Below are 56,338 nucleotides of genomic sequence, written 5' to 3' on the forward strand. Positions count from 1 at the left end.
TGGAAGAGTGGCAACATTCGAAGCGGACCAGTACTAATAAGTCGAGGGCTTAATTACAAGTCCTAATGTCAGGGTTGTTTCTGTGAAGTTTTGTGTGTACATCTGATGTATAACACAACTGTATATCTGGTGATGTTGGCTATGTGGTCCCACCTGTTCCCATTCCGAACACAGTAGTTAAGCACATAAACGCCGAAAGTACTTGGCTGGAGACGGCCTGGGAGGATAGGAAATCGCCAGTTACATTCCTCGATAGCTCAGTCGGTAGAGCACCTGACTGTTAATCAGGCTGTCGCAGGTTCGAATCCTGCTCGAGGAGCCATTTTTACCCCTGGGGTAATTGGGGTATAGCCAAGTTGGTTAAGGCACGGGACTTTGACTCCCGCATCGTTGGTTCGAGTCCAGCTACCCCAGCCAGACGGTTCACTAGCTCAGTTGGCAGAGCACCTGACTTTTAATCAGGGTGTCCCGGGTTCAAATCCCGGGTGAGCCACCATGAGTACCGTCTAGGAGGTATTGACCACTTGATATGGCGCGTTGGTCAAGCGGTTAAGACACCGCCCTTTCACGGCGGCTTCACGGGTTCGAATCCCGTACGCGTCACCATATTATGTCTCACTAGCTCAACTGGTAGAGCATCTGACTCTTAATCAGCAGGTTCGGAGTTCGAGTCTCCGGTGGGACACCATTTTTCGGGCGCTTAGCTCAGCTGGGAGAGCGTCTGCCTTACAAGCAGAATGTCAGCGGTTCGATCCCGTTAGCGCCCACCATATCATGGCCCGGTAGTTTAGTTGGTTAGAATGCCGCCCTGTCACGGCGGAGGTCAGGGGTTCAAGTCCCCTTCGGGTCGCCATTATGCCTCGGTAGCTCAGTTGGTAGAGCAGGGGACTGAAAATCCCCGTGTCAGTGGTTCGATTCCGCTCTGAGGCACCATTGATACGCTGGTGTAGCTCAATTGGTAGAGCAGCTGACTTGTAATCAGCAGGTTGGGGGTTCAATTCCTCTCGCCAGCTCCATTGATGACCTGCGGGTGTAGCTCAATGGTAGAGCCCCAGCCTTCCAAGCTGGTCACGTGGGTTCGATTCCCATCACCCGCTCCATTAGTTGCTGCCGGGGTGGCGGAACTGGCAGACGCACGGGACTTAAAATCCCGCGGTTGGAAACAACCGTACCGGTTCGATTCCGGTCCTCGGCACCAAAAAAATAAAAAAACGCTTGACAACATCACTGAAAAGATGTTAAAATAAATAAGTAACATGCGGTCGTGGCGAAATTGGCAGACGCGCTAGCTTCAGGCGCTAGTGATAGCAATATCATGGAGGTTCAAGTCCTCTCGACCGCACCATTTTTATTTTCAAAATTAATACTTCAATTGAATATGCGGTTGTGGCGGAATTGGCAGACGCGCTACTTTGAGGGGGTAGTGTTCACAAGACGTATGGGTTCAAGTCCCATCAACCGCACCAGAAATTATCCGGACATTATGTCCGGTTTTTTGTTGCCTTAAATTTGTTTTGGCTTTTTAGATAACAGCATATTGCCACAGAAGCTGTATTTAGATTATTTTCATAAATTTGTGTCATACTACTAAATAGAAAATATATGTGATTGTCAAGCGAGGTAGTGGTATGGGCTTTATGGTTATAGTGGCAGCGGTGATTTCTTTACTGCATATTGTGGGACATATATTGCAAAGGCAGATGTGGGGAGAAAGGTATAGAAAACTGCAGCGGTGGATGCTGGTGGTGAATATGGCCTCTATCTTTGGGTTGGGGGTATGCTGGGGACGGAATTATACTGGCCCAGTGGCTGAGCTGGTATTGCAGGCCATTGCCATCTGGCTGATGCTGCAGATATTTTCCATAGGATTGCTGGCTATAGCCTTGCTGATAAGATATATTTATGGTCGATGTCGGCAGGTGCCTGTGGATGAATCTCGTAGGAAATTTGCCAAGGGTGCCTTGGTGCTGCCCTGTATAGCAGCAGGAGCCAGTTTTTATGGTTCCCTGGTGGAGCGAAATGAAACGGTGCTTCGTTCCTATAATGTGCCTATAGAGAAATTGGGGGAAAAGCTGGAGGGCTTTTCTATTGCCCAGCTTAGTGATATTCATTTGGGGCCTTTTTTTGATTTGGATATGCTGCAGGAGCTGTTGGAGCGTACAGCAAAGCAGCAAGTAGATGCTCTGGTTATAACCGGAGATTTGTTTGACAATGCTGGGACAACCATTAAAGCGGCTAAATTGGTGGATAGCTATGTGGAGAGATTTCCCTACGGTATCTATTATTGTCGGGGAAATCATGAGCATTTTCGGGGAATTGCCCTTTTGGAAACAGCCTTGGCAGAAACAAGAATACATAATCTGGTGAATAATCATGCCTTGGTTTTGCAGAGTGAGCGACCACTGTATATTGCGGGGGTGGATTATCCTATGCAAAGGGAGCAGTTCCAGCTGCTGCAGGAAGCCTATACAGCCATGGCTATGGAAGATATTCCATCCGATGCTGTAAAAATACTGTTGGCTCATCATCCGGATTTTGTTCAGACAGCTGCTAAATATAATGCGGATCTGGTGCTAAGTGGTCACACTCATGGGGGGCAGTTGGGGTGCCTGGGGATTCCTTTGGCACCGCCAGTATTCAAATATATGCGTGGCTGGTATCATGAGGAAAATACAGCGCTCTATGTTCATTGTGGTAACGGAAGCTGGTTTCCCTTTCGGTTGGGCTGCCCGCCAGAAATCGCTATTTTCCACCTTAAAAATAAGTAAACAAAAAACTCCAGTTTTTGCTGGAGTTTTTTGTTGCAAAGACCTTAATAAACAGAAATAGCCGCCCCAGTCCGGTAAACTAAGCGGCCATTTCTCGCTACAAATCGGGCTAACCGTCTATCGGTAGTGCCTTCTACTTTACGATAATGTTATAGGAATTTCTTATACATATTGTACTATATTCTTTTCAGAAATTCAACTAAAATGTGTACTAGATTATGGTGGACTATGAGAAATAGAAACTAGAAATTTTGCTTGTAAAAAAACGCATTTTATGGTAGTATAAACACATAGCGAAAGCTAGACGTGTTAATTGGGTCTAATATTAAGGCACAGGAAAACCCCTGATGGTGGTGCATCAGGGGTTTTCTATTCCCATTTTTTAGGGAGTTGGGCTTAGGACTCCAGGCTTTGTACCTCGCGTCAAAATCTATCCAGCCATTTGCAGATATAGTAAGAAACTATTTCTGCCAGGACAGTGACCACAAACGTGTCAAGCAGATCCAATAAGGCTACCTCCTTTCTTAGGGGGAGCTGGCACACAGCAGGCACACGAGAATTATAACACAATATTGTGTATATGCCAAAGTATTTAGGGAGTTGGGCTGTGGAGGATGAAAAAATTCTTAGTTGGGCTTGATTTTATGTGCAGATTGTGCTAAACTTAGTTTGTGTTGAAAGTGAATAGAGAAGTACATTGCAGAGGAAACAAGGCAACTCTTGGACTAAGGCTTCTTGGCATTCACCTTCAACAGATGAGGTTTATTTGTTTTATTGAAGGAGGATGTTTCTTTATGAAGAAGACTCTCGTATCCGCATTGACTACCGCTCTGGTAGTAGGCGCTGCTTCCACTACTTTTGCAGCTGCTAATCCTTTCGCTGATGTTCCTGCTGATCATTGGGCATATGATGCTGTTGCTCAGCTGGTACAGGATGGTATTATTAACGGTTATGGCGATGGCACCTATGTTGGTGACCAGAACATGAGCCGTTATGAAATGGCTCAGATTGTTGCAAAGGCTATGGCTAAGTCCGATGCTGCTGACAACAACAACAAGGCTCTGATTGACAAATTGGCTGCTGAGTTCTCCGATGAGCTGGCTAACCTGGGCGTTCGCGTAGCTGATCTGGAGGCTAAGACTGACAATGTTAAGTGGGAAGGCATGCTCCGTTATGACTGGACTACTACTAATTTCGCAGCTGAGGGTAAGCACAGAGAGCCTGAGACTAATGTATTGAAGCTTCGTCTTGAGCCTACCATGACCATCAATGAGAACTGGACTGCTCATGCTCGTATTGATGCAGATTTCGACAAGGATCAGGATGGCAATATCAGCAAAGATATTTCCAAGGCATGGGCTGAGGGCCAGTATGGCAAGTTCAATGTAAAGCTGGGCCGTTTTGGTACTTTCTCTGATGCTTCCCATGGTTTGGTAATGGATGATAATGTAACTGGTGCTGAGTTCACCTATGCTCCTACTGAGGCTTGGAAGGTAAAGGCTACTGCTGGCCGTACCAGTGTATTGACCAAGAAGGATGATACTGGTAAGGTAATTAATAATGCATTGGTATATGGTACTAAGGATGAAGATGCTGCTACCTATTGGGCTGTAGAGGCTAACTATGCTAACGGTAAGTGGGATGCTGGCCTTGGCTATCACAATGTTCTGGCTACTCATACATATCAGAAGGATAGTGAGCAGAACAGTTCCTATCATATCGTCGACTTGGGTGTTGGCTATGCATTCGACAAGAATGTAAAGCTGACTGGTGACTATGCTTGGGGTCCTTCTGTAGAAAACGCAAAAGTTGGTCAAGATGTAAAGAACAATGCTTACAGCATTGAGTTGGACTACAAGGGCGCTGATGCAGCTGATGCTGGTTCCTGGGGTGCTTATGTAGCATACCGTCAGCTGGCTCCATTTGCTACTCTCGTTCCAACCTATGACTTCATAAATGGTGCTGATGGTTTCGCAACTCTGAAGGGCTGGGAGATCGGTGCTGACTACACCTTTGCTAAGAACATTGTTGCTACTGCTAAGTACTTCAACGGTAAGGATACTGGTGCAGCTCGTGGTACTGACGACAAGGCTACCGGCGTATTCACCCGTGTTGACTTCATGTTCTAATCTCCGGATTAGCAGGAATTTCGCCAAGGCGAAACAATTAAACAATTTAGAGCAGCTCTCCGGAGCTGCTCTTTTTGTGTATATGGAAAATATATGCTGGCTGAATTTGATTTGGGAGAGCCAGTAGGACATGAATACCAGGTAGATGGAGAGAAAGATTGTGTTCTTACTTAGGGAGGTCTCACGAACACGGCCAATGCCATGAAAAATTATTTCATTTACAATTTCTTACAGATTTTATATAATTAAATCGGAGGAAGGAAAATGATAAGAAAGTTTTATCATGGAACAAATAATAAATCTGCTAATTCTATACTAAATAATGGTATTGATATAAATAAAGGAAGAAATGATGCTGATTTTGGGCTTGGATTTTATATGACAGAAGATTTCCGTCAAGCACAGTCATGGGCAAAGAAATTATTTGGTGATGATGCAGCTGTTGTGTCCTTTTATGCTGATACATCCAAATTAAAAGAAAAAATCTTTACAAGTAGTACTGATGAATGGAGAAATCATGTGTATAGCAACAGGATGAGAAAACAGGATTTGCTAGCTGATTACGATTGTATCAGTGGTCCTATGTTGGACGGAAAGTCTGTTGGTAGGATTATATACATGGCTAAGATACGCGGGATGTCTATAGATGATTTTTATGATGCAGTAGGCAAAAATGGCTTTGGACAGCAAACTGTATTCAAATCTTCTAGGGCTATTGCCTCGTTAAAGTTTGGCAGCAAGGAGGTTGATTAATGTGGTATTAGATAGATATGTAAACAAAATGAGTAATGAAAGATTTTATTATTGCTTTACAAAATTAGCATTAGTAAAAAAAGGATACCCTGGCCGAACTGCTGGAGAGATGATGAATAAAACGCAAATAATGAAGCGCGCAGGTGAAAATCCGGAAATATTCTACCATTATCCACCTGAGAAGTGGGCTGATATTGTTGAAAGCAATTATATCAGTGACTTCGCTAACAAGCAAATGGCAATGTAGGTAAATATGAATACAAAGTATAAAAAATCGCCGTTCTGTTTTAGACAGGGCGGCGATTTTTATTACATAATGTTTACTGGCTTTCTGTGGTAGCGGAAATATTTTCCTTAATACGAATCTCGTTGGTTAGGAGATAAAGCTCCTTTTCGGGAGCTTTGCCATTCACCAGATAATCAAAAACTATCTGCATGGCAATCTGTCCCTGTCGGCGGGGATGCTGGTAGATGGTGGCCTGTACGATGCCCTGCTCCATCAGCTCTACAGTGGTAGGAAGATTATCAAAGACCACCACGGTCATATCATGGGAAGGCTGGCAGGCCATAATAGCCCGACAAGCCCCATAGATACCACCAGAGGTGGCGGCAAAGATAGCATTTATCTCTGGATGTTCTCTCAGCAAGGCCAGGTTCTTTTCATAAGAAAGAATCTCGTCATCCTGATCTTCTACGATACCTAGGATTTTGGCTTGGGTATTGCTCTGGAGTAGATGACGGAAGCCCTCTAGTCTTTGCTGATGTCCCAAAATCTGGAGAGAACCCAGAGTAATACCTACATTAAGCTGTCCCCTGTGAAGGAGCTGCAACAAGGCTCCAGCGGTACAGCCCCCGTTAAAATAATCTGTCCCTACATAGCAATTGCGGGTGGAGTTCTCAATATCTGTGTTAATGGTGACCACAAATACTCCATTATCTGTTAGAGCCTTGATAGCCTGACAGATGCATTCGTCATTAATTGGCATAAGAATTACAGCGTTAACCTTGTCTTTTAGCTTCATAAGCTGATTGTATTGCACCTGGGCATTATAGCCCTTGGAGAGATACCACTGTACCTGCATGCCATACATAGCGTAGGAGGCAGCTGATTTCTGCATGGCCTCCAAAACCACATCAAAAAAGCTGATGCCAATGGAGGGCATAACTACAGCCACAGTGGGCTTTAGCTTCCGGGCTGCCAGAGCCTTGCCGGCTGGATTGGGAGTATATTTCATTTCCTTGGCAACCTTTAGGATAAGAGCTTTTTTCTCGGATTTTACATTGCCACGATTGTTGAGAACCCTGTCTACCGTACCTCTGGATACACCGCATAAATCTGCAATTTCTTTGATAGTTACCACTAAATCACCGCCTAAGTTAAAGTATTTTTCCACCTTATTCTCATCAAAATTTCTCTTATTATTATTATACAATAAAACTGTGCTCGTGTACAGTTGATAAAAAACAAAAAAAATTAAAAATTTAGTAATTTCCCCTTGTCATACTTTAATGAAATAAAGTATAATAGTAGCAGTTAATATGAAGACACTAGAGGGAGTGTGCGAAGAATGAAGAAGATTTTTGCCCTGTGTATGATGCTGGTTTTGGCGGTAACAGCCCTGGCAGGCTGCGGCAGTAATTCTGCCCAGAAGGAAGAGTCCAAGAAGATTGTGGTAGGCTTGGATGACAGCTTCCCACCAATGGGTTTCAAGGATGAGAAGAATGAGATTGTAGGCTTTGATATTGATCTGGCTAAGGAAGTGGCTAAGCGTTTGGGCCGTGAGGTGGAGTTCAAGGCTATTGACTGGAATTCCAAGGAAGCTGAGCTGAAAAGCGGTCGGGTAGATATTCTGTGGAATGGTCTGGATATTACTGACAAGCGTAAGGAAAATATGCTGTTCAGTGAGCCATATATGGATAACCGCCAGATTGTGTTTGTAGCCAAGAATGGCAAGGTGGCTGTAGCTGGTGAGGCTGATTTGGCTGGCAAGACCATTGGTACTCAGAGCGGTGGTACCACTGAGGAGTATTTTGAGAACAAGCCAGAGCTGAAGGCTTCCATGAAGGAAGTAAAATACTATCCTGATTATATCAATGCTTTCATGGATTTGGAGAATGGCCGTCTGGATGCTGTAGTAGGTGACGAGATTATCGGCCGTTACTATATCAGCAAGCATCCTGATGAGATTCAGGCTATTGATACTGTTATTGGTACTGTAAGCCAGTTTGGCATTGCTTTCCGCAAGGATGATCAGAAGCTGCGGGATGAGGTGCAGAAGGTATTTGATGAAATGAAGGCTGATGGTACTGTAGCCAAGATTTCTGAAAAGTGGTTTGCCAAGGATATTACCAAATAATTAATGAAAATTTGGGTAAAAGGCTCCTTAATTTTATTGAGGGGTCTTTTATTTTTGTGCTGTATGAAGTACAATAGAATCGACTGTGCTTTTGTTTTGAAAGGGTGTTTTTTTATCTATGGATAATCTGTTACATACAATTACCCTGATGCTGGAGGGAACCCAGGTTACACTGGAGATTTTTTGTATTACCTTGGTGCTTTCTCTGCCCATTGGCCTGTTGGCGGCATTGGGACGAATTTCCTCTTTGAAGCCTTTGCGGCTGTTAATGGAGTTTTATGTGTGGATTATGCGGGGTACGCCGCTGATGCTGCAGCTTTTGTTTGTTTATTTTGCCCTGCCTATGGTGGGAATTATGCTGCCGGATATTGCAGCGGCTCTGTTGGCCTTTGTACTGAACTATGCGGCTTATTTTGCAGAGATTTTCCGGGCTGGCATTCAGGCCATTGGCCGGGGCCAGTATGAGGCAGCCAAGACCTTGGGCATGACCTATCCTCAGACCATGCGCCGGATTATCATTCCTCAGATGATTCGCCACGTACTGCCGCCTATTAGCAACGAAACCATTAATCTGGTAAAGGATACCTCTCTGATTTATATTTTGGCCATGAATGATTTGCTGCGGGTGGCTCGTACCATTGTGCAGAGGGAGTTTGATATGACTCCTTTTGTAATTGCCGGTGTATTTTATCTGGTAATGACCTTTGTTCTTACCTGGGCGTTTAAGAAGCTGGAGGCACATTATGCAAAATATGACCAATAATATTATGTTAAAAATGACGGATATACATAAAAGCTTTGGGGAGCTGGAGGTGCTGAAGGGCATAGATTTTTCTGTGGCCAAGGGTGATGTATTGGCTATTATTGGTCCTTCTGGTTCTGGCAAAAGCACCATGCTGCGGTGTATCAATCGTCTGGAGGAGATTGACTCTGGCAAAATCGAGATTATGGGTCGTGCCTTGGCGGAAAACGGAGCTGATGGCAGGGCAGAATATGTGGATGAGGCCAAGTCCAGGGAGATTTTGGCTTGTACAGGCATGGTATTTCAGCAGTTTAATCTTTTTCCTCATATGACGGTTATGGAGAATCTGCTGGAGGCTCCTGTGCAGGTAAAAAAGCGTTCTGTGGAGGAGGTTCGTCCAGAGGCAGAGGAGCTTTTGCGAAAGGTTGGGCTTTTTGACAAGCGGGATGCTTATCCCGGCAGATTGTCTGGCGGTCAGCAGCAGCGAGTGGCTATTGCCAGAGCCTTGGCTATGAAGCCAGAGATTATGCTGTTTGATGAGCCTACCTCTGCCTTGGATCCGGAGCTGACTGGGGAGGTTTTGAAAACCATGCGGGAGCTGGCCCAGGAGCATATGACTATGGTGGTGGTAACTCACGAAATGGCCTTTGCCAGAGAGGCGGCCAGCCATGTTATGTTTATGGCTGATGGGGTGATTGTGGAGCAAGGTCAGCCAGAGGAGTTTTTTGCTCACCCTAAGCAGGAAAGAACTGTGGCATTTTTGCAGAATATGCTCTAAGCATATATGGAGGACAGAACCGTGGAATATGGCAAGGAAATAGATGGTAATAAAATATGGTCTGCTCTGGTGATGCTTCTGACAATGTGCCTGATGCTGTGGGGACAGCAAGGAGCTGAGGCAGCGGGATTTGCCCAGCGGGCTGGCAGTATGTCGGAGATTACCGGCATTCGGGTAAGCACCGATGCAGACAAAACTCGTATTGTGGTGGATGGCACCAAGGAGACGGAGTACAAGGTTAGCGTTATTTCCAATCCCCAGAGGATTATCATTGATATTCAGAATGCCTGGGTTAGTCCCAATGTAAAGAAGGCTACCAATATTGATAGCCGTTTTGCCAAGGCGGTGCGGATTGCCCAGCATGACAGCTCTACAGTGCGGGTGGTGGTAGAAAGCTCTATGGGGAAAAATAATTACAAGGTATTTGCCCTAAAGGGCGGCACCACGGCCTATAGAGTGGTTATGGACTTTGGCAAGGTAGGAGGAGGCAGTAAGAACTCCGGTATAGATTTTAATCCACAGCCAAAGCCTGATACATCGGGGTCTAATAATAACAATAAGGGTGAAACGGTGGAGACTACACCAAGCGTAACTACCCCAAGTGGCACTACAACGGAGCCTGTCTTTACCCCGGGGCTGAAGGGCAAGATCATTGCTCTGGATGCAGGTCATGGTGGCAGTGATAGCGGCGCCATTGGGCCTACAGGAGTGACGGAAAAGGGCGTTACACTGCGGGTGGCCAAGGCCTTGCAGAAGCTGCTGCAGGCAGAGGGGGCTACGGTGCTGATGACACGAACCACAGATACAGAGGTATCTCCTAAGAAGGCCAATGCTTCTGATGTGGAGGAGCTGCAGGCTCGCTGTGATGTAGGTAATGATGGCAATGCAGACATCTTTATTTCCATGCATATGGATTCCTTTACCAACAGCACGCCTAGCGGCACCACAGGGTATTATTATACCAAGGGCTCCAAGGCTAGCCAGAGGCTGGCTCAGTATGTATCTGAGGGTGTGGTAACGGCTTTAGGTACTGGGAATAGGGGAACTAAGAGCTGTAATTTCTATGTGGTAAAGCATACGGATATGCCAGCTACCTTGGTGGAAATGGCCTTTATCTCCAATGACAAGGAAGAAAAGCTGATGAACTCTGAGGCTGGTATTAACCGGGCGGCAGAAGGCATTCTGAACGGCCTGCGTAGATTTTTTAGCTGATACTTTGGCTTAAACAGGATACAAAAATAGGAGCTGTGGACAAATAGCCTTGGGCTTTGTCACAGCTCCTTTTTGGTGGTTAAATTTAATTTTTAAACAATACGCTTAATGGTTTTGTGACCGGTGACGATTTCCTTACGGTGGCAATGTGGACATTCATTTTCAATAATGCCGGTATAGCCACAGACTGGATCTCTATCTACGGGATGGTTAATGGAGAAATAGCCCATATTGGCATCATGCATAGCTCGTACCAATGTTTCAAAGGCCTTTACATTCTTGGATGGATCTCCGTCCATTTCCACATAGGCAATATGACCAGCGTTTTCCAGCTCATGATATGGGGCCTCGATGCGGATTTTATCCAAAGCCCGAATTGGATAGTAAACCGGCACATGGGAGCTGTTGGTGAGATAATCTCTATCCGTAACACCAGGAATAATGCCGAACTTCTTGCGGTTGGCCCGCTGGAACTGGCCGGCAGTGGACTCGGCAGGGGTGCCAAAGGTGCTCCAGTTAATGGATTCTGCATCGGTATATTCATCAGTTCTTTGACGGATATGTCCCACAATCTTCAAGCCCAGCTCCTGAGCAGCTTCGCTTTCGCCGTGATGCTTGCCAATGAGAGCCACCAGACACTCGGCCAAGCCACAGAAGCCAATGGAGAAGGAAGCGTGCTTTTTCAGCACTTCCTCTATGGTATCGGTAGCCTTTAGCTTGTCGCTGTCCATCCAGACACCCTGTCCCATAAGGAATGGGTAGTTATAAACATGCTTTTCCTTGATGGTCTGGAAGCGGAACAGGAGATAGTCATGGCTAATCTGGATGTATTTATCCAGCAGCTGCCAGAACTTGTCCAGATTGCCCTTGGCCTCCAAAGCCAGCTTGGGCAGATTAATGGTGGTAAAGGAGAAATTACCACGGCTGCCAGCCTCGCTAGGGCCGTTGACATTGCCAATAACCCGGGTACGACAGCCCATAGTAGCCACATAGGAGTTGTAGTTATCTGGCTGATAATACTGCAAATTATATGGAGCATCTATGTTGACAAAATTAGGGAACAATCTCTTGGAGCTTACCCGGCAGGCCTGCTGGAAAAGATCGTAGTTAGGATCATCTGGGTTGTAATTGACTCCGGCTTTGAGCTGGAATACAGAAATAGGGAAAATAGCGGTTTCCCCGTTGCCCAGACCGGCCTGAATAGCATTCAGTACCTCTCTAACAGCCAATCGGCCCTCAGCACTGGTGTCCATACCATAGTTAATGGAGCTGAAAGGAACCTGAGCACCAGCCCGGCTGTGGAGGGTGTTGAAGTTGTGAATCAGGGCCTCCATAGCCTGATGGGTTTCCTCAGTGGTATCGGCACAGGCTAAATGATAGATGTTTACAGCATCCTGAGTCAAATCCCCTACAGAGGCCTCAGTCAGCTCCTCTGGCTTGGTGGCTTCCAGAGCCTGAAGAATCATTTCTACAGCTTCCAGAGGTGGCTGAGCATCTCCATCGGTAAAACGACAGCGGCTATAGTCCATATGGCTGCGGAACTTATCCCGGAAAGCCTTGGCATCTCCAGCTATCTCAGTGCCCAAGCGATAAACCATAGATTTGTAGGCTTCATCAGCTACTGCCTTGCAGAAGGTTTTGTGTACACCCTCAGCCATAGCAAAATCAAAGGCGTTAATGCTCTGACCGCCAAACATATCATTCTGATTGCTCTGAATGGCAATGCAGGCCAGAGAAGCATAGGCACGAATGGAATTTGGCTCCCGCAGGAAGCCATGACCTGTGGAGAAGCCACCGTGGAACAGCTTCAGCAAATCTATCTGACAGCAGTTCAAGGTAATCAAGGAGAAATCCTTATCATGGATATGAATGAAATTATTTTTGTCTGCCTGGGCAAATTCCTCTGGCAGCACATAGTTGTCAACAAAATGCTTGGCACCCTCGGCGCCCAGCTTCAGCATAATGCCCATAGAGGCATCAGTGTTGATATTGGCGTTGTCCCGCTTCATATCGGAATCAATAGCATCGGCAAAGAAAATATCCTTGTAGCTTTTCATCAGGTTTTTCTGAGCTTCACGGCGCTCTGCATGGCGCTGGCGGTACATAATGTAGTGCTTGGCCACATCGAAGAAGCCCTGCTTCATCAGCACCTGCTCCACTACATCCTGTATTTCTTCTACGGTAATACTGCTAAGGTTGGCAATGGTATTCTCAACCTGGTTGGTAATACTTTCCTTTTCCTCATCAGTCATGCTGTCAGGTATTTCCTTGGCAGCTCCGGCAATGGCATTATAGATTTTGGAACGGTCATAGTCTACAGTAAGGCCAGACCTTTTAATAACGTTTTTTAGATTCAAGAATAAACCCCTCCTCCGTATAATGTAACTCTTTTATTATATAACAAAATAGACATTAAGAGAAATATTAATTTAAATTGTTTATTTTGATTATCTATGGATAATAATTATAAATTCATTTTTGCTTGCAATAATCCACTACGCGAGAATAAAAAGCATAAATGTACATTGAATACACACAAGAAAGTGTTGACAGGTGTAAACTTGTAAACTATAATATTGCCATTAGCATAAAGTGGATATAAAAAATGTATGGGTACTCCACTAACAGATGACTAATAAGTAGGAGGAATGGTTATGTTTTTTAGTAAAAAACTACGTCTGGCAAGTGCAGTTTTAGGTGTAGCTATGCTGAGCACAGTATTTGCAGGCTGTGGCGGGGATAGTGGTTCCAGTGATGAATTTAAGGTTGGTGCCAATATTGAGATGACTGGCAATCAGGCCAACTATGGTAATGCAGGTCTGGAAGGCCTTCGCTTGGCTATTAAGGAGGCCAATGAGGCTGGCGGTATTAACGGCAAGCAGATTAAGCTGGTGGAGGCAGATAACAAATCTGAGTCTGCTGAGGCTGTAAATGCTGCTACCAAGCTGATTTCTGATGATGGTGTCAAGGTTATTGTAGGCCCTGCTGTAACAGCTAACGTTATTGCTGAATCCCAGGTGGCTACTGATAACAAGGTGCCTGTAATAGCTTTTGCAGCTACCAATCCTGATGTAACTGTTGAGAATGGTGCTGTAAAGCCTTATATTTTCCGCAGCTGCTTCATTGATCCACAGCAGGGTACTGTTATGGCTCAGTTTGCCAGCAAGGAGCTAAAGGCTAAGACTGCTGTTATGTACATTGATTCCAGCTCTGACTATTCCAAGAGCCTGGGCAAGGTATTCCAGGAGACTTTTGAGGCTGCTGGCGGCAAGGTGGTAATGCAGGAGTCTTTCCTGGCCAAGGATCAGGATTTCAAGGCTGCTCTGACCAAGATTAAGGCTGCTAATGCTGATGTAATCTTCATACCAGCTTATTATGAGGAAGTAGGCAAGATTGTAAAGCAGGCTCGTGAAATCGGTATTACTGCTACTATGCTGGGTACTGATGGCTGGGATGATCCAAAGGTTGCTGATATTGCCGGTGCTTCCGCTTTGAACAATACTTACTTCTCTACTCATTATTTCGCAGAGGATCCAGGTGCTAAGAGCTTTATTGATTCCTTTACCAAGGAATATGGCCATGCACCAAATGTATTTGCCGCTCTGGGCTATGATGCAGGCAAGCTGCTGGTAGATGCTTTGAAGCGTGCAGGCAGTGATGATCCTGAGGCTATCCGCAAGGCTATTGAGGAAACCAAGGATTTGCAGGTTGCTACTGCCAAGGTTACTATGGATCCTGCAACTCATAATCCTATTAAGGATGCTATTATCATTGAGAATGTTGATGGCAAGTATGTATTTAAGAGCAGAATCGCTCCAAGCAAATAATATGTATGATATGTCCTGCCTGTGCAGGTAATATGTGCATAGAGGGCCAGAGAACGCTGGGTTAGTGTTCTGTCCGGAATAGAGGTCACAGCTGATGGTATCAATACAGATGTCACAGGCTGGACCTCTTTTCTAGGTTTTTAGGCATTTTTGTATTTATATTTTTTATTTTATAAATTAATTAAAAAGTTCGGAGGAATATTTATGGACTTTTTGCATCAGTTTGTCCAACAGCTGATAAATGGTGTCTCTCTGGGCAGCATTTATGCACTGATTGCCTTGGGCTATACCATGATTTACGGTATCATCAAGCTTATAAATTTTGCTCACGGTGATATTTACATGGTAGGTGCCTATATTGGCTTTTTTGCTATTACCAGAGCTGGCCTGTCCATTGTGCCAGCCCTGCTGATTTCCATGGTGGTAACGGGTATTTTGGGTATGATTGTGGAAAGATTGGCCTACAAGCCTCTGCGTCATGCCCCAAGAATTTCTGTCTTGATTACGGCCATTGGTGTATCCTTCTTCCTGGAATATGCCAGCATGTATTTTGTCAGCCCTACCCCAAGAACCTTTCCAGAGGTTATTCCAAGTGTAGCTTTTAATGTGGGGCCTTTTATTGTTAATGGCCAGCAGATGCTGATTATGGGTATTACCTTGGTGCTGATGTTGATTCTTACTTATATTGTGCAGAAAACCAAGCTGGGTAAGGCTATGCGGGCTGCTTCCTTTGATGTAGAAACGGCTCAGCTGATGGGTATAAATGCAGATAGGGTTATTTCCTTTACCTTCTGCATTGGCTCCGCCTTGGCTGCGGCTGCTGGTGTGCTGGTTGGTGTTTATTATAACTCCATTGATCCATTAATGGGTATTATGCCTGGTTTGAAGGCCTTTGTAGCAGCAGTATTGGGTGGTATTGGTATTTTGCCTGGTGCTGTGGCTGGCGGTATTATTTTGGGTGTGATTGAGGCCTTGGTTTCTGGCTTTATTTCCTCTACCTTCCGTGATGCGGCTGCCTTTGCGATTTTGATTCTGGTATTGTTGTTTAAGCCATCTGGTATTTTTGGCAAGAATACCCGTGAGAAAGTGTAGGTGACAGGATATGAATTTGCTGCGTAAAAATGATTTGATTATGCTGGGCCTGTCTCTGGTGATTTTTGCTATACTGCAGGTTTTGATTACTACCAAGGTTCTGACCTCCTTCTGGGAGCTGAATCTGATTATTATCGGCATTAATGTTATTATGGCTGTGAGCCTGAATCTGATTAACGGCTATACAGGACAGTTCTCTTTGGGCCATGCAGGCTTTATGGCGGTAGGTGCTTATACAGGTGTGGTTATGACTACCTTCTTCCATCTGCCTTTTATTGTGGCTATTATAGCGGGAGCAGTGCTGGCAGGTTTGCTGGGCTTTTTGATTGGTCTGCCAACCCTTCGTCTGCGGGGAGATTATCTGGCTATTGCTACTCTGGGCTTAGGTGAAATCATCCGCATTGTGATTATGAATCTGGATTATGTGGGGGGCGCTGCTGGCTTCAAGGGCATTACCCATCATACGAATTTTGCCTGGGTTTTCCTGATTATGCTTTTCACTCTGTTTGTGATTAAAAACTTTGTAAATTCCTCTCATGGCCGGGCTTGTATTGCCATTAGGGAAAATGAAATTGCGGCGGAGGCTATGGGTATTAATACTACCAAATACAAGGTAATGGCTTTTACCATTGGTGCGGCTTTTGCTGGTGTGGCTGGCTGTCTTTTTGGCCATAATTTCTATATTATCAGCCCTGGTTCCTTTACCTTTTTGGCTTCCTTTAATTATCTGATTATGGTGGTTATGGGCGGTCTTGGCTCCATTACCGGTTCCATTGCTGGTGCCTTTGTAGTAACCTTTATTTCCGCAGTTCTGGCGCCTTGGCCTGAGTTCCGTATGATTATCTATGCACTGGCCTTGATTTTGCTGATGTTCTATCGTCCACAGGGCTTGTTTGGCTATATGGAGGTTACCAGCATGGGTATCTTCCGTCGTATTTTCAAAAGGGGGCATGAATCATGAGTGAGGTACTTCTCAAAGCAGAAAATGTCTCCATTGTATTTGGCGGTCTGAAGGCTGTTTCTGATTTTGATTTTTATATTAATAAGGGTGAGCTTATTGGCTTGATTGGACCTAATGGTGCGGGCAAAACCACGGCTTTCAATCTGATTACCGGGGTTTATCAGCCTACTACTGGTAGTATTGAATTTGCTGGCAAGAGTATTGTGGGGAAGAAGCCTTATGAGATTACTCAGCGAGGCATTGCCCGTACTTTCCAGAATATCCGTCTTTTCTCTGAGCTGACGGTGCTGGATAATGTTAAGATTGCCTTTCATTCCCATGTAAAATATGGTTTGGCGGAAACTGTTTTTCGGGTAGGCAGATATTTTTCTGAGGAAAAGCAGATTGAGGAAGAAAGCATGAAATTGCTAAAAATCTTCAAGCTGGATGGTCATGCTTATGACCAGGCCAAAAATCTGCCTTATGGTGCTCAGCGCCGTTTGGAGATTGCCCGGGCCTTGGCAGCCAAGCCAAAGCTGTTGCTTTTGGATGAGCCGGCAGCAGGTATGAATCCTCAGGAAACCAAGGAGCTTATGGAGATGATTAGCTGGATTCGTAAGGAATTTGGCCTGACTGTTCTTTTGATTGAGCATGATATGAGCTTGGTTATGGGTATCTGCGAGCGTATCTATGTGTTGGAATATGGTATGATTATTGCCAATGGTACACCAAAGGAGATTCAGGAAAATCCAGAGGTTATCAGGGCATATTTAGGCGGGGAGGCTTGATGGAAATATGGGAACTATGCTAACAATAAATGACATAAATGTCTTTTATGGGGCTATTCATGCCATCAAGGGTGTTTCCCTGGAGGTAAATGAGGGGGAGATTGTAACTCTGATTGGTGCCAATGGTGCTGGCAAGTCTACAATTCTCCGCACCATTTCCGGACTGTTGAAGCCTAAGACCGGCAGTATTCAGTTTGAAGGACAGGAAATTGCTGGTATGCCTGCCCATGAGATTGTTAAGACAGGTATTTCTCAGGTGCCAGAGGGACGGCGGATTTTTGCCGAAATGTCCGTGCTGGAAAATCTGGAGCTGGGAGCCTTTACCCGGAAGGATAAGGATGGCATTAAGGCGGATATGGAATTGGTATTTGAGCGTTTTCCTCGCTTGAAGGAGCGTATTGGCCAGCTGGCAGGTACTCTTTCTGGTGGTGAACAGCAGATGCTGGCTATGGGCCGTGCCCTTATGAGCCGGCCAAGGCTTTTGCTGTTGGACGAGCCTTCTATGGGCTTGGCGCCGCTGCTGATTAAGGAAATTTTTACCATTATTCAGGATATTAACAAAACAGGTACTACTGTGCTGCTGGTAGAGCAGAACGCCAATATGGCACTGTCTATTGCCCATAGAGCCTATGTCCTGGAAACCGGCCGTATTACCCTAAGCGGTGATGCTAAGGAGCTGGCTGCCAGTGATGAGGTTCGGAAAGCCTACCTGGGCGGTTAAAATAGAAAATAAAAATACCCTCTGTCATGTAAGAAGCTATGTAGTGAACAACAAAAGCTTCCCCAGACAGAGGGTATTTTTGATTTTATCTCACTGGCCGATTTTGGCGATGTGGATAATCTTATAGCCCTTGGCTTCGATTTTGTCCTTGATGTCGTCTACATTATCGGCATCAAGGCGGATAACGATTTCGAAACGACCGGACATGGCCGCCTGCTTGCAGGTAACCATACTATCAATATTGTAGCCTGCATCAGCAATAATGCCAGCCAGCTCCTTAACAACTCCTACCTTGTCAACTACATCAAGGGTGAGGCGGGTTTTGCCATCAGCCAGGCCCATAACATCAACAAAGGTTTTGAATACATCAGTCTCGGTAATAATACCTATTACAGCCCCCATGCTGCTAACAACTGGCAGACCGCTGAGGCGCTCGTTGTACATAACCAGTGCTGCTTCCTCAATAGTGGCTGTATCTGGCAGGGATACTACCTCCTTGGCCATGATTTCGGCGACAGTCATTTTGTCCAACAGGCTCATGATTTCAAATTTGGAAAGAGTGGTGGCTGGGGAAGGAGCTACCCGCATTACATCACGATCGCTAATAATGCCAACTAGACGGCCCTTTTCCACAACTGGCAGACGGCGGATTTTCCGCTGTTTCATTAGCTTGGCAGCATCATTTACAGAAGTAGTAGGCTCCACGGTAATAGGATTCTTGGTCATACGGTTTGCAACAAACATATTTCTCATCCTTTCCTGAATTATGAAAGTTTTATTTCCATATTATGTATATATTAATTCGCTAAAAATTATAAAAATCCTGCTAAAAATTCCAACTAGATAAAAATAACCTTTGGTATTCGCCAGATGAGTTTTGCCAGCTGGAATAATTATTGCCATGCCAAGCTTTAGGCCTTTACAAAATTCCTATTTTGATATAATCTATAGTAAAGTGTACAAAGTATACCTTATTTACAACGACTTATTTACAGGGCTTTACAAGTATGGATTTATCATATATAATGCACATGAATGAGGAAGTAAACTATTCATATCATTTATAGTTCAATAGAGAAGATGTATGAGTGTATTGTGCGGAAGGAGTGTTTTGCACTATGTTGAAGAAAACTAAAATTGTATGTACTATGGGACCAGCTACTGAGAAACCAGGCGTGGTTGAAGGCCTGATTGCCGCAGGTATGAACTGTGCCCGTTTTAATTTTTCCCATGGTGATCATGCTGAGCATATGGGCCGTATTAAAATGGTAAGAGATGCTGCTCGTCATGCTGACAAGATTGTAGCTTTGCTGCTGGATACCAAGGGCCCTGAGATGCGTCTGGGTGAGTTCAAGGATGGCAAGGTTCAGCTTACCAAGGGTGAGGAGTTCCTTCTGACCTATGCTGATACCCCAGGTGATGAGCATCAGGCACCTATCAGCCACAAGGAGCTGTACAAGGAAGTCAAGCCAGGCAATACCATTTTGCTTTCCGATGGTTTGGTTGGTCTGAAGGTAAAGGAAATCAAGGGCAAGGATATTGTTACTGAGATTTTGAACAGCGGCCCTATGAGCACCAAGAAGCGTGTAGCTGCTCCTGGTGTTGCTGTTAGCCTGCCACCTATTTCTGAGCAGGATGAAAAGGATATTATCTTTGGCGTAGAGAATGATTTGGACTATGTGGCTGCCTCCTTTATTCAGCGGGCCAGCGATGTTAAGGCTATCCGCAAGCTGATCAAGGATCACAAGGGCCATATGAATATTATCTCCAAGATTGAGAATCTGGAGGGTGTTAAGAATATTGATGCCATTATTGAGGCTTCTGATGGTATCATGATTGCTCGTGGTGATTTGGGTGTTGAGATTCCTGCTGAGGATGTACCATTCCTGCAGAAGGAGATTATCAGCAAGTGTAATCGGTCTGGCAAGCTGGTTATTGTTGCTACCCAGATGCTGGAGTCCATGACCAGCAATCCTCGTCCTACCCGTGCCGAGGTTTCTGATGTAGCTAACGCTGTATTTGATGGTACTGATGCTATTATGCTCAGCGGTGAGACTGCCAGCGGTGATTATCCAGTAGAGGCTGTTCAGACCATGAGCAAGATTGCTATCAAGACTGAGAGCACTATTCAGTACAGAAAGCGCTTTGTTCATATGGGGATTGAGGAGCAGAAGCATATTACGGATGCTATTGCTCATTCCAGTGTGCAGCTGTCCTATGAGCTGGGAGCTAAGGCTATTTTGACTCCTACTCATTCTGGCTATACCGCCAAGGTGGTTTCCAAATATCGTCCATTGGCCAATATTGTGGCTTATGCTTCCACTGCCAAGGTGGCACGCCAGCTTAGCCTTTATTGGGGCGTACAGCTGATTAACGGCCGTATCTGGGAGGATGATGATACTGCTACAGCTACCATTACTGCAGCTCTGAAGGAGGGCTATATTGAGACTGGTGATATGACAGTTATTACCTCCGGCATTTCCTCTGGAGAAGCAGGCTTTAGCAGAAAGGGTAATAATACTACCAAGATTCAGATTGCTATTGCAGACTAAATATGATATGATAAAGGGACTTTGAAAATGATAGAGGAGGTCCCGTAGATGATTACGGTTTTGATGGTTTTAGATGCTGTAGTGGGTTTGCTGCTGATTGCTTCTGTAATTATGCAGACTCCCAAGTCCGCCGGTATGGGCATGGGCGGCGGCAGTGATACTGTATTTAGCAGCAGTGCCAGAGGCTTGGATGCTCTTTTGGCTCGGGTAACTGTGGTACTGGCAGCAATATTTGCTGTGCTTACCCTGTTTATTGCCAAGACAACAGCGTTCTAAATTTTACAGATTTAACAGGTAGGCGTTCTCAATATAAATTGAGAACGCTTATTTTTTGTGGTAGAATAGTAGAAGAGTATTGACGAATTTGAGGTGGTGTAATGGTTTTACAGGGAGGGGAGCCCTTTTTTTTGCAGGGAGGCAAGCATGGTGTAATTTTGACACATGGCTTCACAGGTACGCCGGCAGAGATGCTGCTGCTGGGAAGGTATCTCCATGCTCAGGGCTATACAGTGTTGGGGATACGCTTGGCTGGACATGGTACAACCCCGGAGGCTTTGGCACGAACAGGCCGGGAGGAATGGTATGATTCTATCTGTGATGGCTATTCTCTGTTGGCAGGCTGTTGTGACAAAATATCTTTGGTAGGCCAGTCTATGGGAGGCCTTTTGACCTTGAAGCTGGCGGCCAATGCAGCTATATATAGGGCAGCGGTGCTGGCAGCACCGATTTTTATCCATGAGGATAGACATTTGTATCGTCTTCCTCCCCGGGAGAAATGTGCTGGCCGTTATAAGCACAAAAGAAGGCGTAATTTGCCAGGGATACCGGATATTTGCAATAATTCCTATGGGGAAATGCCTCTCGTATCTGTCCATGAGCTGTTGGATTTGATTGATGATGTGAAAATCGAACTGCCTAGAGTCCATTGTCCTTTGCTGATACTTCAGGGACATAATGATCATACGGTAAAGGAGCGGAGCGCTCAGTATATTTATCGCCGCAGCGGCAGTGAAGAGAAAGAAATTTATTGGCTGGATAATTCTGGTCATTTGATAAGTCTTGATTGTCAGAGGCAGGAGGCCTTTGAGAAGATTGCCGATTTTTTGGCTAAATAGGTGGTATAGGAAGAGGGGGGATACCCATGAAAAAGCAGACCTTTAGAAAGGCTCGTTCTTCTGCAACAAGCAGAGGAAAAAAGAGAAGCAAGGCCATCAAGAACAATAATGTTTTGGCTGTTGGTGGCAGAGAAAATACAGAGAGCAGGCCCCAGAGAAGGACCAGCTATACAGATGAATACGTTGTTGGCAAGGTGTCTATTAACAGCAAGGGCTTTGGCTTCGTTACGCCAGAGGGCATGATGAAAAATCAGGCAGATGTATTTGTGGCTGGTCATGATATGGCTACGGCTATGAACGGGGACACAGTAAAGGTACAGCTGGCCAAGGTTCCCCAGATATTACAGGCGGCAGGCCACGCCAGAGAGGGTCGTATTGTTGAGGTTGTAGAGAGAGCCAATAGCCGGGTGGTAGGTATTTATTCCGCCAGCCGCCGTTTTGGCTTTGTGGTGCCAGATGATACCAGATTGAAGAATGATATCTATGTTCCGGAAGAGGCTTCCATGGAGGCTGCTACTGGTGCCAAGGTTGTGGTGGAAATAACCCAGTGGCCAGAGGGAAATCTCAAGGCTGAGGGCAGAATTATTGAGGTGCTGGGGCAAAAGGGTGAGCCTGGGGTGGATATTTTGTCCATTATGCGCCAATATGATTTGTCCGAAACTTTCCCAGAGGAGGTACAAAAGGCCGCTGAAGCCATTCCTCAGTCCATCAACGGAGATGATTACATTGGCAAGGAGGGCCGTCAGGATAGACGTGATCTGAAGATTGTCACCATTGATGGCGAGGATGCCAAGGATTTGGATGATGGTGTTTACGTAGAGAAAAATGATGACGGCAGCTTTTTCCTAGGTGTTTATATTGCTGATGTGAGCTGGTATGTACGGGAACAGGAGCCTTTGGATGTAGAGGCGGAGGCTAGAGGCACCAGTGTTTATCTGGTGGATAGAGTTGTACCTATGCTGCCTAAGGCTCTTTCCAATGGTATTTGCAGCTTGAATGCTGGTGTGGATAGACTTTCCATGGCCTGCGAAATGCATATCAGTCCAGAGGGCAAGGTGGTGGATTACAAAATCCTGCCTGTAGTTATTCATGTTTATCGCCGGTTGACCTATACGCTGGTGAACAAGATTCTGGTGGATAAGGACAAGGAATTTATTCGGGATAATGAGGATATAGTAAATTTCCTTCATACCTTGCAGGATGTGCGGAATGCCATGTACAAATACCGTCATCGCCGAGGTTCTATTGAATTTGAGATTCCGGAAATCAAGGTGAAACTGGATGAAAATGGCAAGGCTGTAGGCTTGACTAAGCGGGTAGGTAATTTAGGTGAATCCATTGTAGAGCAGTGTATGCTGGCTGCTAATGAAACTGTGGCAGAGCATATGTGTCGTCGTAAGCAGCCTTTTGTCTACCGTGTCCACGAAAATCCAGAGGAAATCAAGATTACAGCCTTGAATGGATTGCTGGGCACCTTTGGCCTGCATATTCACACTGCCCATGATGGCAGTGTTCAGCCAAAGGATTTGCAGGCAGTATTGGAGAAAATCGCGGGAGGCCCAGCAGAGAAGATTGTGAGCACCGTGGCCCTGCGCTCCATGCAGCAGGCCCGTTATGCAGCAGAAAATCTGGGACATTTTGGTTTGGCTGCCAAGTATTATACCCATTTTACTTCTCCAATCCGCCGTTATCCGGATTTGATGGTGCACCGTCTGCTGAGGGAATCCTTTGCTACAGGCTCTATTCCTAAGGAGAAGCGGGAGAAGATTATTGAAAAGCTGGCAGAAAGAGCAGATCATGCTTCTCAGCGGGAGAGAATTGCCGTTAATGCTGAGCGGGATACTACCGATTTGAAGAAGGTAGAGTATATGCAGCAGTTTGTAGGTGATACCTTTGAGGGTATCATTAGCAGTGTTACTGGCTTTGGGGTTTTTGTGGAGCTGGATAATGGTGTAGAGGGCTTGGTGCATATTACCACCTTGAAGGACGATTATTACGAATATCTGGAGAGCCAATATGCTTTGGTGGGAACTCATCACAAGCGCCGCTATCAGCTGGGAGACAAGGTAGAGGTGCTTTTGGCCAGAGCTGACTTGGAGGCTCGCTCCTTGGATTTCCTTATTAAGGATAATTGCGATACAGCTGCTCTGAATATGGAAAATAGTCAGGATAGAAAGAGCAAGACTGGGGCCAAGGAGGCTGCCCAGGAAGAAAAATCCCGCCGCAAAACCAAAACCGGCAAGGTCGGCAAAAGAGATAAGACTGGCAAAAAAAAGAAAAATAAAAAATCCAAGCTGGAGGCTCAGGAGGGCTTCAGGTCGGAAAGAGCCGAAAACATCTCCAGAAAGAGAAAAGATAAAAAGGATAAGCACAAGAAGCGCAAAGGAAAGCGCAGAGCCAAGCAGGATATTATAGCAGATTTTAATCCCTATAGTATCTGAGGCAAAAAGGAGATTCTATGGGACGCAAGAATGCAGCCGTGAAAATTGCCTGTGAAAACAGGAAAGCCCGGCATGATTATTTTATACATGAAACCTATGAAGCTGGTTTGGAGCTAAAGGGCACCGAGGTAAAATCCCTGCGGGCTGGCAAGGCAAATCTGAAGGATAGCTATGGCGAAATCAAAAACGGCGAGGTATTTATTCAGAATATGCATATCAGCCCCTATGAGCAGGGGAATATATTTAACCATGATGCCCTGCGGCCTCGGAAGCTTCTGCTGCACAAGGCAGAAATTGTGAAGCTGTTTAGCAAGACCAGGGAAAAGGGCTTTACCCTGGTTCCTCTGAAAATTTATTTCAAAAAGGGTAGGGCTAAGCTGGAGCTGGCCTTGGCTAGTGGTAAGCATAATTATGATAAACGCCGTGATTTGCAGGAAAGAGCTGTCAAGAGAGATGTAGCTCGAGAGCTGCGAGATCGGCAAAAAGGATGATTTTTAACCTCAAAAAGGCAAGGGTATTTTCTTTACACCATCTAAGTGTTATAATAATGTAATGGAAATTGTGCCACCTATAGGGCAGAGCCAATAGCTTTGCTCATATTACAGAAATCATAATGTGGAGGTATTTACAATGTTAAGTAATATTGCAATTTTGACAAGTGGAAATGACTGCCCTGGTTTGAACGCTGCCATCCGTGCCGTAGTGCGTACTGCCAGACATGACGGTGTACGTATCTGGGGGGTAAGAAATGGTTTTAAGGGTCTGCTGAAGGATCAGATAGAAGAGCTGAACACCCGCAGTGTAGGTGATATTATTCAGCGCGGTGGTACTGTATTAGGTACAGGCCGCTGCCCTGAGTTCCTGGAAGAGGAAAACCGCAAAATCGCTTTGGAGAATCTGCAGAAGCGTGGTATTGAGGGTGTAATCGTTATTGGTGGTGCTGGTTCTCAGGCTGGCGCTATGGAGCTGGGGAAGCTGGGCATGAATGTAATCGGTATTCCTGGTACTATTGAAAATGATGTATGGGGTACTGACTATACCATTGGCTCTGATACTGCTGCTAACACTGTTGTAGATGCTATTAACAAGCTGCGTGATACAGCCTGCGCTCATCGCCGTATTATCCTTCTTGAGGTAATGGGCAAGACTTCTGGCTGGCTGGCTATGGAAACCGGTATTGCTGGTGGCGCTGAGTATGTACTGGTACCAGAGGCTAAGTACAATCTGGATCGTATGTGCACTGAGATTCGCCAGGCCTATGAGGCAGGCAAGCGTTACAGCATTATCGTTGTATCTGAGGGTGCTGGCTCTGCTGTAGAATTAGGCAAGCAGGTAGGGGAGAAAACCCAGATTGATACCCGTGTAACTGTACTGGGCCACATTCAGCGTGGTGGTTCTCCTACAGTTCAGGATCGTATCAATGCAAGCCTGCTGGGTGAGAAGGCTGTATTGGGCCTGATTAATGGTAAGACTGATATTATGTATGGTCTGGATACTGGTACAGTAGTAGAGATTCCTTTGGAGGATGCTGCTCGTAATACCAAGACTCTGGATCCTGAATTTATCCGTCTCTCCAGAGTATTGGCTTAATTTTCAGTCAACCTAATTGTATATCAGTAGGGGTATTGCCATATAGTGATGTGAATTTCTTGGAAAGTCTGTCATTCTTTTTGAGGATGGCGGGCTTTTTGGATATGGGATGCGATGATTATGGTAAGTTAAGGGGTGGTATGTAATGGACAATATCAAGGTAAATGTTAAAATTTTGATTATGGTAGTCATTGCTGTAGTAGGTATGGCTATTATTGGCATTAGAGGTGCTGTGTCGATTAATGATGGGCACAAGCAAATGCAACAGATGTATGATGTGGAAATAAAATCTGTAGAGCTGTTGGGAAATGCTGAAAGCAAGATGCGTACAATCCAGGTACGGTCCATGCAGGTAATAGCAGATCCAACCCGTCTGACAGAGCTGAGCAAGGCTCAGCAGAAGGATATTTCCGAAATGGAGGCCATATTGCAGGAATATGCTACCTTGGCCAAGATGGATGGTTCAGCTGATGGCTTGGATGAAATGCTGGGCTATTGGGACAGCTTCAAAAAATCCATGCCGGCTGTTATGACAGCTGTTCAGCAGGGAGGTACTCAGGCTGGTATCGATGAATATAACAGAAAAGGCAAGGATGATACTGTTAAGCTAAGGGATTCCTTGAACAGCATGACTAATATTACCAAGGAAAAAGCCAAGGCCGCTAATGAGGCTGCCATTGAATCAGGCCGCAGCTCTATGATGGTGATGCTGATTACTACAATAGTGTGTGTGCTTTTGCTATTGGCCTTCTCCTACAAGCTGATAAATTCCATCAGAGATGCTTTGAACATCATGGTGCATGTTTGTGACAAGCTTAGCAGTGGTAATTTTATTGTCCGCACCGAGCCATCTCAGCGGAAGGATGAGCTGGGGGATGTACATAGAGCATTGTATGATATGACTCTGAAAATCGGTGATTTGCTGAAGGAAGTTTCTAAGACCACAGAGCAGATGGCAGCAGCCTCTCAGCAGTTAAATTCCAGCTCTATGGAATCTGCCAATGCAGCTACCTCTGTAGCTCAGTCTGTGGCTGATGCGGCCTCTGTGGTAGTTCAGCAGCAGACCGCGGTAACCAATGGTGCAGACAGTGTGGCTTCTATTAGCCAGTCCGTCAAATCCATTAGTCAGGAAACTGAGGAAATATCTCAGGAAGCAGATCAGGCTGCCAAGAAGGCTGAGGCTGGTAATCTGGTGGTAGAAAAATCCGTTAATCAGATTCACAGTGTAGAGGAAAAGGTAAGAACCACTGCCCGGCTGGTAGATGAATTGGGAGCTCGTTCTCAGGAAATCGGTGCTATCGTAGATACAATTTCTGATTTGGCAGGGCAGACCAATTTGCTGGCTCTTAATGCGGCTATTGAGGCAGCCAGAGCTGGTGAACAGGGACGTGGCTTTGCGGTAGTTGCCGAGGAGGTTCGCAAACTGGCAGAACAGTCTGCTACAGCAGCTCAGCAGATTGCGGATTTGATTGGCAGAATTCAAGATGATACCTCCAAGGCTGTTGCCTCTATGGATTCCGATCGTCAGGCTGTGGTACAGGGAGCAGAGTCTGTAGAGGGACTGCGGCAAGTGTTTGAGGAGATAAATGGCCTGGTTATTGATGTGGCTGGCAAGATTGAAAGTATGTCTGATTCCATTCAGCATGTGGCAGATCAGAGCAGTGAGATAACTAATCATATGGAGCAGATTGATACTGGAGCTGCCAAGGTGGCAGATAATATGCAGTCTATTTCTGCTGCTACGGAGGAGCAATCAGCTTCGGCTCAGGAGATAGCTTCTGCTAGTGATTCTCTGGCTAGACAGGCTCAGGATGTACAGGAAAACCTTCAGAAATTCAAGTTTTAATCTTTAACCTTTAACTAAAAAATGTCCTTTGAGAGTGCTAGGGATAAGCACAATCAAAGGACATTTTTGCTTTGCAGATAAATTTTTGACGTATAGGAAAGAAAATTTGTTATACAACATTGGTTGTACGAATTTAGATATGATGAGATAAAAATTCAATATAATCATCAGAGGTAAGTGGTCGGGAATAATAGAAGCCCTGCATATTATAGCATCCCATTTTGAACATTTTTTCAGCCAGTTCCTTGGTTTCCACGCTTTCAATAATCACCTTGACATCCAGCTTGTTGGTCAGCTCAATAATGGTGCTGAGAATAATATCCACTCGAGGATTGTCTGGCTGAGTGTAGAAGCTGTGCAAATCTATTTTTATCATATCTACGGCAAGATTCTGCAGCAGTCTTATAGAGCTGAAATTGCTGCCAAAGGCATCCATAATTATCTGAAAGCCGCAGCTTTTAACCCGGCGGAGAATTTTGAAAAACTGCTCTGGTGCATTGCTGTAGGATTTTTCTGTCAGTTCCAGCCACAGCATCCAAGGCTTTAAATCATATTTCCGCAGCAGCCGCAGTAAATAATCCACAAAGGAGTTATCATAAAAATTAATATGGGAAATATTAATGGAAACAGGATAAATAGGCAGGCCCCAATCCCTTTGGCGGCTGAGAAAATGGCAGGCCTGCTCCCAGGCATACCGGTCAATACGGCTGATAAAGCCATTTTTTTCAAAAATGGGAATAAACTTCTTGGGGTTTATGGTGCCCTGCTGGGGATGCTGCCAGCGAAGCAAAGCTTCTCCGGCAATAGGCATGGCATGGTCAATATCTCCTACCAATTGATAAATTGGCTGAAATTTTACGAAAAATTGTCCTTCCTTTAGGGCAGGCTCCATTTCCTTGGCAATAAGCCTTTCCTCCCTTAGCTTGGTTCTCAGGGCATCATCATAAATCATATAACGCTTGGTCTGGAACTTTCGAGCGGAGGTCATGGCTAAATGAGCCCGATCCAGCATCTGCTCTGGGGAGAGGTAAATATTGTCAATGGGATATACTCCGGCATAAAAGGTGATACTGCGATAAATGGATAGGGAATGCATCATGGCATCCAGTCCTTGAATCAACAAATCCATATCTACCAAATCTTCTGGCAGCAGCAAGGCAAAGGCATCGGCGGAAAGGTGGGTGGCAATACCCCGCTTGCCAATAATGGTGTTGAAATAGGAGGCAGCGGTTTTGAGAATAATATCTCCCGTTTCCATATTAAACAGCTCGTTAATCAGCTTGAAGCAGGATATGTCCAGATAGATTACATAGTATCTGGTATGACTGTCATTATTGATAATAGAGGGCAGCTGCTGGAGAAAGGTGTTCTGGGTAAGCAGGCCTGTTAGCTGATCAATATCAATAATTTGCTGCATTTCGCTAATGCGGCGTTCCTGTACACTTTGGTGCAGCTTAAGCTGTTCATTCTCCTTCCGGCCCAGCACATTAAAGACTCGGCAGCGCACGATAATGGGATTGTAAGGCTTGGTAATATAGTCGGCAGCTCCTCCTTCCATGGAAAAGGCTTCGCTGGCGGTGTCGTTGACTGATGTGGTAACTATTACGGGAATATCGCTATAGCGGGGATTGGTTTTTAACTTGTCCAATACTTCCATTCCGCTCATTTTGGGCATGACAAGATCCAGCATAATTATGTCGACAGGCTGGCTATAAACATAATCAAATGTTTCCTGTCCATCCTTGGCTTGGAGAATATTAAATTCATCTCGAAAATAGCTGGCTAGAATGGCACGATTTATTTCCTTGTCATCTACAATCAGCATGGTTTGTTTCTTTTCCAATACAAATCACTTCCTCTTGTTTCGTCCATTATGAATAAATTCTACAAAAATTCCTTATATCCTGCTTGACGGCAAATATTTTGACTAAAGGGGCAAAATTTGTGAAAAGCTTTAGAACGAATGGGAAAACATCAAAATTATTAACCAAATTGAAAATCTGTAAAAATGTTGAGTAAAAAATACACAATTGTACAAATATAAAAGGTCTATAGACAGAAAGAAGAAAAAGCGATAAAATATGTACATAGACATAATGTATACAAAATTAGGGGGGCAGATTGAATGAATATTCATGAGTATCAGAGTAAGCAGGTACTGAGATCCTTCGGGGTTAATGTTCCAAACGGTAAGCCAGCTTTTACTGTTGAGGAAGCTGTAGAGGCTGCCAAGGAGCTTAATGCCAAAGTAACTGTTGTTAAGGCACAGATTCACGCAGGCGGCCGCGGTAAGGCTGGCGGTGTAAAGATTGCTAAGACTCTTGATGAGGTTAAGGAATATGCAACCGAACTTTTAGGCAAGGTTCTGGTTACTCATCAGACTGGTCCTGAGGGCAAGAAGGTAAACCGTCTTCTCATTGAGGAAGGCTCCAATATTGCTAAGGAATATTATCTGAGTTTTGTAAATGACCGTAATACTGCCAAGATCGTTATGATTGGTTCCGAAGAGGGCGGTATGGAAATCGAGAAGGTTGCTGCTGAGCATCCTGAGAAGATTATCAAGGAATACATTGATATTTCTGTTGGCCTGCTGCCATTCCAGGCTACCCGTATGGCTTACAAGATGAACTTTAAGCCAGAGGTTGTTCGCAAGGCTGCTGCTACCATGCAGAAGCTGTACAACGCTTTCATTGGCAAGGACTGCAGCCAGGTTGAGATTAACCCATTGGTTGTTACTGCTGAGGACGATGTAATTTGCTTGGATGCTAAGCTGAACTTTGATGATAGCGGTTTGTTCCGTCATCCTGATATTGTGGAGCTGCGGGATAAGACTGAGGAAGATCCAAAGGAGCTGTGGGCAGCTGAAGAGGGGCTTAACTATGTAAACCTGGGCGGTGACGTTGCCTGCATGGTAAATGGTGCTGGTTTGGCTATGGCTACTGTTGATATTCTGAAGTATTATGGTGGCGATCCTGCAAACTTCCTGGATGTAGGCGGCAGTTCCACTCCTGAGAAGATTGCTACTGCATTTGAGATTATGCTGGATGGTGGTCAGTCCAAGGGTATCTTCGTAAACATCTTTGGCGGCATCAACCGTTGCGATGTTATTGCTGAGGGTATTCAGAAGGCAGCTCAGATTATTGCTGAAAAGACCGGTACTGACGGTATTCCTGTTCCTGTAGTAGTTCGTCTTGAGGGTACCAATGTAGAGTTGGGCCGCAAGATTCTCACCGACAAGCCTGTAAAGAACGTTATCATGGCTCCAACTATGGAGGGTGGCGCAGAGCAGATTGTAAACCTGGTTAAAGAGGCTGAGAAGAACGCTTAAGGAAAAGGAGGATTTCTAAGATGAGTATTATTTTAGATAAAGATACAAAGGTTATTGTACAGGGCATTACTGGTAAAACCGCAATGTTCCATACTAAGCAGATGCTGGAATATGGCACCAAGATCGTAGCAGGTGTTACTCCAGGCAAGGCTGGTCAGGTGGTAGAGGGTGTTCCTGTATTCAACACTGTTCAGGATGCTGTTGAGGCTACTGGTGCTACTGCTTCTGTAGTATTCGTACCACCTCGCTTTGCTGCTGACTCCATTATGGAAGGTGTAGAGGCAGGCTTGGATCTGGTTGTCTGCATTACCGAGCATGTACCTGTTCAGGATATGATTAAGGTTCGTGCTTATATGGAGGGTAAGAAAACCCGTCTTATCGGACCAAATTGCCCAGGCATTCTCACCGTTGGGGAGGCTAAGCTGGGTATTATCCCAGGCTATATCTACAAGAAAGGTCATGTAGGTGTAATTTCCCGCTCTGGTACCTTGACCTATGAGGCTTCCTTCCAGTTGTCTCAGGCTGGTTTGGGCCAGACCACTGCTGTTGGTATCGGTGGTGATCCTGTTAAGGGTACTGACTTCATTGATGCCTTGAAGCTCTTCAAGGATGATGATGATACTCTGGCTCTCATCATGATTGGTGAGATTGGTGGTACTGCTGAGGAAGATGCTGCGAAGTGGATTGCTGAGAATATGCCTAATAAGCCAGTTGTAGGCTTCATTGCTGGTGTTCAGGCGCCTCCAGGCAAGCGCATGGGCCATGCTGGTGCTATTATTGCTGGCGGCAAGGGTACTGCTGCTGACAAGATTAAGGCTCTCAATGCTGTTGGTATTCCAGTAGCTGAGAATGTAGCTCAGATTGGTGAGACTATGGTTAAGCTTCTGAAGGAGAAGGGCCTCTATGAAAAGTGCCATACCTGCTAATTACTCAGGCAAGGTAATAATGTAATCAAATTACGGGATGCTGTTAGACAGTGTCCCGTTTTTGTTTTTTATTTTTTTCGTTTGTGGTATAATGGTGTAGAATATCTTATTTAGGGGTGTGATTTTATGGCAAGGATTAAAAAGGCAGTTATTCCGGCTGCTGGCTTTGGTACCAGATTTCTGCCGGTTACCAAGGCAACGCCTAAGGAAATGCTGCCCATCGTGGATAAGCCTACCATTCAGTATATTGTGGAGGAGGCTCTGGCCAGTGGTATAGAAGAAATTCTGATTATCAGCGGTCACGCCAAGAGAGCCATTGAGGATCATTTTGATTCTGCCCCTGTTTTGGAACGGGAGCTGGAGGAAAAGGGCAAGGATGATTTGCTGGCAATTGTACGGGAAACAGCAGATATTAATGTCCATTATATCCGGCAGAAAAAAATGCGGGGCTTAGGTGATGCCATTCTCTGTGCCAAGTCCTTTATGGCTGGGGAGCCTTTTGCAGTGCTTTTAGGTGATGATGTGGTTTATGCTGATGCCACCAAGGGACAGCAGCCTGCCCTGCGGCAGCTTATAGATATCTATGATGCCTATGGCGGCTCTGTATTGGGCTGTCAGCAGGTGGTGCCGGAGAAGGTGTCTTCCTATGGCATTGTGGCTGGCAAGGAAATTGCTGGCTCCAAGCTGTTGAAGGTTTCAGACATGATTGAAAAGCCGGAGCTAAGCGAAGCTCCTAGCAATATTGCTGTTTTAGGCCGTTATATTATTTCCCCAACTATCTTTGAACTGCTGGAGCATACTGCTCCTGGCAAGGGGGGAGAGGTACAGCTGACGGATGCCTTGAAGCAGCTGGCACTGGTAGAGCCGGTTTGGGCATATTGCTTTGAGGGCAAGCGCTATGATGTGGGAGATAAGCTGGGCTTTTTGAAGGCCACAGTGGAATTTGCCCTGCGGCGGCCGGATTTAGGCGGCCCTTTTAGATCCTATTTAGAAGAACTCATGAAGGAGTGATTCGACTATGAAAATCTTTTTAGCAGGTGGTGCCGGGTACATTGGCACCCATACCGCTGTTGAATTGCTGAATAATGGCTATGAAGTAGTAATTGTTGACGATTACGCCAATAGCTGTCCAGAGGCAGTAGCCAGAGTGGAGGAGCTGACAGGCAAGAAGGTTGCTCTCTATGAGGCTGATGTGCAGGATGAGCAGGCTATGGAAAGAATTATGCGGGCTGAAAAGCCTGATACCGTAATTCATTTTGCTGGCCTGAAGGCTGTAGGTGAGTCTGTACAGCAGCCATTGCGGTACTATCGGAATAATATCAATACGACTCTATCGCTTTTGGAGGCTATGGAAGCTGTAGGGGTGGATAAATTTATTTTCTCCTCCTCAGCTACAGTTTATGGGGCTCAGAATCCATCTCCTTATAAGGAGGATATGCCCAAGGGGCTTTGCACAAATCCTTATGGCTGGACCAAATCCATGATGGAGCAGATTCTAGCAGATGCAGTGGTGGCTTATCCCCGCCTAGGTGTAGTTTTACTGCGGTATTTTAATCCTATTGGCGCCCATGAATCCGGTCGCATTGGTGAGGATCCTCAGGGGATTCCTAATAATCTGATGCCTTATGTTTCCCAGGTGGCTATTGGCCAGCGGCAGGAGCTGACGATTTTTGGTAATGACTATGATACACCAGATGGTACCTGCCTGCGGGATTATATTCATGTGGTAGATTTGGCAGAGGGCCATTTGAAGGCTGTGGAGTTTTCCGAAAACCATCAGGGGATAGATGTGTTTAATCTGGGCACTGGCAAGCCATATAGTGTTCTGGATATTGTCAATACCTTCCAGGAAGTTAATCAGGTACCAGTTAAATATACCATAGGGCCTCGTCGGGCTGGGGATTTGCCTATCTGCTATGCAGATGCTTCCAAGGCCAAGGCTGTGCTGGGCTGGGAGGCCAAAAAAACGCTGGCAGATATGTGCCGTGATAGCTGGAATTGGCAGAAGCACAACCCCAAGGGCTATAGAAAATAAATGATAAAGGTGGAAATATATTTTGAGTAATTTAGAAGTAGGAATCGTTGGTTTGCCAAATGTAGGCAAGAGCACTTTGTTTAACGCTATTACCAAGGCTGGTGCAGAGGCAGCAAATTATCCTTTCTGTACCATTGAGCCTAATGTGGGTATTGTAGATGTGCCAGATAAGCGTCTGCAGGTACTGCACGAAATGTACAATTCCAAGAAAACTACCCCGGCAGCCTTCCGTTTCGTGGATATTGCTGGCTTGGTAAAGGGTGCTTCCAAGGGCGAGGGCCTGGGCAACAAGTTCCTGGAGCATATCCGTCAGGTAGATGCAGTGGCTCAGGTTGTTCGTTGCTTTGAGGATGGAGATATTACCCATGTAGAGGGTTCCATAGATCCAATCCGTGATATTGAGATTATCAACACGGAGCTGTGTCTGGCTGATATGGAGGTATTGGAGCGCCGTATGCAGAAGCTGGTAAAGCTGGCTAAATCCGGTGCTAAGGAGGCTAAGGCAGAACAGGCTGTTTTGGACAAAATAAAAGCAGCTCTGGATGAGGGCAAAACTGTCCGCAGTGTAGAGCTGTCTGATGATGAGAAGGATATGATTAAGGAAATGAACTTCCTGACCATGAAGCCTACTCTTTATGTAGCTAATGTAGGTGAGGATGAGGTTGCTACGGCTGATGCCGAAAATCCCCATGTACAGAAGGTTAGGGAATATGCTGCCTCTGAGAATGCTCAGGTGGTTTCCATATCTGCCCGGGTAGAATCTGAGATTGCCGAGCTGGATGAGGATGAAGCCAAGGAATTCCTGCAGGAAATGGGCTTGGAACAGTCTGGTTTGGAGAAGCTGATTCATGCAGCCTTTGATTTGTTGGGCTTGATGACCTTCCTGACTGCTGGCCCTGATGAGTGTCGGGCCTGGACTATTGTTAAGGGCACCACTGCACCAAAGGCAGCAGGCAAGATTCATTCCGATATTGAGCGTGGCTTTATTCGGGCTGAAATTGTGAATTTTGATGATCTGGTAGCCGCTGGATCCACAGCCGCAGCTAGAGAAAAGGGCCAGGTGCGGCTGGAAGGCAAGGACTATATTATGCAGGACGGAGATGTAACCTACTTCCGGTTTAATGTATAAACATCAGGCCGTCTGTCCTGAAAGATATTAATCTGACTGCGAATCTGAGCGATAACTCCCGGCTGCAGATTGGCCTGAAGGATTTCTCCCTTTAGGTTATCTGTACTGCCCTGGGCTAAGAGGCTTCCCCAAGGATCATAAATGGCGGAGCCTCCTCCCAGATGGAGGGATTCTCCCTTACGAGGGGAAATGCCGTTGGCGGCAGCCACAAAGAACTGATTTTCAATGGCTCTGGCTCTCAGCAGGGTATCCCAGTGCTGGAGGCGTTCCACTGGCCAGGCAGCTGCCACAAAGAGAACGGAAACACCATTCAGGGCAAGCTGGCGGGACAGTTCTGGGAAACGCAGGTCATAGCAGATGATAACACCGCATTTTATGCCATCCAGCATAAAGGTAGTTATTTGGTTGCCCGGGGTAAAGTCCTTGTGCTCCTTGGAGGGAGTAAAGAGATGGATTTTGTCGTAGGAGGCTATATTGGTGCCTGTGCGGTCAAAAACATAGCAGGTATTGTAAATATGGCCATTTCTTTCTACTGCTAAAGAACCGGCAATAATATTGACGGTGTATTCTGAAGCAAGGCGTCCCATGTGGTTTTTCCAATTATCCTGGCTGTCAGCAAATTCACTGATGGGACTAGGATAGAAGCCAGTGTTCCAAAGCTCCGGCAGAAGCACAGCATCTGGCCTGTTACTGCTGTTCATGGTTTTTTCCAGCATGGCGGACATGGCATCCAGATTATGCTCGATATTGCCCTTATCAATGGGCATTTGCAGAATAGATACTTTCATACTACAAACTCCTTTATCAGTTAGGATGATTTTTATGGCACTAAAATTCAACGTGGGGGACCAGGTCAAAATGAGGAAGTCCCATCCCTGTGGCAGCTATATCTGGCAGGTAACCAGAGTTGGCGCTGATATTGGCATGAAATGCCAGGGCTGTGGACATTTTGTCATGGTGCCAAGAGTAAAGTTTGAGCGAATGGTTAAAAGTATTGTAACCTCTGCTCAATCATAAAAAACATAAATTATAAAATAATCTATATACACATTATATAACATTTATACCCTGGGAAGGAAGTCTGCTGAGTGGATTTATGTAAGAGAAGATGGAAAAAAATATTTTTCACAGCAGTAATTGCCTGTTTAGGACTCAGCTTGACCATTGTGCAGCATTTAGAAGCCAAGGCTGATCGGTATTTTGTTGACTGTGAAAATAATACCGGCTACTATGTAGATGTAAATTCCATCGAAATGCCTAGTGACCACGAGGTAGAATTGGATTTGTATCTGGTGAAGCTGCATGGGGGGTTTATGTATCGTTATAGAGCCTATTTTGATACGTTGGAGGGCTCCTATCAGTACAGACAGGCCAGGGTATATAATTATGAAACCAAGAAATTAATGACAGGTACAGCCTTTGTACAGGATAAGCTGTCTTATCATAGAAGTCCCATGCTGGAGCAGGTAGTGGATTTTGCTATTGACTGGAAGAAAAGTCATATTTACAAAACCCCCTATGGTGAAACCTGGGAAGATTAGTAAATTTTTGATGTAGTGTTGCTGCCTGCAGGGCAGACCGGAATTATGTTGGCATGGAGTGAATATTTTGGGAATTTGGAATGAATTAATGTATCTGGTCATGATGCTTTTTGCTCTGACATCCAATTTATCTATAGCAGCCACCAGTGTTTGTATCGTCCTGGGGGCTATTCTGGTTATTGCCCAGCGTATCTGTACCGGCAGTTTGCCGGATATGGATAAGGGACTGGTTAAGATGGTGGGCATTTACTGTGTTTTGCAGATAGTGGCAGCTCTGATGGCACCAGATGTTCCCAAAAGTTTGGAGGAGGTCTGGGGCACAGTTTATCGCATTAGTCCACTGTTTATGGGGCTTGGCTATTTGCAGACCAGACGGCGTATGGCTTGGATTTTGGTGGCCTTTGCTGTATCAGTTTTTGTGGGGGATGCTATGGGTGCCTATCAGCTTATTGCCTGGGATGATTTTTCTCCTACTGGGGCCAGCAATCAATCGGCCTTTTATGCCACCCATCTTTTAATGGCTTTGCCGATTTTTTATCTTATGTGCAGGCAGGATGAAGGGGTATTGGCCAAAAAGACAGTGCCAGGATTTTTGCTGGTGTTTTCCTTGCTTATGTATGGGGTGGTATCCTGGGGAGATTGGAGTATGCCAACATCTCTGGATATGGTATGGAAGCAGAGCAGTTTTAGTAAGATTCTGCTGGAAACAGGGCCAGTGGGATTGTTTTCTTTCCTGCTGCTGCAGGGGTATATTCTCTATCGGCTGGTGCGGTTGTATCAGGCGGAGAAATCCATTAGCCATTCTGTGAATACAGCTTCATACGGCATGATTGGTATTTGGATATTGGCTGGTATTCATTTGGAGGGTATGCTGGAATCCAGTATTTTGCAGGTTTCTATTATGCGTGAATATTGGCTGTTGATGGGCTTGTTGTTGGCGGCAGGCAAAATGAAATTATTGGAAGCGGGGAAGATTGAATAATGGCTATACCAGGCTTTGAGGCTTTTTTTGCAGGTTGGCAGATGGATCTGCGTTTGGCAGTGGTGCCACCTATATTGTGTGCCATCTTTAGATTTGTCTTTATCTATCTGGATGGGCCAAAGAAAATATCGGAGTGGAAAAAATCTCAGCTATTTACCTGCTTCCGCTATGGCTTCTGGTGGGGCATGGATATTAATTCCAGATTTTATTTGCTGACCTTGGCAGCTGTTACCCTGCCAGCCAGCTTTATAGAGGCGTATATGGGCATCAGCCGAGAAATAAGGCTGGTGCTTTTTGTGCTGTATGGACTGATTCTTTACTGTGCCTTTGTGGGGAAAATGCTGTTTTATTACCATTTTCATGATGTGTACAATAGAAATATGTGGTTGGGAAAAAATGCAGACAAAAAGAATTTGCTGGATATTTTCTTTAATCAAAATCATGGTGCTCTGCTGTTGGCAGGAGGAGCTATTTATAGCCTAGGTATTTATTTCCTTGGTTATTGGCTTTTGACACAGCCTGCTATTGCCTTGCCCACATTAGGCAGTGTTGCTGGCCAATATGCTCTAAATACAGGAATTTTCCTCTTTACCATTGCTCTTTACTACTGGTTTAATTTTGGCGGAACCTTCCGCCATCGCTTGAAGCCGGAATGGGACGAGGTGCCGGAGGAGGTAAAAAACGATGTGTTCCTAGGCAAGGCTACTATGGATGATTTGGTGGCTTTGAAGATAGTTTGGAAGCATCCAGCGCCAGAATTTGTGGCCCAATCCGATGAGGCAGCTCAGAGGAATATTCAGGCGGTATTGCCGGAATTTTCTGGTAAAGAGAATCCTTTGACAGGCTTTTTGCGCCACGCTCAGGGTGCTAAAATCAACAGGCCAAAGCATATTTTCTTTATTTTGGAGGAAAGCCATTGTCAGACCCTTTATGATGAAACCTACAATATGCTGAATGTGGTGAAATATACCAAGAAGCTTCGCAGTGAAGCTGGCAGTTTGGTAATTAATAATTTTCAGCCAGCAGGTATGATTTCCCAGACAGCTTTGGGCAGTCTGCTGTTGGGCATCTATGACTGCGATGTGGAGCTTAACGAGAACAAGATTATTTGGGATGCTTCCCAGGCTTGGCTGCCTACTACTATTGCTGGTCAGCTGGCAAAGCTGGGTTATGAAACCAGCTTTTGGTATGGCGGCAGTCTAAATTGGGGGAGTCTAGTGCATTTTGTCCCAGCAGCAGGTTTTGCCCATGCCTATGGTGGGCCGAATTTTTGTCCTCCAGACGCTCCTCAGACTTGGCTGGGGGTTTATGACCATATTTATTTGGAGGAAGTAGCCAAGAGAATCGAGGCAGAGGCTGGGGATAAGCCTCAGTTCCACTTTATTTATACTACCTCCAACCACGGCCCTTATAATATTCCCTATGAAAAATATGGCATAGAGGAAAATGATGCGGTTGATCTCCCTCTAGGAAAGCTGAAATCTGGGGATATGGATATGCGCCGATTTGCAGGCATACTCTATGCTGATAAGGCTGTGGGGGATTTTGTGGCCCGGATGAAAAAGCTGGACAAGGATAGCTTGTTTATTTTGACAGGGGATCATTCCTCAGCAGTGGCTCCTTTTGACAAGGAGATTTTGCCTCGTAAGGATATGCTGTTAAGGGAACGGATTCTGACCTCTTTCTCCATGCATCATCCTCAGTTAAAGCCGGAAATGTTTGCAGGCAATGTGTTGGGGGAGCATCAGAATATCCTGCCTACCATTATGGAGTTGATTGCTCCGGCTGGACATGAATACTATAGCTTGAAGCCACCTTTGACGGAAAAAATCCAGCATATAGTAACACCCTATAGTTGGATGACAGAGGAAAGCATAGGCTACTATAAGGATAATGTATGGCAAAAATTGGCACCATCCCCCCAGGAAGTACCTATGGAGCATGGGGAGATGCAATACCGGCAGGAGTGGCAGGCTTGGCAGAGTATTACTGGCTGGCTGCTGCGGCATCCAGAGGAGGAGCAGTAATGGAAAGAGAAAAAAAGGGTTTGCTGGCTTTTTTGACAGCAGGAGAGCTGCCCTATAAAATTTTGGTAATTGAAAGCAGGGAATATCTGCAGGATTTGCGGCAAATGTATCCCTATGGGGAAATTTACTGCGTTACAGCTGATGAAGATGATGTTCAAATATATGAGGATTTGCATATAAAATGGTGCTTTATCAATTATTTAGCAGAGCAATTGCCCTTGGGCAAAAAGTCCTTTGACTATATTATTTGTGAGGACTGTTTGGAGCAGGCTGCTAATCCCCAGGATATTGCCACAGGTTTGGGCCTGTATCTAAAGGATACAGGCTATTTTCTTATGAGCTTTAAAAATATTCGCTATTGGCGGGTAATGCAAAATCTGATGGAGGGGCATTTTTATCATCTTTGCTCTAGGATTTTTACCCGTAACGAAATGATAAACCTTATGTCTGCCTCCTTTTTCAAGGATGTAAATCTCCTGCCAGAATGGGGCAGTAAGCCTCCAGAGAAACTTTTGGCCGGGCTGGAACTGGCTGGCTTTGAGGATATTGAGGATGATTTATCAGTGGAAAAATGGCTGTTGCAGGCAGCTAAATCTATGCCAGAAATTATGGAATTGAAGCGGATGTACACCCCTGAGATAAGAGGGGATTTGGCAAGGCTGCTGAGGCGCTTGGAATACGGTGTTCGGGTGGAGGAAAGCAGAGGGGAACTGTGGCAGTTGTGTCAGAGCCAAATGATTTTTCCAGCTTATCTGGCAAGCTTCATTAAGGAGGTTGTGGTTCATCTCAATGATTTGCTATGGCAGCTATCTTCTTGGCAAGAGAAGCTACAGCAGGATTTCTGGCAGGAACTGCTGGGGGAACTATATAGGCTTTATGCTGATGAGCGGGAGTTGTCTGTTGCCATGCTGGGTCAGGAGGATGATAATGGCAAGCTAACTCGGCAGGTGGTACAGCTGCAGGCGTGGCTGGCAGGGAAGCCTTTACCGCCATATAAATATGAGGATATGAGGAAAAATATTTCCGTGGCAGATGGTACTGCTATTGCCTTTATTACCTGCGTCAATAATGAGGAATTATATAAAGAGGCTCGTATATATTTGGAGGCCTTGAAGCTGCCAGAGGGGATGAAAGCTGAATATATTTCTGTCAGAGGAGCCAGCTCTATGTGTCAGGGATATAATCAGGGGGCGGCTCAAACTCAGGCCAAATACAAGGTTTATGTCCATCAGGATGCCTTGATTGTGAATCAGAATTTCGTTCTTGACTTGCTGAAGATTTTTCAGGACAGCTCTGTGGGAGCGCTGGGGGTTATTGGGGCTAGACGGCTGCCAGCCTCGGGTATCTGGTGGGATGCTATGCGCAGCTATGGCAGAGTGCTACATGCCTGTGAGCCGGAGTGTATTGTGGAAACTGCCTGTATGGAACCACCAGAGCCTTGGCTGGAAGTAGAGGCTGTAGATGGGCTGATGATTGCTACTCAGGTGGATGTTCCTTGGCAGGAGCAGCCTTTTGATGGCTGGCATTTTTATGATATCAGCATGTGTAAGGATTTGCAGCGGCAGGGCTGCAAGGTGGTAGTGCCCCATCAGCAGAGATGCTGGTGTATTCATTGCCCCAAGGAGAAGCCTCTTGATCCAGCTTATAAAATATATCAAAAAAGATTTTTGGCTGAATATGGCGGGGAGCTGGAGCCGGAAATATAAATGGTACTAAAGGCTGATAAAATTAAGATGTTTGAAAATGGCATAAATTTATTTTGTTTTATACATAATAAATTTAGGAAGGGTAAATGAATATTAAAAAATATTTTTGTTAAATCAATTAAAATACTGAAAAAGCAAAAAATATATGCTATAATAATTGCAAGAAACAACTCAAGGAAGGAAGGGGCTTTTATGAACGTTAAAACTAAACTATATGCTACTTCGGCCGTAATGGTAGTAGCAATGATTATTATGGCTGTATTTGGTTCAGTGCAGCTTATGAGGCTGGATTCCATATCTACTAAGATAGTGGATCATAATCTTCCAAGATTGAACACTATGAATAGAATTGATGTAGATATTTCAGATTATCGTAGTTATGCCCTGAACCATGTTATAGCTCAGGATGCTGTTACCATGCAGAACTATGAGTCCAAGATGGCATCTACTAAAAATAAGATTGATGATAATTTGAAGAAATATCATGATATGTCTACCATGCAGGACAAGGTACAGCAGCTTAATGCAGAGTGGAAGTCATATAGTTCTATTGTGAAGCAGATGATAGCTGCATCTCGTGGCCATGATACTGCCAAGGCTATGGAGCTGGCTGCAGAGTCAGAAAAACCTTTTAATGATTTGGTAGAAACTATTTTGGAGCTGGAGCAGGCCAATACAGATGCTGCCCAGCAGGAATCTGATGAAGGTAGTGCTATGGTTCAGACCGCTATATATACCTTTCTGGGTATCTGCTTAGTAATCCTCATATTTGCTGGTTTTGTGGGGATGAAAATTAGCCGTTATATCATCAACATGCTGAAAAGGATGGATAACTTGGCCGAAACATTGGCTAAGGGAGATTTCCGGGAGGAGCCCCGTACTATCAATAGCAATGACGAATTTGGCCATTTGGCCAATACCTTGGCCAAGATGCGGGGGCAGGTAAATGCTGTTTTGCGAGAGATTATTAAGGATGCAGAAACTGTAGCTGCTTCCTCTCAGGAGTTAACAGCCAGTGCGGACCAATCTGCCCAGGTTATTCAGAACATTGCCCAGTCCATTACCGAAGTAGCTGAGCATAGTGACAAGCAGGGGAATGCTGTTGATACAGTAAGCTCCGCCGTAGAGCAAATTTCTGCCAGCATTCAGGAAATTTCCAGCAATGCCAATGTTGCTGATGACCATGCAGCCAAGGCTATGGATATTGCCAACGAAGGCGGACGCTCCATTAATATGGCTATTGACCAGATGAATAAGATTCGGGATGTGGTTGATAGCTCTGCGGATGTAGTTAACGAGCTGGGTGAGGCTTCCAAGGAAATCGGCCAGATTGTAGAGCAGGTTTCTGCTATTGCAGCCCAGACCAATTTACTGGCTCTCAATGCAGCTATTGAGGCAGCTAGAGCTGGCGAGCATGGCCGTGGCTTTGCCGTAGTAGCTGAGGAAGTTAGAAAGCTGGCAGAGGAATCTCTGGCTGCTGTGGACAAGATTAATAATATGATTACCACTATTCAGTCCAAGACTATGGATGCAGTAACTGCTATGAAGTCTGGCTCAGAGGAAGCTGCCAAGGGTGCAGATGTGGTGAGAAATTCTGGTGAAGCCTTTGAGAATATCATGAAGATTAATGGCGAGGTGGCTAGCCAGGTTAAGGATATTGCCCGTACCACTGAGGAAGCTGCTAAGGCTTCTACCAATGTAGTGGCTGCTGTACAGACTGTGGATGAAGCGTCTAAGAATATTTCTGACCGCACTCAGACGGTTTCTGCTGCTACAGAGGAACAGTCTGCAGCTACAGAGGAAATTGCTTCCAGCAGCCGCGGTTTGGCTGAAATTGCTCAGACTCTTAATGAAGCTGCCAGCAGGTTTAAAGTTTAATCAGGAAGTTTAAGAAAAAGGATTCAGATGGCATTTGGCTGTCTGAATCCTTTTTGTTATGACGAGGTGTCCGATGTTCCTGAAAAAAATCATTTTCTTTGAACAATATAGGGGTTATAATTTATTATATAGTGAAGCCGGAGCTGTTGGGGCTTGGCATGATATACAGGGGAATGGTGGTAGATATATGGAGTTGCAGCTTGTGAATGAGTGGGTAAAATCAGCTGAGGGTTGTTTTGCTGCTGGAGATATGGCCAGTATGCGGGCCTGTGGTAGACAGATGCTGGAGGAAAGTCCGGGAAATCCAGTGGCTATGGCTCTGATAGCAGAGGCTTCTGTTTATATGCAGGATTTTCAGGAGGCAGAAAGCTGGCTGGAGAAAATGGATCAGGCTGTTGACAAGGGTAGTTCCCAGGGCTGGAAGCTGGATAATGGTAATTTGCGTATTCTCTTTGCTAAGGCCTTGTATTATGGAGCTCAGTATGAGCTGTCTTTAGCTATGGAGGCTTATGAGAAGCTTTTTGCTCAGTATGAGCAGACGGTTCGCCGGGGACTTTCTGGCAGTTTTAGATTTACTACTAATAATCAAAATTGGCAGGGAGAGGCTCGGCAAATGGTGGCCAGGGCCTATAGCTTTTATGCGGATACCTGCTTATTGGCAGGAGAAACAGAAAAGGCTGCTAAAGGGGCTTTTGCGGTTAGTAATATGGTACAGGATGAGATGACAGCGGCCAGCTATTTTAGCAAGGGGTTGTTTATTAGCAATTATCGGGAGGCTGGTTCTCAGGCCTTGGTTCAGAAGCATAGACAGTATGGGGCTATGTTTCCCAAGCAGGTGGGATTTCCTCATGATGTAAGGATTCGGCGTAGTGTTCATGCTATTAGGGTGGGATATATTTCTCCTGATTTTCGCCTCCATGCGGCGGCCTACTTTTTTTCGGCTCTTTTGAAGTCTGGTAATCATACGGATTTTACGGTTTATGGTTATTCTACGGGGCGGGAGGATCATATTACCCAGCGTTTCAAGAAAATGGCTGATTATTGGCGGAATGTACATGGTCGAAGTCCTCAGGAAATTGCCAAGCTGATTCATGATGACCGGATAGATATTTTGGTGGATTTGTCTGGTCATAGTCAGAATAACTGCCTGCCGGTAATGGCCTGCCGTCCAGCACCAGTGCAAATATCCGGTATTGGCTATATCAATACTACTGGTTTGCCTATGGTGGATTATTTTCTCACGGATGAAATATGTATGCCTTCTGTTTACGATAAGGGAGGGTTTAGCGAAACACCTTTGCGGTTGCCTCATTGTCATCTTTGCTATCAACCGGAAACTATGAGGGAGATAAAATCTGTAGGTCATAATGCGCCAGCTATGGAACGGGGCTATGTGACCTTTGGCAGCTTTAACAGTTTTGCTAAGGTAACAGATGAAATGCTGGTGCAGTGGCGGAATATTTTGCAGGCTGTGCCTAATTCCAAATTGGTGATTAAATGTAAAATATGCAGTGTTCCTTCTGGGCAGGAGATTGTAAGGCAGAGATTTAAACGGCTGGGCGGGAATCCTGATGTGTTGGAGCTGCGGCCTTTTAGTCCGGATTATCTGACTCAATATGGGGATATTGATATTGTGTTGGATACAGCTCCCTACAATGGTGGACTGACTACCTGTGATGCGCTTTATATGGGAGTGCCGGTGATTGCATTGCGGGGCAAGTCTCATGGTTCTCGGTATGGGGCAAGTATTCTTACGGCAGCCGGGGTACCGGAGCTGATAGCTGAAAACCTGCGGGAGTATACAGGCAAGGCTGTACAGTTGGCCAAAAATGGGATGCTGTTGAATCGGCTTCATAGGGAACTGCCAGAGCAGGTAAGAAATTCCAGGCTAATGGATGGGAAAGGGTATATGCAGGAGCTGGAGGAGAGTTATAGGCAAATCTGGGGGTTGTATTGCCAACAAGGGTAAGTTCTGATTTATCGAGTTACATCTTTCCTCAAATATTGTAAATGAAAGTCGTTATGTTAGTGGGTTCTCGAAATACAGCCTGCGGTCATGGCGACTTTTGCTCTGTCCGACTTAATGGCCCTATCTGATGATTTATACTAACGCACAGATACCGCTTGTCGCTGAGCCAATTCACGGAGGCCATAATGATAGAGAGTGCCACCGGGCCACTTTTGCTGTGCAAAAGCAAGAGTCTCCCGACGCAAAAGTGTCATGCCCCTCCGGCTGTTGCCGAATCATCAAGGTTTATCGATACTGTCAATCCCAATAATTCTGCTATCTTCGTAAAAAATAGGTCGTTTCAAATAGTGCCAAAGCAGAAAGGCGCAAGGAATACGCTAATAAGCGGTACTCCCATATCGCCATTAATAGGGGATAGTTTTGCGCATCAATATAGCGCGAGCGTGCCTGAAAGGGTACTCCCATATCGCCATATAGAGAAGTGATGTATATCGGTAAATCGGAACTTGACTAAGATGTTTATGTAGGCTAAAATAAGGGTATAAAAAAGAGCGAACCACAATGATGGCTCGCCACTACATGTTTTTTGATTGATTAAAAAACCGACCGTCAAACAGTGGTGTGAACACTGATGGTCACAACATCTTACGAGGAAGCTGTTCCGGCCAGGACAGCTTTTTTCGTTTTTACAAGATGTCGGTCGATATGTGACCTACGTTAACTTAGTAAAATCAACGATAGTTCACCTGTGATAGTTAGCCAAATCAACACAGCCATAATTACAGTCACTACAAGAGTAACCAATGATATAAGAGCATATATTGCTACAGCTAATGCCTCATCACAGGCGCTTCCCTTTTCTGGGAACACTATTATCGAAACCTCTACAGATAACATTTTTCATGCTATCATCTCCCTGTAAACAAAACTGCTAGGCAGAACATTTACTTATTTGCAGGGCGACCATCATTTGTATCATTGATAACAGTATTTTCATACTGCGTCCGCTCCGTGGGTATATCCCCACAATACACACAAATTATAACAAATGTTTCGCTTGTAGTCAAAAATATATTTTAAAATTACTTAGGACTGCAAATCAGAATTTGTAAAAAAGAATTTGGAATAGGTAGAGCTTGTGTAGTAAAATATTTGTATAAAGTTTTTAGGGTGAAAGGACGGATATTATGAATATAAAGAAGATTGGCTTTATTGGTATCGGTGTTATGGGCAGCAGCATGGCCAAGCATTTGCAGGATGCAGGTTTTGAGCTGGGAATTTACACAAGAACTAAAGCAAAGGCTCAGGCGCTGATAGAAAAGGGCATGAAATGGTATGATACTCCAGCAGCTTTGGCCGCAGAGGCAGATGCAATTATCTCTATGGTAGGCTATCCACAGGATGTGGAGGAAGTTTATCTGGGAGAGCAGGGGGTGCTTTCCACCAAGGTAGGAGGCTATATTGTGGATATGACCACCTCCAGCCCAATCTTGGCTCGAAAGATATATGAAGCAGCTAAGGCCAAGGGGATTGCCTCTCTGGATGCTCCAGTATCTGGAGGGGATTTAGGTGCTCGCAATGCTACTCTGGCTATTATGGTAGGTGGCGATGAAGAGGCTTTTCAGGCTCTATTGCCAGTATTTCAGGCTATGGGCAAAACCATTAACTATTTTGGCCCAGCAGGCAGCGGTCAGTACACCAAGATGGCCAATCAAATTGCCATTGCGGCTGGCATGATGGCGGTAGCAGAGTCTTTGGTTTATGCTCAGAAAATGGGCTTGGATACTCAGAAAGTGCTGGAGACTATCGAAACTGGAGCAGCAGGTTCCTGGTCACTGTCCAATTTAGGCAGAAGAATGTTGGCTGGAGATGATAAGCCAGGCTTCTATATCAAGCATTTTATTAAGGATATGAGGATTGCCATTGAAACTGCCCATGAGGCTGGACTAGTACTGCCAGGCTTGGAAAAGGCCAAGGAGCTTTATGACCAGTTGGCCGCTAAGGGCATGGAAAACAAGGGAACGCAGGCTATTATTCAGTGGTATCTGAATAAATAAAATTTATGATTTACGAAGATATTGTTGAGGGAAAATTTGTAGATAGGCCCAACAGGTTTATTGCCCATGTGGAAATAAATGGTCAGGTGGAAACAGTTCATGTTAAGAACACTGGCCGCTGTAAGGAACTGTTATTGCCAGGGGTAAAGGTGGTGCTGGAAAAAGCCTCCAATCCCAATAGAAAGACCAAATATGATTTAATTGCTGTGTACAAGAAAAATTTTGGCTTAATAAATATGGACAGCCAGGCTCCCAACAAGGTGGTGGCAGAATGGTTGTCTGGGCAGGACTTTAGCTATATTAAGCCAGAGTATACCTATGGAAATTCCCGCATAGATTTTTATATGGAAAAACAAATTGGTACCCAGGGGAAGCCGGAACGGTACCTTATGGAGGTTAAGGGCTGTACCTTGGAAATTGATGGTCAGGGATATTTTCCTGATGCACCAACGGAACGAGGCGTGAAGCATCTGGGCGAGCTGGCCAAGGCGGCTCAGGAGGGCTATCATGCCATTATGGCCTATGTGATTCAGATGGAGGGCATCCAGCAGGTAAAGCCTAATATTGCCACTCATCCTGCCTATGGAGAGGCGGTAAACAAGGCTCTCGCGGCAGGTGTAAAAATCCTGTTTTTCTGTACCTCGGTAAAGCCCCAGGAGTTAAAGATAATATCAGCTGAATACAGCAAAGGATAAGCAGATTATGTTTACATTACAGAATAATTTGTCTGACAGCAGTGAAAATGACAGATATAAAGCAGTAGATACAGAAAAATATACTACAGAATATTCAGAGGAAAAGCTGTGGCAAAAGCTGGCTAAGCATTTCAAGTCCATTGGAGTGCAGGCAGCCTACAAGGTTTTACAACTTTTCTATGTAACGCAAAATCCCAAATGTCCCAAGAAGGTTAAGGCTGGAATATATGGGGCATTAGGGTATTTTATCATGCCCTTCGATGCCATTGCAGATTTGATACCATTTATAGGTTATACTGATGATTTAACCATTATTGGTGCAGCTTTAGTTATGTCTCAGTTTTACATTAATGATGAGGTTCGTACCAAGGCCAAGAAAAAGCTGGCCTGGATATTTGGACCAGAGTCTGTAAGCAAATTAAATTGAAAAGACTTCCCTAGATGAAATAAGAGGCACATTGCTGAAACAAGCAATGTGCCTAATTTTTTCGTAAAATAAAGTTGAAATTTTATGAAGTGTAGACTGTTCGGCGGTGGCCTACGTTTAGAGCGAGGATAATCAGCTCATCATCGTCTATATGGCAAATAAGGCGGTAATCTCCAATGCGATAGCGCCATTGGCCGCTGCGGTTGGCAGTAAGGGATTTGCCGTGAGCTCTTGGATTTTCGCAATCAAGGAGATTTTTTTCAATCCAGCCTTTGATAATACGTTGTGTATATCTATCGAGCTTCTTGAAGGATTTATCAAAACGCGGAGTAGTTCTTATTGTATAACTCATAGTTCCAATTCCTCCCAAAGTTCTTGGATAGGACGGCTTTCTTTGCCATTGGCAATATATTCGCTGTAGGCGCTTTCTGCCACCATCAAATCATATTCGTCCTCGATTTTGTCAAACAAAGCCTTTTTAAAGGCCTCTGCCACAGAAATTCCCTGGAGCTTGGCATAAGCATCTGCCAGTCCTCGCTCTTCCTCTGTAAGTCTAATTGAATAAGCCATAAATAACACCTCCTATGTATAGAATATTTCGTAATAGTACAATGTACTCTTATGAGTATATTGTACTGCAAATATATTTTCTGGTCAAGTTAAATATAATAAGAAATACATCAAGAACAATATGAACTTATGGCAAACATATTTGCACAAAATCTCAATTGATAGAATTAATATAAAGGTTACAAAAAAGACGGCTTCATTTACAAAAGACTCTGCAGGTTGTATAATAAATGTTAGTGAAGTATGTATATTTCCTATAAGAAAAAATACATGGTTCAGTATGTTGTGTATACTTTATATGGTTGTACCAATTTGTGTGTTGGTGCGTTGTATCTATTTTATTTAAGGGGGAGTATGATCCATGAGCAAAAAAATGAAAACTATGGATGGTAATGCTGCTGCTGCGTATATCTCTTACGCATTTACTGATGTAGCTGCAATCTATCCTATTACGCCTTCTTCTCCAATGGCTGAGAATGTAGACGAAATGGCCGCAAAAGGCAAGAAAAACCTGTTTGGCCAGAAGGTGAACATCATAGAGATGGAATCTGAGGCTGGCGCCGCTGGTGCTGTACATGGCTCCCTGCAGGCTGGTGCTTTGACCACTACCTATACTGCATCTCAGGGTATGCTCTTGATGATTCCAAATATGTACAAGATTTCCGGTGAGCTTTTGCCAGGTGTATTCCACGTTAGTGCTCGTGCCTTGGCTACCAGCTCTCTGAATATTTTTGGTGACCATCAGGATGTTATGGCTGCCCGTCAGACCGGTATGGCTATGCTGGTTGAGTCCTCTGTACAGGAAGTTATGGATCTGGCTGCTGTTGCTCATTTGGTTGCTATTAAGGGCAAGGTTCCTTTCCTTAATTTCTTTGATGGTTTCCGTACTTCCCATGAGATTCAGAAGATTGAAGTAATTCCTTATGAGGAACTGGGCAAGATTCTGGACTGGGATGCAGTAAATGCTTTCCGTCGCAATGCCCTGAATCCAGATCATCCATGTATTCGTGGTACTGCTCAGAATGATGATATTTATTTCCAGACTCGTGAGACTGTAAACAAATATTATGAGGCTATTCCTGATCTGGTTGAGGAGGCTATGGCTGATTTGGCCAAGGTTACCGGCCGTGAGCATCATGTATTTGATTACTATGGCGCACCAGATGCAGAGCGTGTAGTTATAGCTATGGGTTCTTTGAATCAGACTTTGGTTGAGGCTGTTGATTACCTGAATGGCAAGGGTGAGAAGGTTGGTATGGTGGCAGTTCATCTGTTCCGCCCATTCTCCGTAAAGCATTTCCTCAATGCTATTCCTGAGACTGTAACCAAGATTGCTGTTATGGATCGCACTAAGGAGCCAGGTGCTCTTGGTGAGCCTTTGTATCAGGATGTACGTACTGCTTTCTACAATACTGACAGACATCCAATTATTGTAGGTGGTCGTTATGGCTTAGGCGGCAAGGATGTAAATCCAGATCAGGTATTGGGTGTTTATGAGGAACTGAAGAAGGATGTTCCTATGAACGGCTTTACCATCGGTATTAACGATGACCTGAATGGCACTTCTCTGCCTCTCTACCCAGAGGATGTGGATCTGACTCCAGAGGGAACCACTGCCTGCAAGTTCTGGGGCTTGGGCTCTGATGGTACTGTAGGTGCAAACAAGTCTGCTATCAAGATTATCGGCGATAAGACCAAGCTTTATGCTCAGGCTTATTTTGCATATGACTCCAAGAAGTCTGGCGGTATTACCATGTCCCATTTGAGATTTGGTGCAACTCCTATTGCTTCTCCATATCTCATTAACAATGCAAACTTTATTTCCTGTTCTCAGCAGTCCTATGTTGACAAATATGACCTGCTGGCAGGTTTGAAGAAGAATGGTACTTTCCTGCTGAATACCATTTGGACTGATGAGGAGCTGGATAAGCATCTGCCTGCTGCTATGAAGCGTTATATTGCCAAGAACAATATCAAGTTCTATACTGTAAACGCTGTTAAGATTGCACAGGAGCTGGGCTTGGGCGGCCGCTTCAACATGGTAATGCAGTCTGCTTTCTTCAAGCTGGCTGATATTATTCCTTTGGAGACAGCTGTTCAGTATTTAAAGGATGCAGTAGTTACTTCCTATGGCAAGAAGGGCCAGAACATTGTGGACATGAACCACGGTGCTATTGATGCTGGTATCAATGCTCTCCATCAGGTAAATGTTCCTGCTGCCTGGGCTGATGCTGCAGACGATGCTGCTGTAGACCAGTCTCACCTGCCTGAGTACATCAGAGAGGTTCAGAATCCAGTTAACCGTCAGGAAGGCAACAACTTGTCTGTTAAGGCTTTGGAATTCCTGGCCGATGGTACTTTCCCAAGTGGCTCTGCTGCTTATGAGAAGCGCGGCATTGCCATTAATGTTCCAGAGTGGGATGTTACCAAGTGTATCCAGTGTAATCAGTGCGCATTTGTGTGTCCTCATGCAGCCATCCGTCCTGTTCTTACTACTGATGCTGAGAAGGATGCAGCTCCTGCAGAGTTTACCTCCAAGCCAGCTATTGGCGCCAAGGGCTTGAACTTTACCATAGCTATTTCTGCTATGGACTGCTCCGGCTGCGGCAACTGCGTAAATACTTGCCCTGCCAAGGAGAAGGCTCTGGTATTGAAGCCATTTGCTACTCAGGAGAAGAATCAGTCTGTATTTGATTATGCAGTAGATCCTAAGAAGGTTGCTCCAAAGGCAAATCCTGTTAAGAAGGAAACTGTTAAGGGCTCTCAGTTCGAGCAGCCTCTGCTGGAGTTCTCTGGCGCTTGCGCAGGTTGCGGTGAGACTCCGTATGCCAAGCTGATTACTCAGCTCTTTGGTGATCGCATGATGATTGCCAATGCTACCGGCTGCTCCTCTATCTGGGGTGCCAGTGCTCCTGCTATGCCTTACACCACCAATGCACAGGGTCATGGTCCTGCATGGGCTAATTCTCTGTTTGAGGATAATGCTGAATTTGGTCTGGGTATGTTCCTGGGTACCAAGGCTGTACGTGAGACTTTGGCTGCTGATGTTGCCAAGGCTATCGAGGATAGTCACGGTTCTGCTGCTTTGCAGGAGGCTATGACTGAGTGGCTGGATAATATGAATACTGGCGATGGTTCCCGTCAGCGTGCTGATGCTTTGGCTGAACTGCTGGAGAACGAGAAGAATGGTGACGAGCTGCTGAACAAGATTTATGAGAACCGTGACTTCCTGGTTAAGCGTTCCCAGTGGATCTTCGGTGGTGACGGCTGGGCTTATGATATTGGCTACGGCGGTGTAGACCATGTTCTTGCTTCTGGTGAGGATGTAAATGTCTTTGTATTTGATACTGAGGTATATTCCAACACTGGTGGTCAGGCTTCCAAGGCTACTCCTACTGCTGCTATTGCTCAGTTTGCTGCTACTGGTAAAAAGACCAAGAAGAAGGATCTGGGCCTGATGGCTATGACCTATGGCTATGTATATGTAGCTCAGGTAGATATGGGTGCAGATAAGAACCAGGCTCTCAAGGCTATTGCTGAGGCTGAGGCTTATCCAGGACCTTCCTTGATTATTGGTTATGCTCCATGTATCAACCATGGTATCCGCATTGGTATGGGTAGAAGCCAGGAAGAGGCTGCTAAGGCTGTTGCTTGTGGCTATTGGGCTAACTTCCGTTACAACCCTGCTCTCCGCGATACTGACAAGAACCCATTCACCCTTGATTCCAAGGAGCCTGATTGGGATAAGTTTGAGGACTTCCTCCTGGGCGAGGTTCGTTATTCCTCTCTTAAGAGAAGCTTCCCAGAGGCTGCTGAGGCACTCTTTGAAAAGACCAAGAAGGATGCTCAGAACCGCCTGAATGGCTACAAGAAGCTGGCTGGCAAGGAGTAATTCCCAGGCTTTGACCAAATCATAAATAAAACAATGAGGACTGCTGCTACGGTGGCAGTCCTTTTTTTATAATTTGTTGAAAAATTATGGTATAATAAAAAAGAATTAGACCATAATGCTTCAATTTGAGGTGATAGGATGCTTAATGTTTATTTGGGAGATTGCGAAAATGAAGTATATAATCCGCCTGTATATTTTATTAATCAATATGAGGATGCATGGTTGGAAACGCAATTGGCCAAGGATATGATTCAGGATATAGATAAATCTAAGGTGGTGGGACCTCATTTAATACAAAGTCCTGTGCTAGGCCCCATATCTCCTCGTGAGTTATCAGGCGGTGTCAAGACATTATTGTTATTTGCTTTTGATGAAAGTGGAAGAATTTTTAATGCAACTGCCTGTGGGGATAACTGTGCAAAATGGATATTGAAGATTGCAGAAAAAAAGGATTTGACCATTAGTTTACATCACAGTATGAATTTTGGTGATGGAGCATATACTATTAGGATTCTTAACAATGGAAGGATTGTACATAATCAGGGAGAATGGCTTGATGTAGTATATGATTTTTTGTGAGGCTTGAGTATGAAGGGTAAGTATAATATTTTTGTACAAAATAATAGGCTTCGCTATGACTTTGTAATTTCACGAAATATTACTATAATTCGGGGCGATAGCGCTACGGGTAAAACTACGTTGCTTGAATTGTTGGAGGCTTACGATAGGGATGGAGATAGCAGTGGTGTTCTAGTAAAATGTGATGCGCCATGTGTAGTTATTGGCGGTAATCGCTGGGCGGAGAATTTACAATTTATTCATAATAGCATAGTTTTTATTGATGGATGCAATAGATTTGTTAAATCCGAGGACTTTGCTATTCATGTTAAAAATTCAGATAACTACTTTGTGATTGTAACTAGGGATGATTTACAAAATCTTCCCTACAGTGTAAAGGAAATTTATGGTATCAGAGAATCTGGAAAATATGCAGGTCTGAAGCAGGTATATAATGAATTTTACCAATTATATGGGGATGTAAAAAATACTCAGTTGGGTAATCAGGATATTTTGCTGGTGGAGGATTCTAATGCAGGATTTGAATTTTTTAGCAATGTATGGAGTGGTGAAGCTCACTGCATAAGTGCTAGAGGAAAATCTAATATCTTTAAATTGTTACAGAAATTTAGGCAGAATAAAATCCTAGTCATAGCAGATGGGGCAGCTTTTGGATGCGAGATGGAAAAAGTTATCAGAAAACGCCGTAAAACCCCTGTCTTTAGACATGGGGATATAAGGCGTGTCCACCTAATTTGCGTAAGCAATTGACGGTGGACAAAATAAAAATGCTAATAATTTTTCTCGCTGTTCGATTGTATGTTTTCTGTAAATATGATAAAATATACACACAAACGTAATTTCTGAAAGAGGTGAGAAAATGAAGTACGCAAAGGGTTTCAAGTTTAGAATCTATCCAAATGCAGAGCAACAAAAATTCATAAATCAGACATTGGGATGTGCGCGTTTTGTGTATAATCATTTTCTTGCTGTCAGACGAGATAGCTGGCAGGAAAAGCGTGAGTCTGTAACCTATGTAAAGTCAAGCCGTTTGCTGACAGAACTTAAATGCCATCCAGATTTCGTGTGGTTGAAATCTGTTGACAGTATGGCTTTGCAGGAAGCCCTGAGAAATTTGGACAGGGCATTTCAGAATTTCTTTAAAAAGCAGTCTGGCTATCCAAAATTCAAGTCTAAGCACAGCCACAATCAGTCCTATCGTACCAGAAACCAGTCAGGGGGTATCCGTATCATTGACGGTAATATCAAGCTCCCCAGAATCGGCATAGTGAAAACCAAGCTATCAAGAGAATTTGAGGGGCGCATCCTAAATGCCACTGTCAGCCGTACTGCATCGGGAAAATACTTTGTTTCATTGTGCGTAGAGATGGATATTGAGTTGCTACTGGGGCGGAACAATGGTCGGCAGATTGGCATTGATGTTGGTATAAAGGACTTCTATTCCAATGACCAAGGAGATACCGTAACCAATCCACACATTTTGAAAGGAATGGAGAAAAAGCTAAAACGTCTGCAAAGAAGCCTGTCAAGAAAGGTCAAGGGCAGTAATAACCGTAACAAGGCTAGAATCAAGGTGGCCAGATTACAAGAAAGGATAGCCAATATCCGCAAGGATTTCCTGCATAAGGAATCTACTAGGCTTGTAAGAGAAAATCAGCTGATTGCGGTAGAAAACCTAAAGGTTAAGAATATGTTGAGAAACCACAAATTGGCCAAGGCCGTATCTGATGTAAGCTGGGGTGAGTTTTTCCGTATGTTGGAATACAAGGCCAAGCTATATGGCTGTGATGTGGTGAAGGTGGATACTTTCTATCCGTCAAGCCAGACCTGTTCCTGCTGTGGCTATCAGAATAAGGCTACAAAGAATCTTGGTATTCGTAAATGGACTTGTCCACAGTGCAATACCTATCATGACAGGGATGTAAACGCCGCTAGGAATATTTTAAGAAAAGCCTTGGAAATGCAGAAATCAGCATAAGCTAAAGAATAAAATACCGTGGGACACACGGAAATCTACGCTTGGGGAGAGCGTGTAAGACATATAGGCCACGGCATATATGCAGTGCTCAAGGAACCAAGAATCCCTTGCCTTTAGGCATGGGGAGTGTCAAGTTTCCAGTGGAGCGTTGACTCATTCTGCACCAATTTTGGATATAAGTTTGAAGCATTTGAAGGCATTGGAGGAGTAATATATGATGAGCGGAGCAGAACGCAGAAAGAAAATTATAGATATGATACGAGAGGCTTCTGCTCCTCTTTCAGGCGGGGCCCTAGGAAAGGCTGCCGGTGTCAGCCGTCAGGTGGTGGTGCAGGATATTGCCCTGCTGCGTACTGAGGGCTATCCTATTCTGGCCACAGCTAGAGGTTATATTCTGGATCAGCCCAAGCAGGCTGTGCGCCGCTTCAAGATGTTCCACACCAATGAGCAAACAGAAAAGGAGCTGACCACTATTGTGGATTTGGGAGGCTGTGTGCAGGATGTGATGGTAAATCATCGTGTGTACGGACGGATTTCGGCTCCTTTGAATATTAAAAATCGCCGGGATGTGCAGCATTTTATGGAGAATCTGCGCAGTGGCAAATCTACGCCTTTGCTAAATGTAACCTCCGGCTACCATTTTCATACCGTATCTGCCGATAGTGAGGAAATTCTGGATGAAATAGAAGCTGCCCTTAAGGAGCAGAACTTTCTGTGTGAGATTTTCTCCTACGAAGCCGATGTAATTTAATTTTGCAGTAAAGAAGGCAAGGTGAAGAAAATTTGATGGTACTAGACTAAATATGTATGAATTAGATGAAAACATCGCATTTGCAAATTCTGATTTATCGAGTTACCTCTTTCCTCAAATATTGTAAATGAAAGTCGTTATGTTAGTGGGTTCTTGAAATACAGCCTGCGGTCATGGCGACTTTTGCTCTGTCCGACTTAATGGCCCTAACTGAGGG

47 protein-coding genes, 13 tRNA genes and 1 rRNA gene are annotated in these 56,338 nt (G+C 44.9%); 54 read left to right on the forward strand and 7 right to left on the reverse strand.

The window, feature by feature from the left end:
• Window positions 1–125: 125 nt before the first annotated feature.
• From rrf to I6E26_RS05835, 18 genes are all read left to right on the forward strand, one after another.
• A 5S ribosomal RNA gene (gene rrf, locus I6E26_RS05750) occupies window positions 126–242 on the forward strand.
• Window positions 243–246: 4 nt separating this feature from the next.
• Window positions 247–322 (forward strand) — tRNA-Asn (locus I6E26_RS05755).
• Between the two features lie 19 nt (window positions 323–341).
• Window positions 342–417 (forward strand) — tRNA-Gln (locus I6E26_RS05760).
• 3 nt (window positions 418–420) lie between these two features.
• Window positions 421–496, forward strand: a tRNA-Lys gene (locus I6E26_RS05765).
• 35 nt (window positions 497–531) lie between these two features.
• Window positions 532–606: transfer RNA gene (locus I6E26_RS05770), tRNA-Glu, on the forward strand.
• 6 nt (window positions 607–612) lie between these two features.
• Window positions 613–688: transfer RNA gene (locus I6E26_RS05775), tRNA-Lys, on the forward strand.
• 6 nt (window positions 689–694) lie between these two features.
• A tRNA-Val gene (locus tag I6E26_RS05780) sits at window positions 695–770 on the forward strand.
• Window positions 771–776: 6 nt separating this feature from the next.
• A tRNA-Asp gene (locus I6E26_RS05785) sits at window positions 777–853 on the forward strand.
• Between the two features lie 4 nt (window positions 854–857).
• Window positions 858–933, forward strand: a tRNA-Phe gene (locus tag I6E26_RS05790).
• A gap of 7 nt (window positions 934–940) precedes the next feature.
• Window positions 941–1,016: transfer RNA gene (locus I6E26_RS05795), tRNA-Thr, on the forward strand.
• Window positions 1,017–1,026: 10 nt separating this feature from the next.
• Window positions 1,027–1,100 (forward strand) — tRNA-Gly (locus I6E26_RS05800).
• A gap of 9 nt (window positions 1,101–1,109) precedes the next feature.
• Window positions 1,110–1,198: transfer RNA gene (locus I6E26_RS05805), tRNA-Leu, on the forward strand.
• A 60-nt stretch (window positions 1,199–1,258) separates the two neighbouring features.
• A tRNA-Leu gene (locus I6E26_RS05810) sits at window positions 1,259–1,345 on the forward strand.
• Window positions 1,346–1,380: 35 nt separating this feature from the next.
• Window positions 1,381–1,466: transfer RNA gene (locus tag I6E26_RS05815), tRNA-Leu, on the forward strand.
• Window positions 1,467–1,628: 162 nt separating this feature from the next.
• Entirely contained in the window at window positions 1,629–2,768 is a 1,140-nt protein-coding gene (locus tag I6E26_RS05820; RefSeq protein ID WP_235320909.1) for a metallophosphoesterase, read from the forward strand.
• A gap of 794 nt (window positions 2,769–3,562) precedes the next feature.
• Window positions 3,563–4,897 carry an S-layer homology domain-containing protein gene (locus tag I6E26_RS05825; RefSeq protein WP_235320910.1) on the forward strand — a complete coding sequence of 445 codons (1,335 nt, stop codon included), beginning with the start codon at window positions 3,563–3,565 and terminating at the stop codon, window positions 4,895–4,897.
• Window positions 4,898–5,161: 264 nt separating this feature from the next.
• Entirely contained in the window at window positions 5,162–5,650 is a 489-nt protein-coding gene (locus I6E26_RS05830; protein WP_235320911.1) for a DUF3990 domain-containing protein, read from the forward strand.
• A 1-nt stretch (window position 5,651) separates the two neighbouring features.
• On the forward strand, window positions 5,652–5,897 hold the full coding sequence (locus tag I6E26_RS05835) for a hypothetical protein (RefSeq protein WP_235320912.1): 246 nt from the start codon (window positions 5,652–5,654) through the stop codon (window positions 5,895–5,897).
• 73 nt (window positions 5,898–5,970) lie between these two features.
• Here I6E26_RS05835 and I6E26_RS05840 read toward each other — a convergent pair whose 3' ends face one another.
• Window positions 5,971–7,083: a LacI family DNA-binding transcriptional regulator gene (locus I6E26_RS05840; RefSeq protein WP_235320913.1), complete on the reverse strand. Its 1,113-nt coding sequence runs from the start codon at window positions 7,081–7,083 to the stop codon at window positions 5,971–5,973.
• A gap of 135 nt (window positions 7,084–7,218) precedes the next feature.
• Here I6E26_RS05840 and I6E26_RS05845 point away from each other — a divergent pair, with 135 nt between their 5' ends.
• The 4 genes from I6E26_RS05845 to I6E26_RS05860 all read left to right on the forward strand — a co-directional run bounded on the left by I6E26_RS05845 (window position 7,219) and on the right by I6E26_RS05860 (window position 10,739).
• On the forward strand, window positions 7,219–8,007 hold the full coding sequence (locus I6E26_RS05845; RefSeq protein ID WP_235320914.1) for an amino acid ABC transporter substrate-binding protein: 789 nt from the start codon (window positions 7,219–7,221) through the stop codon (window positions 8,005–8,007).
• A gap of 118 nt (window positions 8,008–8,125) precedes the next feature.
• Entirely contained in the window at window positions 8,126–8,770 is a 645-nt protein-coding gene (locus tag I6E26_RS05850; protein ID WP_235320915.1) for an amino acid ABC transporter permease, read from the forward strand.
• A complete protein-coding gene (locus I6E26_RS05855) occupies window positions 8,751–9,527 on the forward strand; it encodes an amino acid ABC transporter ATP-binding protein (RefSeq protein WP_328228015.1) in 777 nt (258 codons plus the stop codon). The genes I6E26_RS05850 and I6E26_RS05855 overlap by 20 nt, the downstream gene beginning before the upstream one ends.
• Before the next feature lie 21 nt (window positions 9,528–9,548).
• Window positions 9,549–10,739, forward strand: coding sequence for an N-acetylmuramoyl-L-alanine amidase (locus I6E26_RS05860; protein ID WP_235320916.1), 1,191 nt, complete (start codon window positions 9,549–9,551; stop codon window positions 10,737–10,739).
• A gap of 92 nt (window positions 10,740–10,831) precedes the next feature.
• On the opposite strand, the gene I6E26_RS05865 is transcribed toward I6E26_RS05860, so the two are convergent.
• A complete protein-coding gene (locus I6E26_RS05865; RefSeq protein WP_235320917.1) occupies window positions 10,832–13,096 on the reverse strand; it encodes an anaerobic ribonucleoside triphosphate reductase in 2,265 nt (754 codons plus the stop codon).
• 297 nt (window positions 13,097–13,393) lie between these two features.
• On the opposite strand from I6E26_RS05865, the gene I6E26_RS05870 reads away from it, so the two are divergent.
• The 5 genes from I6E26_RS05870 (at window position 13,394) to I6E26_RS05890 (ending at window position 18,107) form a co-directional block, all read left to right on the forward strand.
• The gene (locus I6E26_RS05870; protein ID WP_235320918.1) at window positions 13,394–14,566 is read left to right on the forward strand and encodes an ABC transporter substrate-binding protein; all 1,173 of its coding nucleotides are present in this window, start codon (window positions 13,394–13,396) and stop codon (window positions 14,564–14,566) included.
• Window positions 14,567–14,770: 204 nt separating this feature from the next.
• Window positions 14,771–15,658, forward strand: coding sequence for a branched-chain amino acid ABC transporter permease (locus I6E26_RS05875; protein ID WP_235320919.1), 888 nt, complete (start codon window positions 14,771–14,773; stop codon window positions 15,656–15,658).
• Window positions 15,659–15,668: 10 nt separating this feature from the next.
• Window positions 15,669–16,619: a branched-chain amino acid ABC transporter permease gene (locus I6E26_RS05880; protein ID WP_235320920.1), complete on the forward strand. Its 951-nt coding sequence runs from the start codon at window positions 15,669–15,671 to the stop codon at window positions 16,617–16,619.
• Window positions 16,616–17,386 carry an ABC transporter ATP-binding protein gene (locus I6E26_RS05885; protein WP_235320921.1) on the forward strand — a complete coding sequence of 257 codons (771 nt, stop codon included), beginning with the start codon at window positions 16,616–16,618 and terminating at the stop codon, window positions 17,384–17,386. Before I6E26_RS05880 ends, I6E26_RS05885 begins: the two co-directional genes overlap by 4 nt.
• Window positions 17,387–17,402: 16 nt before the next feature.
• The gene (locus I6E26_RS05890; protein ID WP_235320954.1) at window positions 17,403–18,107 is read left to right on the forward strand and encodes an ABC transporter ATP-binding protein; all 705 of its coding nucleotides are present in this window, start codon (window positions 17,403–17,405) and stop codon (window positions 18,105–18,107) included.
• Between the two features lie 90 nt (window positions 18,108–18,197).
• On the opposite strand, the gene I6E26_RS05895 is transcribed toward I6E26_RS05890, so the two are convergent.
• Window positions 18,198–18,851, reverse strand: a complete 654-nt coding sequence (locus tag I6E26_RS05895; RefSeq protein ID WP_235320922.1) for a CBS domain-containing protein — start codon at window positions 18,849–18,851, stop codon at window positions 18,198–18,200.
• A 374-nt stretch (window positions 18,852–19,225) separates the two neighbouring features.
• Between I6E26_RS05895 and pyk the strand changes: the two genes are divergently transcribed.
• The 7 genes from pyk to I6E26_RS05930 all read left to right on the forward strand — a co-directional run bounded on the left by pyk (window position 19,226) and on the right by I6E26_RS05930 (window position 27,651).
• Window positions 19,226–20,659: a pyruvate kinase gene (gene pyk / locus I6E26_RS05900; RefSeq protein WP_235320923.1), complete on the forward strand. Its 1,434-nt coding sequence runs from the start codon at window positions 19,226–19,228 to the stop codon at window positions 20,657–20,659.
• A gap of 48 nt (window positions 20,660–20,707) precedes the next feature.
• The gene (gene secG / locus I6E26_RS05905; RefSeq protein WP_235320924.1) at window positions 20,708–20,935 is read left to right on the forward strand and encodes a preprotein translocase subunit SecG; all 228 of its coding nucleotides are present in this window, start codon (window positions 20,708–20,710) and stop codon (window positions 20,933–20,935) included.
• Window positions 20,936–21,066: 131 nt separating this feature from the next.
• Window positions 21,067–21,774, forward strand: coding sequence for an alpha/beta hydrolase (locus tag I6E26_RS05910; RefSeq protein WP_235320925.1), 708 nt, complete (start codon window positions 21,067–21,069; stop codon window positions 21,772–21,774).
• Between the two features lie 26 nt (window positions 21,775–21,800).
• Window positions 21,801–24,215: a ribonuclease R gene (rnr, locus tag I6E26_RS05915; protein ID WP_235320926.1), complete on the forward strand. Its 2,415-nt coding sequence runs from the start codon at window positions 21,801–21,803 to the stop codon at window positions 24,213–24,215.
• A gap of 17 nt (window positions 24,216–24,232) precedes the next feature.
• Entirely contained in the window at window positions 24,233–24,706 is a 474-nt protein-coding gene (smpB, locus tag I6E26_RS05920) for an SsrA-binding protein SmpB (protein ID WP_235320927.1), read from the forward strand.
• Between the two features lie 139 nt (window positions 24,707–24,845).
• Window positions 24,846–25,805, forward strand: a complete 960-nt coding sequence (gene pfkA / locus I6E26_RS05925) for a 6-phosphofructokinase (protein ID WP_235320928.1) — start codon at window positions 24,846–24,848, stop codon at window positions 25,803–25,805.
• Window positions 25,806–25,950: 145 nt separating this feature from the next.
• Entirely contained in the window at window positions 25,951–27,651 is a 1,701-nt protein-coding gene (locus I6E26_RS05930) for a methyl-accepting chemotaxis protein (RefSeq protein ID WP_235320929.1), read from the forward strand.
• 133 nt (window positions 27,652–27,784) lie between these two features.
• On the opposite strand, the gene I6E26_RS05935 is transcribed toward I6E26_RS05930, so the two are convergent.
• A complete protein-coding gene (locus I6E26_RS05935) occupies window positions 27,785–29,494 on the reverse strand; it encodes a two-component system response regulator (RefSeq protein WP_235320930.1) in 1,710 nt (569 codons plus the stop codon).
• 282 nt (window positions 29,495–29,776) lie between these two features.
• Here I6E26_RS05935 and sucC point away from each other — a divergent pair, with 282 nt between their 5' ends.
• From sucC to ychF, 5 genes are all read left to right on the forward strand, one after another.
• Window positions 29,777–30,979, forward strand: coding sequence for an ADP-forming succinate--CoA ligase subunit beta (gene sucC / locus I6E26_RS05940; protein ID WP_235320931.1), 1,203 nt, complete (start codon window positions 29,777–29,779; stop codon window positions 30,977–30,979).
• A 20-nt stretch (window positions 30,980–30,999) separates the two neighbouring features.
• The gene (sucD, locus tag I6E26_RS05945; protein ID WP_235320932.1) at window positions 31,000–31,905 is read left to right on the forward strand and encodes a succinate--CoA ligase subunit alpha; all 906 of its coding nucleotides are present in this window, start codon (window positions 31,000–31,002) and stop codon (window positions 31,903–31,905) included.
• Window positions 31,906–32,031: 126 nt separating this feature from the next.
• Window positions 32,032–32,916, forward strand: a complete 885-nt coding sequence (gene galU / locus I6E26_RS05950) for a UTP--glucose-1-phosphate uridylyltransferase GalU (RefSeq protein ID WP_235320933.1) — start codon at window positions 32,032–32,034, stop codon at window positions 32,914–32,916.
• A 7-nt stretch (window positions 32,917–32,923) separates the two neighbouring features.
• Entirely contained in the window at window positions 32,924–33,940 is a 1,017-nt protein-coding gene (gene galE, locus I6E26_RS05955) for a UDP-glucose 4-epimerase GalE (RefSeq protein WP_235320934.1), read from the forward strand.
• Between the two features lie 22 nt (window positions 33,941–33,962).
• On the forward strand, window positions 33,963–35,069 hold the full coding sequence (ychF, locus tag I6E26_RS05960; RefSeq protein ID WP_235320935.1) for a redox-regulated ATPase YchF: 1,107 nt from the start codon (window positions 33,963–33,965) through the stop codon (window positions 35,067–35,069).
• Here ychF and I6E26_RS05965 read toward each other — a convergent pair.
• Window positions 35,048–35,857, reverse strand: coding sequence for a carbon-nitrogen family hydrolase (locus I6E26_RS05965; protein WP_235320936.1), 810 nt, complete (start codon window positions 35,855–35,857; stop codon window positions 35,048–35,050). The two genes, ychF and I6E26_RS05965, sit on opposite strands and share 22 nt — an antisense overlap.
• A 34-nt stretch (window positions 35,858–35,891) precedes the next feature.
• On the opposite strand from I6E26_RS05965, the gene I6E26_RS05970 reads away from it, so the two are divergent.
• The 10 genes from I6E26_RS05970 (at window position 35,892) to I6E26_RS06015 (ending at window position 48,351) form a co-directional block, all read left to right on the forward strand.
• Complete coding sequence (locus I6E26_RS05970) at window positions 35,892–36,086, forward strand: DUF951 domain-containing protein (protein ID WP_235320937.1); 195 nt, start codon at window positions 35,892–35,894, stop codon at window positions 36,084–36,086.
• Between the two features lie 71 nt (window positions 36,087–36,157).
• Window positions 36,158–36,610, forward strand: coding sequence for a hypothetical protein (locus I6E26_RS05975; protein WP_235320938.1), 453 nt, complete (start codon window positions 36,158–36,160; stop codon window positions 36,608–36,610).
• A 67-nt stretch (window positions 36,611–36,677) separates the two neighbouring features.
• On the forward strand, window positions 36,678–37,592 hold the full coding sequence (locus I6E26_RS05980; protein WP_235320939.1) for a hypothetical protein: 915 nt from the start codon (window positions 36,678–36,680) through the stop codon (window positions 37,590–37,592).
• The gene (locus I6E26_RS05985; protein WP_235320940.1) at window positions 37,592–39,619 is read left to right on the forward strand and encodes an LTA synthase family protein; all 2,028 of its coding nucleotides are present in this window, start codon (window positions 37,592–37,594) and stop codon (window positions 39,617–39,619) included. The genes I6E26_RS05980 and I6E26_RS05985 overlap by 1 nt, the downstream gene beginning before the upstream one ends.
• Window positions 39,619–41,325 (forward strand): glycosyltransferase family protein, encoded by a 1,707-nt coding sequence (locus I6E26_RS11320; protein WP_328228017.1) that lies wholly within the window; start codon window positions 39,619–39,621, stop codon window positions 41,323–41,325. Before I6E26_RS05985 ends, I6E26_RS11320 begins: the two co-directional genes overlap by 1 nt.
• Window positions 41,326–41,517: 192 nt before the next feature.
• On the forward strand, window positions 41,518–43,203 hold the full coding sequence (locus tag I6E26_RS05995; RefSeq protein ID WP_235320941.1) for a methyl-accepting chemotaxis protein: 1,686 nt from the start codon (window positions 41,518–41,520) through the stop codon (window positions 43,201–43,203).
• A 187-nt stretch (window positions 43,204–43,390) separates the two neighbouring features.
• The gene (locus tag I6E26_RS06000; protein ID WP_235320942.1) at window positions 43,391–45,172 is read left to right on the forward strand and encodes an O-linked N-acetylglucosamine transferase, SPINDLY family protein; all 1,782 of its coding nucleotides are present in this window, start codon (window positions 43,391–43,393) and stop codon (window positions 45,170–45,172) included.
• Between the two features lie 1,193 nt (window positions 45,173–46,365).
• A complete protein-coding gene (locus I6E26_RS06005) occupies window positions 46,366–47,229 on the forward strand; it encodes an NAD(P)-dependent oxidoreductase (protein WP_419179908.1) in 864 nt (287 codons plus the stop codon).
• A gap of 5 nt (window positions 47,230–47,234) precedes the next feature.
• Window positions 47,235–47,924 (forward strand): DNA/RNA nuclease SfsA, encoded by a 690-nt coding sequence (gene sfsA, locus I6E26_RS06010; protein WP_235320944.1) that lies wholly within the window; start codon window positions 47,235–47,237, stop codon window positions 47,922–47,924.
• A 7-nt stretch (window positions 47,925–47,931) separates the two neighbouring features.
• Complete coding sequence (locus I6E26_RS06015; RefSeq protein WP_235320945.1) at window positions 47,932–48,351, forward strand: YkvA family protein; 420 nt, start codon at window positions 47,932–47,934, stop codon at window positions 48,349–48,351.
• A gap of 82 nt (window positions 48,352–48,433) precedes the next feature.
• On the opposite strand, the gene I6E26_RS06020 is transcribed toward I6E26_RS06015, so the two are convergent.
• Both I6E26_RS06020 and relB read right to left on the reverse strand, forming a co-directional pair.
• The gene (locus tag I6E26_RS06020) at window positions 48,434–48,703 is read right to left on the reverse strand and encodes a type II toxin-antitoxin system RelE family toxin (RefSeq protein ID WP_235320946.1); all 270 of its coding nucleotides are present in this window, start codon (window positions 48,701–48,703) and stop codon (window positions 48,434–48,436) included.
• Window positions 48,700–48,921 carry a type II toxin-antitoxin system RelB family antitoxin gene (gene relB, locus I6E26_RS06025; RefSeq protein ID WP_235320947.1) on the reverse strand — a complete coding sequence of 74 codons (222 nt, stop codon included), beginning with the start codon at window positions 48,919–48,921 and terminating at the stop codon, window positions 48,700–48,702. Before relB ends, I6E26_RS06020 begins: the two co-directional genes overlap by 4 nt.
• Window positions 48,922–49,282: 361 nt before the next feature.
• Between relB and nifJ the strand changes: the two genes are divergently transcribed.
• The 5 genes from nifJ to I6E26_RS06050 all read left to right on the forward strand — a co-directional run bounded on the left by nifJ (window position 49,283) and on the right by I6E26_RS06050 (window position 56,121).
• On the forward strand, window positions 49,283–52,813 hold the full coding sequence (nifJ, locus tag I6E26_RS06030) for a pyruvate:ferredoxin (flavodoxin) oxidoreductase (protein WP_235320948.1): 3,531 nt from the start codon (window positions 49,283–49,285) through the stop codon (window positions 52,811–52,813).
• A gap of 138 nt (window positions 52,814–52,951) precedes the next feature.
• On the forward strand, window positions 52,952–53,392 hold the full coding sequence (locus I6E26_RS06035; RefSeq protein ID WP_235320949.1) for a DUF4869 domain-containing protein: 441 nt from the start codon (window positions 52,952–52,954) through the stop codon (window positions 53,390–53,392).
• Window positions 53,393–53,401: 9 nt separating this feature from the next.
• Entirely contained in the window at window positions 53,402–54,142 is a 741-nt protein-coding gene (locus tag I6E26_RS06040) for a hypothetical protein (RefSeq protein ID WP_235320950.1), read from the forward strand.
• A gap of 109 nt (window positions 54,143–54,251) precedes the next feature.
• Window positions 54,252–55,370 (forward strand): IS200/IS605 family element RNA-guided endonuclease TnpB, encoded by a 1,119-nt coding sequence (tnpB, locus tag I6E26_RS06045; RefSeq protein WP_235320951.1) that lies wholly within the window; start codon window positions 54,252–54,254, stop codon window positions 55,368–55,370.
• Between the two features lie 214 nt (window positions 55,371–55,584).
• Window positions 55,585–56,121 carry a transcription repressor NadR gene (locus tag I6E26_RS06050; protein ID WP_235320952.1) on the forward strand — a complete coding sequence of 179 codons (537 nt, stop codon included), beginning with the start codon at window positions 55,585–55,587 and terminating at the stop codon, window positions 56,119–56,121.
• Window positions 56,122–56,338 lie beyond the last annotated feature (217 nt).

This window comes from Anaerovibrio lipolyticus (assembly GCF_021531495.1).
GTDB lineage: Bacteria > Bacillota > Negativicutes > Selenomonadales > Selenomonadaceae > Anaerovibrio.

Excerpts from the sequence above, each read along its gene's own strand:
- I6E26_RS05855 (WP_328228015.1), top strand. The coding sequence starts at position 8,751 with ATGCAAAATATGACCAATAATATTATGTTAAAAATGACGGATATACAT.
- I6E26_RS05885 (WP_235320921.1), top strand. The coding sequence starts at position 16,616 with ATGAGTGAGGTACTTCTCAAAGCAGAAAATGTCTCCATTGTATTTGGC.
- I6E26_RS05930 (WP_235320929.1), top strand. The coding sequence starts at position 25,951 with ATGGACAATATCAAGGTAAATGTTAAAATTTTGATTATGGTAGTCATT.
- I6E26_RS05850 (WP_235320915.1), top strand. The coding sequence starts at position 8,126 with ATGGATAATCTGTTACATACAATTACCCTGATGCTGGAGGGAACCCAG.
- I6E26_RS06000 (WP_235320942.1), top strand. The coding sequence starts at position 43,391 with ATGGAGTTGCAGCTTGTGAATGAGTGGGTAAAATCAGCTGAGGGTTGT.
- I6E26_RS05830 (WP_235320911.1), top strand. The coding sequence starts at position 5,162 with ATGATAAGAAAGTTTTATCATGGAACAAATAATAAATCTGCTAATTCT.
- I6E26_RS05880 (WP_235320920.1), top strand. The coding sequence starts at position 15,669 with ATGAATTTGCTGCGTAAAAATGATTTGATTATGCTGGGCCTGTCTCTG.
- galE (WP_235320934.1), top strand. The coding sequence starts at position 32,924 with ATGAAAATCTTTTTAGCAGGTGGTGCCGGGTACATTGGCACCCATACC.
- I6E26_RS06020 (WP_235320946.1), bottom strand. The coding sequence starts at position 48,703 with ATGAGTTATACAATAAGAACTACTCCGCGTTTTGATAAATCCTTCAAG.
- I6E26_RS05890 (WP_235320954.1), top strand. The coding sequence starts at position 17,403 with ATGCTAACAATAAATGACATAAATGTCTTTTATGGGGCTATTCATGCC.
- galU (WP_235320933.1), top strand. The coding sequence starts at position 32,032 with ATGGCAAGGATTAAAAAGGCAGTTATTCCGGCTGCTGGCTTTGGTACC.
- rnr (WP_235320926.1), top strand. The coding sequence starts at position 21,801 with ATGAAAAAGCAGACCTTTAGAAAGGCTCGTTCTTCTGCAACAAGCAGA.
- secG (WP_235320924.1), top strand. The coding sequence starts at position 20,708 with ATGATTACGGTTTTGATGGTTTTAGATGCTGTAGTGGGTTTGCTGCTG.
- tnpB (WP_235320951.1), top strand. The coding sequence starts at position 54,252 with ATGAAGTACGCAAAGGGTTTCAAGTTTAGAATCTATCCAAATGCAGAG.
- I6E26_RS06050 (WP_235320952.1), top strand. The coding sequence starts at position 55,585 with ATGATGAGCGGAGCAGAACGCAGAAAGAAAATTATAGATATGATACGA.
- I6E26_RS05895 (WP_235320922.1), bottom strand. The coding sequence starts at position 18,851 with ATGTTTGTTGCAAACCGTATGACCAAGAATCCTATTACCGTGGAGCCT.
- I6E26_RS05965 (WP_235320936.1), bottom strand. The coding sequence starts at position 35,857 with ATGAAAGTATCTATTCTGCAAATGCCCATTGATAAGGGCAATATCGAG.
- sfsA (WP_235320944.1), top strand. The coding sequence starts at position 47,235 with ATGATTTACGAAGATATTGTTGAGGGAAAATTTGTAGATAGGCCCAAC.
- sucC (WP_235320931.1), top strand. The coding sequence starts at position 29,777 with ATGAATATTCATGAGTATCAGAGTAAGCAGGTACTGAGATCCTTCGGG.
- I6E26_RS06015 (WP_235320945.1), top strand. The coding sequence starts at position 47,932 with ATGTTTACATTACAGAATAATTTGTCTGACAGCAGTGAAAATGACAGA.
- I6E26_RS05970 (WP_235320937.1), top strand. The coding sequence starts at position 35,892 with ATGGCACTAAAATTCAACGTGGGGGACCAGGTCAAAATGAGGAAGTCC.
- I6E26_RS05985 (WP_235320940.1), top strand. The coding sequence starts at position 37,592 with ATGGCTATACCAGGCTTTGAGGCTTTTTTTGCAGGTTGGCAGATGGAT.
- I6E26_RS06040 (WP_235320950.1), top strand. The coding sequence starts at position 53,402 with ATGAAGGGTAAGTATAATATTTTTGTACAAAATAATAGGCTTCGCTAT.
- nifJ (WP_235320948.1), top strand. The coding sequence starts at position 49,283 with ATGAGCAAAAAAATGAAAACTATGGATGGTAATGCTGCTGCTGCGTAT.
- I6E26_RS05825 (WP_235320910.1), top strand. The coding sequence starts at position 3,563 with ATGAAGAAGACTCTCGTATCCGCATTGACTACCGCTCTGGTAGTAGGC.
- smpB (WP_235320927.1), top strand. The coding sequence starts at position 24,233 with ATGGGACGCAAGAATGCAGCCGTGAAAATTGCCTGTGAAAACAGGAAA.
- I6E26_RS05995 (WP_235320941.1), top strand. The coding sequence starts at position 41,518 with ATGAACGTTAAAACTAAACTATATGCTACTTCGGCCGTAATGGTAGTA.
- I6E26_RS05845 (WP_235320914.1), top strand. The coding sequence starts at position 7,219 with ATGAAGAAGATTTTTGCCCTGTGTATGATGCTGGTTTTGGCGGTAACA.
- I6E26_RS11320 (WP_328228017.1), top strand. The coding sequence starts at position 39,619 with ATGGAAAGAGAAAAAAAGGGTTTGCTGGCTTTTTTGACAGCAGGAGAG.
- I6E26_RS05820 (WP_235320909.1), top strand. The coding sequence starts at position 1,629 with ATGGGCTTTATGGTTATAGTGGCAGCGGTGATTTCTTTACTGCATATT.
- pfkA (WP_235320928.1), top strand. The coding sequence starts at position 24,846 with ATGTTAAGTAATATTGCAATTTTGACAAGTGGAAATGACTGCCCTGGT.
- I6E26_RS06035 (WP_235320949.1), top strand. The coding sequence starts at position 52,952 with ATGCTTAATGTTTATTTGGGAGATTGCGAAAATGAAGTATATAATCCG.
- relB (WP_235320947.1), bottom strand. The coding sequence starts at position 48,921 with ATGGCTTATTCAATTAGACTTACAGAGGAAGAGCGAGGACTGGCAGAT.
- pyk (WP_235320923.1), top strand. The coding sequence starts at position 19,226 with ATGTTGAAGAAAACTAAAATTGTATGTACTATGGGACCAGCTACTGAG.
- I6E26_RS05875 (WP_235320919.1), top strand. The coding sequence starts at position 14,771 with ATGGACTTTTTGCATCAGTTTGTCCAACAGCTGATAAATGGTGTCTCT.
- sucD (WP_235320932.1), top strand. The coding sequence starts at position 31,000 with ATGAGTATTATTTTAGATAAAGATACAAAGGTTATTGTACAGGGCATT.
- I6E26_RS05870 (WP_235320918.1), top strand. The coding sequence starts at position 13,394 with ATGTTTTTTAGTAAAAAACTACGTCTGGCAAGTGCAGTTTTAGGTGTA.